The organism is Altererythrobacter xiamenensis, from assembly GCF_900177715.1.
Taxonomy (GTDB): Bacteria; Pseudomonadota; Alphaproteobacteria; order Sphingomonadales; family Sphingomonadaceae; genus Erythrobacter; species Erythrobacter xiamenensis.
On sequence record NZ_FXWG01000001.1, the window covers coordinates 389,391 to 445,927 of the forward strand.

Here is a 56,537-nt window from a genome sequence, read left to right on the forward strand (position 1 = left end):
GCATGAACGCCCCTTTCCGTATCGAGGCGACCACTTTCGACGCTGCGGCGCGCGATGTGTTCGCCGCGAATTATCCCGAAACACCGCATATTCTCAGTCATCGGCTGGCCGGCAATCAATTGCTCGATCTCGGCGCTCTGGCAGCCCTGGCCGAACGTCTTCCGGAAAGCTCGATCGAGTACAATCGCGGTGACCTGCCGATCGGCGTCGACGGCAAGCCGGGCGCAACCGGCCTGTCGATCGGCGACACGATCCGCAAGATAGCCGAAGCCAACAGCTGGGCTGTGATAAAGAACATCGAGCAGGACGACCTCTACAACGCCCTGCTCGTCAGCCTGCTGGAGGAGATACGCCCGCAGATCGAGGCGCAGACCGGCACCATGCTTACTCCGCAGGGGTTCATCTTCATTTCGAGCCCCAATGCCGTCACGCCCTATCACTTCGATCCGGAGCATAACATTCTGCTGCAGGTGAAGGGGTCGAAAACGATGACCCAATTCCCGGCGGGCGACAGTCGCTTCGCACCGGACACGGTGCATGAAAGCTACCATGCGGGCGGTGCTCGTGAACTGACCTGGTCGGACGATCTGGCGACAGGAGGAACCGATTTCACGATCGCGCAGGGCGGAGCCGTGTATGTTCCTGTCATGGCGCCGCATTACGTGCGCAACGGACCTGTCAGCTCGATTTCGCTGTCGATCACCTGGCGCAGCGAATGGAGTTATGCCGAAGCGGATGCGCGTGGTTTCAACCGCCTGTTGCGCAAGGCGGGTTTCTCGCCGGCGCCTCCGCGCCGTTGGCCTGCCAGCAACCTGGCCAAGGCTTACACCTATCGCGCGCTGCGCAAGCTGGGGATCGCGGGCCAGCAGCATTGACGCGCAGCGATACTGGTCGCAGAGCCGCGCGCATGAATGAGAAAACGACATCGGAAAAGCTCGTAGCCGACCTCGTCAGACTGCTGACGGTCGAGGCCGGGAACGAGGGCCATTTCACCGGACTGCCGCAGAAGGACGGCATCGGAAGGGTTTTCGGCGGGCAGGTCATTGCGCAGGCGCTCCAGGCCGCGCAAGCTACCGTCGGTGATGGCAAGCAGGCGCACTCGCTTCACGCCTATTTCCTGCGCGGCGGGAAAGAAGGCCCGGCCATCGACTACCGTGTCGAGGCCGACTTCGAAGGGCGCAGTTTTGCCAATCGCCGGGTCGTCGCGAGCCAGACCGGTGAAGATGGCGAACTGGTGCCCATCCTCAACCTCACTACAAGTTTCCAGCGGCCTGAAGAGGGCCTTTCGCATGACGATGCGCCCATGCCCGACGTCACTCCACCGGAGGAGCTGAAGTCCGACATGGAAGTACGCCGAGAAATCGCGGAACGCGCTGGCGATCGGATGAACGATGCAGCGAGGGCCAACATCACCCGTCCGCGTCCTATCGAGATGCGCACCGCGGGACGACTTCACTGGATGAACAGCGAGCCGAGTGAGCCACGCGCCTACAGCTGGTTCCGCACCGCGGCTCCCCTGCCCGACGATCCCGCCCTGCACCGAGCCGTGATCGCCTATGCCAGCGATTTCACCCTGCTCGGCACCAGCGCGCTGCCGCATGGCCTGTCATGGATGCGCGGCGAACTCGTCGGGGCGAGTCTCGACCATGCCCTGTGGTTTCACCGCGAAGCGCGCGCAGACGAATGGTTGCTTTATGCCACGGACAGCCCGTGGAGCGGCGCTGGCCGCGGTTTCAATCGCGGTAAGATCTTCAACCGCGCGGGCGAGCTCGTCGCCAGCGTGGCGCAGGAAGGCATGATGCGGAAGCGGGTCAAGCAAGGCGAATAGCCCTTTGCATGGATTACCCAATTCGAGCGAACGACCTGCAGGCTGATTTCTGCTAGAGCAACCGCGGCGCCGGGCAACGACTCGCGACCGGGATCGCTGCGTACGGGGAATGATACGCAAGCGCAGGCATTGCTGATTTTCGAGGGGGAGCGGATACGGCGCCCCTTGAGGCTCTCCCCTGAAACAAGGGGACTGAAAATGAAATCTGCAATGACAATCGGCGTTCTCGCCGCAGCCGCACTCACCGCAAGCCCGCTCGCCGCCCAGGAATGGTCGGATGAGCAAGCAGAAGTCTGGCAATGGGTAGTCAGTGCCTGGGACGAACATGCCGATCCGGGCACCTGGCACGAGATTCTGGACGATGACGGTTACGGCATGAACGGCACCTATCCCGTCCCGACCTCAAAAGCCGAGATGAGCCGGGGCGCTTCCAAATTCGGTGCCGAGGGGAAAGTCCTGCACCACAGGCTCGATCCGCTCGCGATCACGGTCAGCGGCGATACTGCCATTGCCTATTACTATGCCGGAATCACCGAAGAGAACTACAAGGGCGAGCGTGAGAACAATACCGAGAAATGCGCCGACACACTGGTAAAGCGCGGAAACGAATGGCGTTTCCTTGGATGGCATTGCCTCACACTCGACAGTGGCGATTGAGCGATAGTGGAGGGCCCCACCCCCCGGGGCCCTCCACACCCGAGGCGTTCAATGCGCCATCAGGATCGGGATACGCGGGTTGGTCAGGCTGCGGCGAGTTACGCCGCCAAGCACCATCTCCGACAGGCGCGAGCGGCCGTAGGCACCCATCACCAGATATTCGCATTTCCGCACGGCGGCCGCAGCGAACAACGTGTCGGCAATCGGCCCATCCTCTTCCGGTATCTCTACTATCTCGGCCTCGATTCCGTGGCGGCTGAGATATTCGGCACCTTCGACCGGCGGGAAGTCGAACTTCTCCTGCGCCTTCTTCTCGCCGATCGTGACGAGGTAGACCTTCGAGGCTCGTGCCAGCATCGGTACCGCCGCGCGCAGGGCGACGCAGCTTTCGGCGGAACCATTCCACGCCACAAGCGCGGGGCCGCTGCTGTCAAGCTTCCCATGATCTTTCGGCACCACGAGCACCGGAGTGCGCGAATGGAGGACGAGATCGCCGACGAGGCGCGACGGCCGTGCACCTTCCTCACCCACGTCGTTGGGTCCGACCACGATCACGTCGCTCATCGCCGCCTTTTCGAGCAGCCGGTGTTCGGCCATGCCGTACTGGAATATCCATTCCCAGGCGACGTCCTCGTTGGCGAGATCGGCTTCGACCTTTTTGCGCAGTGCCTCGGCGTTCTCCTTGATGATCGGCATCGCCGCCGCCATTGCAGAGCCGTAGAAATCGCCCGGCGTGAAGATATCGAACGATACAGCCTGCAGGCAGGTCACGTGCCCGTCAAAGGTCCGCGCCAGATCGAGTGCGACCTGTATCCGGCTTTCGAGCCCAGGATCGTCATTGATGTGCAACAGTATGGATTTCACGACAGCCTCCTGTGTCTGGAAACTCGCCTTCCCTGCGAGCTTACATTACCGAATTTAGCCCTCTGTCTGCATGCAGCATTGATCGAGATCAAATTTGTATAAGCGTTCGTCGCGCCTTTCCCGCCCTTGCATAGCCGCATTGCTACGCTAACCTGCGAGGCCTGAGAGGAAAGCATCCCCCATGCAGATTACCCGCGAAGCGCCAGTCAGGATCTCGCTCGAACCGAGCAACCACCCCTATCTCTCGGGGCCCTGGACCCCGTGCCATGAAGAGGTGACGGTCGACGAACTGGAAGTCATCGAAGGCGAGATTCCGGCAGATATCGACGGGATTTACCTGCGCAATACGGAAAATCCCGTGCACCAGCCGCTCGGCCGTCATCACCCGTTCGACGGCGACGCGATGGTGCATCAGGTCAGCATCAAGGACGGGAAGGCGAGCTATCGCAACCGCTTCGTTCGCACCCATTGCTTTACCGAGGAACAGATCGTCGGCCGGTCTTTATGGGGCGGGCTGATGGACCCTCCGGGCACGTCGACGCGGCCCGGTTTCGGCGCACATGGTGGGCTTAAGGACACCGGCAGCACCGACATCATCGTCCATGCCGGCACCGCCTACGCCACCTTCTATCAATGCGGCGAAGCCTGGATGCTCGATCCCGAAACGCTCGAGAACAAGGGCAAGGCGCCCTGGGCACCGATCGATGGCGTGTCCGCCCATCCCAAGGTGGACGAGGAAACCGGCGAGCTGATGTTCTTCAACTACGGCGTCCATGCACCCTACATGCATTATGGCGTGGTCGATCGCGCGGGCAGGCTGGTGCATTACGTTCCCATCCCCCTGCCCGGCCCGCGCCTGCCGCATGACATGGCGGTGACGAAAAACTGGTCGATCCTCAATGACATGCCGCTCTATTGGGATGCCGATTTGCTCAAGCGCGACATCCACGCCGCGCGGCTGCATGACGATCCGACCCGCTTCGCGCTGATTCCGCGCCACGGCCAGCCGGAGGAAATCCGCTGGTTCCAGGCCGAACCGACCTATGTCCTGCATTGGACGAATGCCTGGGAAGAGGGAAGCGAGGTCGTGCTGGAGGGCTATCACCAGTCGAACCCCATGCCCGATCCGCTGGAGGAGTTCGGACGCTATGCGCACATGATGGCCTATGTCGACGAGCACAGCTTCGAATGCCGCCTGCATCGCTGGCGCTTCGACCTTGCGACCGGCGAATGCCGGGAGGAGCGCCTGAGCGACCGGATCGTGGAGTTCGGAATGATCAACCCAGCCTACGCCATGCAGCCGTCACGCTACGTCTGGTCGACCACGGCCAAGCCCGGTTGGTTTCTGTTCAACGGATATGTCCGGCAGGACACGCAGACCGGCGAAGAGCAGGTTTTTGAATTGCCGGATGGGGTCTATGCGAGCGAAAGCCCGATCATTCCCAGAAAAGGTGCGACGTCAGAGGATGACGCTTATCTCGTCACTTTCCTGATCGACGAGAATGCGGGCACGTCGGAACTAGCCATTCTCGATGCGAGCGATGTGGCCAAGGGTCCGATCGCCCGTACCCGTCTGCCGCACAAAATCAGCAGCGGCGTGCATGCGACATGGGTCGAGCGCGATATGTTAGGCGGTTGAGCCTGGTGGGCTAGGCGTCGGTCGTGGCGCTTGCCGCCTCTTCGTCTCGCTCTTGCGCTTCCTGTTGCGCAGCTTTCTCGCGCGCCATTTTCTGCCGTTGTTCGTCGACCGCTTTTGCCTGCGTGGCGAGCCCTCGCCAGGTCTTTTCGGCGCGCAGCTCACGCTGGCGGACATTATCGAGTGTCGCGTTGCGCGCAGCCTCGGCTGCGGCGTCAGCGCGTTCGCTGCAAACTTTATAGCTATCGGCCATTTTTGCCCTTTCGTTGGTGGAAGGGGGGATGTCGGGCACGACGACCAATCGCCGCGCCCGACAGCGAAAATCAGTCAGCAGCCGACAGGTTGACGGCGCTTTCCTTGCCATTACGGCCAACCTCGACATCGTAGTTCAGACGCTGATCCTTATCGATCGAGGTCATTCCAGCGGACTGGACCGCTGTGATATGAACGAAGCTGTCGTTGGAGCCGTCGTCGGGCTGGATGAAACCATAGCCCTTGTCGTGGTTGAAGAATTTCACTGTGCCAGTTTTGGCCATTTTCATTGTCCTTTCAGGAACATGTATTGCTTCCACGCATCATCGCGCAGAAGTCGTGCGTCAAATCGTCCGATGAAAGGAAGTCGTCGTCTGGTTTACGCCGGGGCCAATGGGAATAGGCAAGCGGCAGTCGGCAAAGTTCGAAGTCCGTCGCAAATTTCGACGTCAGCAAAGGTCTTCTAGCACGCCCTGCGCCAATGACCTAATTGCGAATTTGGCCGGACGACCGGAGTTGGGGTGGTTAGCGGATTATCCGCTTTAGCATTCAAACGCCGGAATACGCCATCAGGAGCGCGAAAGTAAGAAGCCCTGCTGGAATGAGGGCGCCCAGCGCTGCAACCACTCCGAGCAAACCAGTGGCTGGGGTCGCCCCCCTGAAATCCGCTATTGTTTTCCCAACACAGTGTAAAGCGGTCCAGAAAAGCAGAGCTATCGATAAGGCGGTCAGGGCAATCATAACTGTGAAATGTCAGCTTGGCGCAATCTCCGCAACCGGGTCGTTAGCAGGCGATCCGCAAATCACCCTCCGGCGTGGTAGAAATCGTAGATTTTGAGCGCCACCGCATCGCTGACGCCGGGTGCGCGCTGGAGGTCTTCGAGCGCGGCCGCCCTCACCTTGCTCGCCGTGCCGAAATGCAGCAGCAGCGCGCGCTTGCGGGCCGGGCCGATACCCGGAATCTCGTCCAACGGTGAGGCGCTGATTGCGCGGCTGCGCTTGGCGCGGTGCGCGCCGATGACATAGCGGTGCACCTCGTCGCGCAGGTTCTGGAGATAGAACAACAGCGGCGAATTGGTCGGTAGCGTCTTCTCGCGGCCATCGGGGAAGTGGAACACCTCGCGCCCTTCGCGCCCGTGATGCGGCCCCTTGGCGATGGCGATCAGGGCCACGTCCTCGATCCCCATTTCCTCCAGCGTATCGCGGACGGATGACATCTGCCCCTTGCCGCCATCGATCAGCACAAGGTCGGGCCAGTTGTCGTGATGCGTGCCCTTGTCGGAAGGAGTCGCATCCTCATCGCGCTCGGCCTCGGCCAGCTTGCGGAAGCGGCGCCGCATCACTTCGCGCATCATACCGAAGTCGTCGTTCGTCTGCGCTTCCCTGATATTGAACTTGCGGTATTGGTTCTTGATGAAGCCATCTGGTCCGGCGACGACCATCGCGCCAACCGCCTTCGCGCCCTGGATATGGCTGTTGTCATAGACCTCGATCCGCTGCGGAATATCTTCCAGTTCGAGGAATTCGGTCAGCTCGCGCATGACCTTGGCCTTGGTGCCCGTCTCGGCCAGCCTGCGGTCGAGCGCTTCGCCCGCATTGCGGGTCGCCTGCTCCATCAGCTTGCGCCGGTCGCCGCGTTGCGGGACCGAGACTGCGACCTTGCGGCCGGCAAGTTCGGACAGCGCCTGCTCGATAAGCTCGCCTTCGGGCAGTTCGCGATCGACCAGCACGGTCGGCGGCGGCGGTACTTCCTCGTAGAATTGCAGGATGACGTCGGAGAGCACCTCGGCCTCCTCAACGTCCTTCGTGTGGGTCGGGAAGAAGGCGCGGTGCCCCCAGTTCTGCCCGCCACGGATGAAGAATGCCTGGATGCCGACATGACCACCCTTGGCCGCCAGCGCGAAGACATCGGCATCGCCCACGCCCTGCGCGTTGATCGCCTGGGAGCCCTGGATGAAGGTCGCCGCGCGCAGCCGGTCGCGCAGGATCGCCGCGGTTTCGAAGTCGAGATTCTCCGCAGCCTTTGCCATCTGCCGTTCGAGGTCGGCCTGCACCGCGCCGGATTTGCCGGCGAGGAAGTCCTTCGCCTGGGTGACGAGGCCCGCATAATCTTCCTCGCTGATCCGCCCGACGCATGGCGCGCTGCACCGCTTGATCTGGTAGAGCAGGCAGGGCCGGTCGCGGCGGCTGAAGAAGCTGTCGGTGCAGCTCCGCAACAGGAAGAGCTTTTGCAAAGCGTTGATCGTCGTGTTGACGCTGCCCGCACTGGCGAAAGGGCCGTAGTAATTACCCTTGGCCTTGCGCGCGCCGCGATGCTTCATGATCCGCGGAAACTCGTGTCCGGCGCGCAACAGGATGAAGGGGAAGCTCTTGTCGTCGCGCAGCAGCACGTTGAACGGCGGGCGAAAGCGCTTGATCAGTTGCGCTTCGAGGAGCAGCGCCTCGGCCTCGGAGTTCGTGGTGACGATCTCCATGCTGCGGCACTGGCTGACCATCCGCTGGAGCCGTCCGGACAGCTGTTTGACCTGCGTATAGTTGGCGACCCGCGCCTTGAGGCTGCGCGCCTTGCCCACGTAGAGCACGTCACCGCGCGCATCGAGCATCCGGTAGACACCCGGCACCGGCTTCAACGTCTTCACCGTTTCCCGGATCGCGGTGACGCCCGCCTCAAGGTTAGGCTGCGCACTGGCAACAGTATAGGTTGCGCGCTCTTCGTTGAAGCGTTCCTTGCCACGTGGATCGTGGGGAGTTCCTGCGGGGGTGCGCGCCATGCACGTCAGATAGGAATCTTGCGTCCAAATGGCAAAGCCGCGATGGGGGCCTGGTGGAAAATCACTGTGATGCGATAATTCTGGGTGCTGGCGCTGCAGGCCTGATGTGCGCCGCCCGCGCGGGACAGCGTGGCAAACGCGTGCTGGTGCTCGAAAAGAGCGAGAAGCCGGGCAAGAAGATCCTGATCTCTGGCGGCGGGCGCTGCAACTTCACCAATATCGGCGCAGGCCCTGCGAATTTCCTTTCCGCCAATCCGCATTTCGCCAAGAGCGCGCTGGCGCGATACACCTCGCGCGATTTTCTCAAACTGGTCGAAAGCTACGGCATCGCCTGGCACGAAAAGACGCTGGGCCAGCTGTTCTGCGACGGTTCGGCGCAGCAGATCGTGGACATGCTTCTGGCTGAATGCGCCAAGGGTCCGGGCGAGGTCGACATTCGCTGCGGCGAAGGGATCGCCTCCGTCCAGCATGACGGCGATACGTTCACAGTGAAGACGCAGAACGGCAGCTACGGCGCGGCGGCGCTCGTCATCGCCACCGGCGGACCGTCCATTCCGAAAATGGGCGCGACCGGCTTTGCCTATGACCTTGCGCGGCAGTTCGGGATGAAGGTGGTCGAACCTCGTCCTGCCCTCGTCCCGCTGACCCTGGGCGGCGAGGAAGTGCTGTTCCGCGAGATCTCCGGCGTGTCGGCCCCGGTAGTGGCCACCGCCAACAAGGCTAGCTTCCCCGAAGCCGCTCTGTTCACCCATCGCGGTCTGTCCGGCCCGGCGATCCTCCAGGTCAGCTCCTACTGGCGACCGGGCGACCCGGTTTCGATCGATTTCCTCCCCGATCGCGGCGACGGCTGGCTGATCGAGGCCAAGCAATCGAACCCGCGTGCCACGCTGAAATCGGCGCTGCGCGAGGCCCTTCCCGACCGGCTGGCCGACATTCTTGCGGAAAAACTCGGCATCACCACCGAATTCGGCAATGTGCCCGACAAAGCCCTGCGCGCCGCCGAAGAGCGTCTCGCCAGGTGGCAATTCACCCCCAATGGAAGCGAAGGCTTTGCCAAGGCAGAGGTCACCGTGGGCGGGATATCGACCGCCGAACTTTCTTCCAAGACGATGGAATCGAAGCGAAATCCCGGCATCTACGCGATCGGCGAGGCGGTCGATGTGACCGGTTGGCTGGGCGGTTACAATTTCCAGTGGGCCTGGGCGAGCGGCGTCGCCGCAGGGGAGGCACTGTAGCCCGATTTCGCGCCCTGCCCTTGCGAAAGGGTTTGACGCGGGCGGCAAGTTGACCCCGGCCCCTCCTCTGGTAGCTTCATCCGTCCGGACGCAGGCAAACTGCGCCGCGCAGGGGATGCCAGCGCATGCAGAAATGCAAGGCGATGGCGCGGAAAGGAACGCATGCGCCAGTTACAGGGCATGGATTCATCGTTCGTCGCGATGGAAACGCGCAACTCGCCAATGCACATTGGCTCGATCCTGATCTACAATCCGGAGACGGCGCCGGGCGGCTTTGTCCGTTTCAAGGACATTCTCAACTTCTTCGAGAGCCGCAAGCAGCTGTCGCGCACGATCCGCCAGCGGCTGGTTCGCGTGCCTTTCGATCTCGACCATCCCTATTGGGTCGAAGATCCCGATTTCGATCTCGAATATCATGTCCGCCACGTTGCCCTGCCCAAGCCCGGTGACTGGCGCCAGCTGTGCATCCAGGCATCGCGTATTTTCGCCCGCCCGCTCGATCTCGATCGCCCACCGTGGGAGTTCACGGTGATCGAGGGGCTCGAAAACGTGCCCGGCGTTGCCAAGGGCAGCTATGCCATGGTTACCAAGGTGCACCACGCCGCGATCGACGGGATGAGCGGGGTGGACCTGCTCGAGGCGATGCACACGCTGAGGCCGGACGATCCGCCTCCGCAAACGCCCGATACCTGGAAGCCCGAGAAGATCCCCAATCCGGTCGAGCTGCTCGGCAAGAGCTATTTCAACGCTGTTACCAATCCCCTGAAGCAGCTCGAGGTCGCGGCGAAAGCAGCCCCCGGCCTTGCCAAGGCAATCAAGGGTCTGGTGGTGAAGGATTTCGACCTGTCGAGCGAGATGGTCGCGCCGAAGACACGCTTCAACAAGGTCATTTCGCCGCATCGCGTGGTCGAAGGGCGCAGCTTCCCTCTGGCCGATATCAAGGCGATCCGCGCACTCTCGCCCGACTGCAAGGTCAATGACGTGTTCCTCGCCATCATCGGCGGGGCCATGCGAAAATACCTGCTTTCCAAGGACGACCTGCCCAAGAAGACGCTCACTGCAATGGCGCCGATCTCTGTCCGCTCAAAGGAAGAGAAAGGCGACATGGGCAATCAGGTTGCCGCAATGATCGCGCCGCTCGGCACGCATATCGAAGACCCGCTGGAGCGGCTGAAATATGTCCACGGTCGCACGACCAACTCCAAGGCGATGTCGGAAGCCATGGGCGCGCGCAACATGACCGAGATGAGCAAGGTCTCGCCCGCGCTGTTCATGGCATTGGGCGCGCAACTCTACACTCGCCTCGGCCTAGCCAATCGCGGGGTAGGCCCGATTTTCTCGACCGTCGTCACCAACGTGCCCGGCCCGCCGGTTCCGATCTATTCGAGCGGTGCGCGGCTGGAAAGCCAGATGGGCCTGTTGTGCCTGACCGACGGATTGGGCCTTGGCCATGTCGTCCAGAGCTATTGCGGCGAAGCGACGATCGCCTTCACTGCCTGCCGCGAAATATTGCCCGATCCCGAGTTTTACATCGAGTGCATCATCGAAAGCTTCGAGGAACTGCTGGCTGCGGCAAGGGTTGTGGACACCAAGCCTTCGGAAAAGCCCGCAGCGACGGCAAAAGCGAAAGCCGCAGTGAAGGTGAAGACACCTGCCGCGGCCAAGCCGGGCGCCAAGACAAAACCAGCCGCCAAATCGGCCTCAGGAACAAAGGCAAAAGCGAAGCCTGCGACCAAACCGAAGGCCAAGGCGAAGCCAACACCGCGTCCCAAGGCCCAACCGAAGGCCAAGGCCCAGGCGAAGCAAAAACCCCAGGCTAAACCCAAATCCAAAGCACAGGCCGCCAAGAAGCCTGCCACCGCAAAAGCGAACAAGAAATAGGGAAGCATATGGCCAGTATCGCCATGACCAAGCAATTCACCCAAGCCGCGCCGAGCAAGCGAAACTCCAGACCGCCAAGCCGTTTCTGGACGCTTACAGAAGGGCGGGCCTTCTTCGAACTGGGCGCATTCTACATGCTTCGTCCGCTCCTGAGCCATTTGCCCAAAGGTGACGGCCACGCGGTAAAGGTTCTGCCGGGCTTCATGGCCTCCAACAGCTCGACGATCCCCATGCGGCGGCTACTGAGGGATCTGGGCTATGATGCGCATGGCTGGGACAGCGGACGAAATGTGCGCGTCGACAATGCGCTGATCGAACGGCTGGAAAACCAGCTTTTTCGATTGAATGACGACAGCGGCAAGACGGTATCGCTCGTCGGCTGGAGCCTTGGCGGTGTGCTCGCGCGCGAGTTGGCCAAGCTGCATCCCGAGCGGGTGCGACAGGTCATCTCGCTCGGCAGCCCGATCTCGGACGACCGCGGCCATACCAATGCCGCAAGGCTGTTCGAGTTCTTCAACGGCAAGGAACCCGAAGCGATGCAGGAAGGCCGCTTTCAGGGACTCGATGTCGCGCCGCCAGTACCGACCACCTCGATCCTGACCAAGACCGACGGAGTCGTTCACTGGCGTGGATCGGTGCAGAAACCGAGCAGGGAAGCACCCAGCGAGAATATCGAAGTCTACGCCAGCCATTGCGGGCTCGGCGTGAACCCGTCCGTGATGGTCGCCATCGCCGATCGGCTTGCGCAGTCCGAAGACGAGTGGATGCCTTTCGATCCTCATCCGGCGCAGAAGTGGATGTTCCCGACGACAGGTTTCGACTGAGACCGGTCTTCCGGACCCCGCGCGGTGCTGCGTCAGAACAGCTTGCGCAGGTCCACTCCGATATAACGACCCACAGGATCGATCAGGAACGGCTGGTAGCCAAGCGGCACCTCGCCATTCTGATCGGTCACGCGGCGGCGCGCGTCGAAGACGTTGTCGGCGCGCAATGAGACGCGGAAGTTCTTGAGGAAGCCTTCCTCCCTCTCCAGCACCTGCCCGAGATCGGCGAACACCCTCAGGTCGAAGGTCGCAAGGTCGCCGAAGAACAGGTCGCCATTGCCCAAGGCATCGCTGCCGTCGATCCGTGCCTTGCCGGTGTAGTTCCCCGAGAGCCGCACGCCCCAACCATTGCGGAACATCCCCGCCTCGAGCCGCGCGCTGTGCCGTGCCTGCCCGGTCGAGCCGGAGGCATCACCGTCGAGAAGATCGAGTTCCGGAATGCCGGGGGCGATCAGGATGGTGTTGGCAAGCTCGACCGTGTGGGTCAGGTTCACGAAATAGCGCCCGCGCCCGTCATCACCGCGGCGCCCGAAGCCCGGTCCGCCACCGCCCCGCCTTCCGCCACCTTGACCCGCGGCTTGGCGGTTCTGGCCGCCCTGCCCGCGCATCGCAGCCGGGTCCATGCTGCAGATACGCTCACGGAACTGCGCGAGACGTTCCTGATCGATGCTCCCGTCGTCCTTGCGGAACCGCTCGATCATGCGCGCGGCGCGCTCCGGATCGAAACCGGGGAATTGCGCCGAGAGATCCTCGCCGTTCGCAACCGCCTGAGCGAGCCGTTCGAGTACGGCCATCCCGTCCTCGGCACAAACGCGCTCGCGAAATTGCATGAAGGCTTCGCGCTGTTCGGGACTGGGCGGACCGCGACGCCCCTCGCCCCCGGGGCCGCCGGTGTCACCGCGCCTGCCTTCAGCCGACCGGCCTCCCCCGCCGCGAGGACCGCGCTGCGCCTCTCCTTCGCTCTCCGGACGCGCCTCACCGAAGCTGCCGCGCGTCGTCAGGCTGAACACCAATCGCTCGGAACGGGTGCGATCATAGGTGATGGGCCTGCGGTCGATCGAGACCAGCTGCCCGCTCGCATCGCGGGTGATCCGGTCGGGGAATGCCGCCTCAATCGCTGCGGTCACGGCCGGAAGGCTGCTCGTCACATCGCTCGACCGGTTGCGGACATATTCAGCGGAAAACCGCGTGTTCTCCCAGAACGGCAGTTCCCAATTGGCGGAAAACTTCCAGTCGCGCTGGGTTTCCGCCAGCAGATCGGGATTGCCGCCCGATATGATCGTTGCGAGCACCGTCTCGCCGTTCACGAAGTCGAACGTTGGCACGTTGAAGGTTTCGAGCCGCGGTGCGCCCAGCTGAGTGAGGCTGGGCGCTTCTTCGTTGACGATATGCGTCGCGCTCAGCGTCAGACTTTCCGTCGGCTTCCAAGTGAGCCCCGCGCTCCAGTCGTACAGCGTGCCGAAGTCGGACAGGTCCTCGATCCCCGCACTGAAATTTGCACTGAGGTCGCCGATCCCTCCCCAGGCCGCGCCATCCTCCGCGATGGGAACGACGATACTGGCCGCCCCGCCCAGCCGACGCCGGGTGAAGCGCGCGTCGCCGCTGGTGCGCGTGTCTTCGCTCGCGATCCGCTTCCAGTCGAGATCGGCGTTGAAGGTCGCCGAAAGCTCGCCTGCCGGAAGGTCGGCCAGCGTCCCGCGCATGCTGGCCTTGCTGTCGAGCGTCACGGTCTCGCTATCGGCGAAATCGGTCAGGTTGGAGCCCGCGCGCTCGATCTCGGTCTGCGTGTCCTGCAAAACCGCGTCCGCAGTCGCGGTGAATTGCCAGCCATCGATCGGCCGCGAGAGCGAAGCGGACGAGGAATAGGTCTGCACCTCGGTCCTGCGCTCGAGCGGGTCGAGCGTCACGAGGTCCTGCACACCCGACAGCGAGAGCGTTTCGCTGTATCCCGCGCTCGCATTGAGACTGAGCGAGGTTCCATTTTCGCCAAGCGCCTTGGCCCAATTGACGGTGCCTTCGTATTCGCGGCTGTCCGACACGAGGCTGCGGAACTGGCCGAGGTCGACTCCGGCGGGCAAAGCTGCGTCGTCAGCCTGGATCACACCGCGCTCGGCCTCGGTCAGCAATGAACTGTCGCTCGCTTCGAGGTTGACGTTGAACCGCGCACCATCGTTGATGGTCAGCAGCGTGAACTCCTGCTCGTTACGGCTGTAGCCTCCATCCCATGGCTGTTCGTATTCGAGCTCGATCTCGCGGCTCGAGTAATTCTCCTTGAGGATGATGTTGACCACGCGGCGGTCGGGTGGGAAGCCAAACTTCTGCGCTACTTCCTCCGGCATCACCTCGACTTTCTCGATGGCTTCTGGCGGGTAGCTACGCAGTTCTCGAAAGCTGCCGATCCGTATGCCGTTGACGAGGAACACCGGGCGGCCATCCCCGCGGCCGCGCGACGAACTGGTCTGCGGGCCGATCGCCTCGATCAGTTCGGCAATGGAGGTCGCGCCGATTGCCTCAATATCTTCTGCATTCAGTTCGAGCACAGGTGCCTGCTCGACGTCGAGCTGCCCGCGCAGCCGCTCGCCGGTCACCACGATGGCATTACCTTCGCCATCGACCGGCATTTCCATTTGAGGCACAGTGTCCTGCGCTGTCGGTGGAACAGCATCCTGGGCATTTGCAGGAAATGCCAGACTGCCGGCGGCAAGCGCTGCCAGGCACACGGATGTGCAGTACTGGGGGGGTGTTTTCATAGCGCGTGCTTTTTCTTACTTTGAGGCCTGCGGCAAGACGCTGAAATGTATCGATTTGCACCGCAAGCTACGAAACGCGCGACAAACCAGATGCAATCATATGAGACACCCTAACGCGTGAGGCTTCCATTTTGTTCTCACCGAGGGTAAAGGGCGCGCCCAGACACATTCACATAACGAGTTTAAGGATTTACATGGCCAAGGAAGAACTCCTCGAAATGCGCGGCAAGGTGGTGGAATTGCTGCCGAACGCGATGTTCCGGGTCGAGCTCGAAAACGGCCACGAAGTCCTTGGCCACACGGCTGGCAAGATGCGCAAGAACCGCATTCGCGTCCTGGTGGGTGACGAAGTGCTGTGCGAACTGACGCCCTACGATCTGACCAAGGCGCGCATTACCTATCGCTTCATGCCCGGCCGCGGCGGCCCCGGTCAGGGTCCCGGCCCGCAGTAAGCCCCGGTGGGTTCCCCCACTCTCATTCTTGCATCGGCCAGCCCGCGGCGGCGCGAACTGATCGCGCGGCTCGGGATCGAACCCGATGGCGTCCAGCCTGCAGAAATCGACGAGACGCCGAACAAGGGCGAGCTGCCACGCGACTACGCGCAGCGTATGGCGCGGGAGAAAGCGCTCGCCGTGTCGGCAGACGCGTATGTGCTCGCCGGCGACACGGTGGTCGCGGTCGGTCGCCGCATACTGCCCAAGGCGGAAGACGAAGCGACGGCGCGCCAGTGCCTCGATCTGCTGTCCGGACGGCGGCACACAGTGCTGTCAGCGATTGCCCTGCGCTCGCCCGATGGTACTCTGCGCGAGCGGCTGAGCGAAACCACGGTCAAGTTCAAGCGTCTCTCCAGCGAGGAAATCGATGGCTACATCGCTGGCGGCGAATGGCATGGCAAGGCGGGTGGTTACGCCATTCAGGGCGCGGCCGAAGGTCTGATCAGCTGGATCCAGGGGAGCCATTCCGCAGTCGTCGGCCTGCCGCTTTTTGAAACGCGCGCGCTGCTCAAATCGGCGGGGTTTGGCCTTGGGTGAGATAGCGCCGCAATGGCTGATCGAACACGGCATTGGCGAAACGCGCGCGCTCCTGATCGAGAGCGGGGAAGTCCGCGCCGCCAAACTTGCCTGGCCCGGCGAGTTACGCGCCGGCGAAATGCATCCTGCAAAACTTGTCGAGAAGACTAACGGATCGCGTCGTGGCGTGGCACTGCTCGAAAATGGGATCGAGGTGCTTGTCGATCACCTCCCGCCGGAGGCGACCGAGGGCGCCACTATCAGCGTGCAGATCACTCGCGCTTCCGTGGCAGAACGTGGTCGACTGAAACGCGCCCAGGCGCGATGCGTCCCCGAAGCCGATCTGAACAACGACTGCGCGCAGGACACGCTCTCTCTCGGCGACCATGTCCGCCGGCTGCCCAGCGGTCTGTGGGAAGAGGTCTGGCATGCCGCCTCCTCCGGAGAGATCGAATTTGCGGGCGGCACGCTCCTCATCAGTGTCACGCCTGCAATGACAGTCTTCGATATCGACGGGACCGGTAGCCCACGCGAACTCGCCCTCGCCGCGATCCCGGCCATCGTTCAGGCGCTACGCTGGTTTGATATCGGCGGGAATATCGGCATCGACTTCCCCACGCTCGCAGCCAAGGCAGACCGGCGCGCGGTGGACGAGGCATTGGCCACCGCCCTCGCCGACTGGCCGCATGAACGCACCGCCATGAACGGCTTCGGCTTTGTTCAGATCGTCGCGCGGCTCGAAGGGCCTTCGCTGCTGCACCGTTTCGCAACCTCGCGCACCGGGATGTGCGCTCGCTACGCCATGCGATGCGCGGAACTGGCGGAGGGGATAGGCCCTGTCCTCCTTCTGACGGTCCATCCCGCGCTCAAGGCCAAGCTCAAGCCGGAGTGGCTGGACGAACTGGCGCGGCGGACCGGAAAACAGCTGCGGATCGAGACGGATCCAGCCATTGCACTCGAGGCGCCCCATGCCCAGATACTGACCCATGAATAGAACCAGCCGCCCCTGCCCGATTTGCAAGAAACCACGTTCGGAAGAGTTTACGCCCTTCTGTTCCAGCCGGTGCAAGGACCGCGATCTCGCCCATTGGTTCGGCGATGGCTATGCAGTGCCCGGTCGCCCTGCCTCGCCCGAAGAAATCGCCGGGGAAATCATCCGCGAGGAAAGGGACTGAGATTCCCCCGATTGAGTCTTGCAAAAGGCTTCCCGCTTCGCCATAGGGCGGCGCTCCAACCGCTCGCCGGTCGATGAATGAGGCCGCCGCAAGAGTGATGTGCCCAGGTAGCTCAGTTGGTAGAGCATGCGACTGAAAATCGCAGTGTCGGCGGTTCGATTCCGTCCCTGGGCACCACACCGGCCCCCTCCCCTTCATCGCAGACCCGCGCCGTAAGAAGGACGCAAGTGCATGACGCGTCGCCGCCAGATTTACGAAGGCAAGGCCAAGATCCTCTACGAGGGCCCCGAGCCGGGCACGATCATCCAGTATTTCAAGGATGATGCGACCGCCTTCAATGCCGAGAAAAAGGGTACCATCAACGGCAAGGGCGTGATCAACAATCGCATCAGCGAACACGTCTTCACCCGCCTCGCCCATATCGGCATCCCGACGCACTTCATTCGCCGCCTCAACATGCGCGAGCAGTTGGTGCGCCAGTGCGAGATCATCCCGATCGAAGTCGTCGTGCGCAATGTCGCGGCAGGCTCGATCAGCAAGCGCCTCGGCATCGAGGAAGGCGAACCGCTGCCGCACACGCTGATCGAATATTACTACAAGGATGATGCGCTGGGCGATCCGCTGATCGCGGAAGAGCATATTGCCTGCTTCAACTGGGCTGGCCCCGAAGAGATGCAGGACATCGCCAGCATGGCGATCCGCATCAACGATTTCATGTGCGGCATGTTTGCCGCGATCGACATCCGCCTGATCGACTTCAAGCTCGAGTTCGGTCGGATTTTCGACGGCGACTATAGCCGCGTGATTCTGGCTGACGAAATCAGCCCCGATGGCTGCCGCCTGTGGGACATGAAGACGGGCGAAAAGCTCGACAAGGACCGCTTCCGCCGCGATCTCGGCGGTGAAAGCGAAGCTTACCAGGAAGTCGCGCGCCGTCTCGGCCTTCTCAACGAGGACAATGGCCCCGGCGAAGTGTTCGACCTGTCAGCGCATCGTGGCCGCCTTCGCCCAAGCGGCAATCCGCCGAAGAAGTAATTGTCGGCAATTGGGCTAGTACAAAGTAAAGCCATTGCAATTCCCTGACTTTTACTCATGATCTCCGAAATTGGGGTCTCATGAAAAGTTGGAAATTTACTTTAGCTGCGGTGCTGATGTCGTCGGCCAGCCAAGTGATCGCGCAGAACGACGAGATTACTTTTGGGCCGGCTCCGCAATGGGCTGTGCAGTCGGAAGCCGTAGACACGCCGGATAATGCGTCGGGTATCTTGCATATCCGGCGGCAGGACACGATCGTGCACCTGAACGACGACGGCCAGTTTTTCTATCAGGAGCAAATGGTCCGCATCCTGCGTCCGCAGGCTCTTCAGGCAGGTAATGTTGCAATCGCCTGGAATCCCGCCGCTGGAGCGCCGGTGGTCCACACGATCGCCATCCACCGCGACGGTGAGACCATCAACGTTCTCGATAAGGCTGAGTTCGAGATTCTTCGCCGCGAGGACCAGCTCGAAGTGGCAATGCTCGATGGATTGTTGACGGCCGTTATGCGCGTTCCCGATCTGCGCGTTGGCGACGATCTCGAAGTAGGGTTCACCGTTCCATCCCATGACCCCACATTAAGGGAACGGAACTCCGGACTTTTATTTCTCAGCCCATCACCGCCCAGCGGTCGGATCCAGCTCGCGCTGACCTGGGCGGACGGGCATGAACCCGGAACACGCATGACCGCTGACTTCGAGGAAATTGCCGAACGGAGCGACAAGTCAATCCGCTTGCTATTCGATGATCCTGATACAATCAGTCCGCCGGCCGATGCCCCGCCCCGGTACTCATGGATGCGCGTGCTCGAATATTCCGACTTCAAATCCTGGAGCGATATCTCGCAGATCTTTGCGCCGCTTTTCGAGAAGGCAAGCACGCTCGATACGAACTCTCCGGTTCGCGGTGAGGCTAAACGAATTGCGGGTCGAAACGAAAGCAAGCTTGCGCAAGCCCAGGCTGCGCTGGAATTGGTGCAGCAGCAAGTCCGCTATATCTATGTCGGACTGAACGGCGGCAATCTGACGCCTGCATCTGCAGACGAAACCTGGGACAGGCGCTATGGAGATTGCAAGGGCAAGACGGTGCTTCTCATGGCACTGCTCCACGAGCTCGGGATTGAGTCCGAAGCCGTGCTTGTAAACAATGCCGGGAGCGATGACGGCCTGGACTCACGCTTGCCTAGTCCAGGCATGTTCGACCACGTGGTCGTGCGGGCCAAGATTGATGGTGATACCTACTGGCTTGACGGAACCCTCCCCGATGTAGTCGAAGCCCGAACTTCCCCTTTCATGCCCTACCGGTGGGCTTTGCCGCTTTCTCCCGAAGGTGCCGAACTTACCCGCTTATCGGCTCCACTGATTGGCCTTCCCCGCGAGATGGGCCTGATGGAAATCGACGCGCGCGCCGGGTTCGATCAACCCGCCCGTATGGTCCAGACCACGGTGAGGCGCGGTCTGGAGGGGCTGGTAGAGTATATGCAGTTCTCGCTTTTGTCGGCCGAGCAATTGACCGCGTCTTTGCGCGACGCCTATGTCGGCGGCGGTCATTGGGACGAGATAGACGATGTCGAGTATCGATATGATCGCAAAACGCAGGCTAGCATTCTCAAGGTTACAGGCGTCGGCCCGGTAGATTGGGACCACAACGGCGGCGAACGCTACGACATGACGCTACCCGGCGGGGGCTTTTCCCCGCCCAGTCGCCGCCAGCGGCCGGACGGCCAGTCTCAGGACGTGCCTTACTATCTCGAACCGAGTTACGGTTGCCATGCGACGACCGTTCGACTTCCTGAAGGTACCGAGATGGAGAACTGGGCGTTCAATGGAACCTTCGACACCATGCTGTTCGGGCGATTGTACTACCGGATGATGGAAAAGCGCGATGACAAGACCATACGCATGGTTCGCGGATCGAAAGTGCTCGATCCGGAGATAAGCGCCGAACGCGCCAAGAAAGACAACGGAAGGATTTCCGCGTTCGATAACAGCATGGCGCGAATAGAGTATGATCCCGATCAGACATTCGAACCCTGGGGAAACCTGCGTCCGGTTCCTGCGACCTATGAAATCGACTGGACCGGCGAGAATGCTCCATGTCTCCCCCCGGACGTGCTGAAAATCGGGAGGCGAGGAGGCTAAGTAGCTCTCAGACCACGTAGCGCAGCGTCATACCGCTCGGCTGAATCGCATAGGCGCATTCGGGCATGTGGTCGCCGTCGACCTGAACCGGCGTCACGCAGCGATCGAAGGTGATCCGGCGGCAGCTTCTGATCTCGGCAAAGCCGAACCGCTCGACCGGCAGTCGAAGCATGGCCGCGAAGCTGAATGCCATCATGCCAAGGCGCGTCGCGCGGCGCAGCGTGATGAGTTCGACCGAATCCTCCGCAAGCGCCGCCTTGGGGCTGAGCTGGAACGGCCCTGCGTAGAGCGCGCCATGCGAGACGATCGCTGCCTCGGCCTCTGCCTCGAACATTTCGCCATCGCTTGTCTCACCGCGAATGATCATCGCATTGCGTGGCCATTCGCGCATCTGCTGCAGCATGGCGACAGCATAGGCATAGCGTCCAATGCGTTTCTTCAGCGCGCCTGAAACCCGCGCCACGGCATGGCTGTCCGGCCCGATCGAGAGGCAGGAAACGATCGGCAAGTCGCCGAGCGTGTAAAGCGGCGAAGTGATCCAGCTATCCGGCCCGCGCGCCCACCCATCTGCGACCTGCCTTGCTAGCGCGCCCGGTTCGACCGGGTAATTCAACTCGCGCGCGACGAGGTTGATCGTGCCCGAACGCGCAATACAGAGCGGAACCCGGCCTGCATCCGCGCCGAGCGCCTGCACCGTATCGCGCAACGTTCCATCCCCGCCATGGACGCAGATCAAATCTGCATCTCCCGACCACTGCGCCCCATCGGCGCGGGTCGGCACGGCATTAACGGTGAAGCCTTCGCGTTCGAAGGCCTGGACCAGCACGAGCAGACCCTCTTCACGGAAACTGCCCGACATGGGATTGTAGACGAGATCGAGCTTGGGTCTGGACATTGAAGCACCCGATAAAGCCTGTCTGTTCCCTCCGCCATAGGCGAGAGGCGGATAGCCACATTCAGGTCATTGTCACGTGGCCCGCGATAGGCCAGCAAGCATCTATGAAGTTTCATGTTCTCGCAGCACTTCCGCTGCTCTTCGCCGCACCCGCTCTTGCCCAGGAGGCCGTCCCGTCAAGCGAGCCGGTCTGGGCATTCGAGGAAAGCGATATCCCGGTCGATCCGGCGTTCCAGTTCGGCGTGCTTGAGAACGGCATGCGTTATATCTTGCGCGAGAATAGAACACCTGAAGGGACCGCGCTGGTGCGGCTCCACATCGGGTCGGGTTCGCTCGACGAGACTGACAGCGAACGCGGCCTCGCTCATTTCCTCGAGCACATGGCCTTCAACGGCTCGACCAATGTGCCCGAAGGCGAAATGGTCAAACTGCTCGAACGCGAGGGGCTCGCCTTCGGTGCGGATACCAATGCGTCAACAGGGCTTAAGCAGACGGTCTATAAGCTGAACCTTCCCCGCAACGATCTCGACCTGATCGATACCGCGCTGATGATCATGCGCGAAACGGCAAGCGAGCTGACCATCGATCAGGAAGCGGTCGAGCGGGAACGTGGCGTGATCCTGTCCGAGCGGCGCGACCGGCGCAATTTCTCCTACAAGGAACTGGAGGACCGCTTCGCCTTCACGGCGCCTGGCGCGCGGTATATCGACCGCCTGCCGATCGGAACGCTTGAAGTGCTCGAAAGCGCAAACGCCGCCGATCTCCGAAGCTTTTACGAACGGACTTATGTCCCGGCCAATGCGACACTGGTGATCGTCGGCGATTTCCCCGCAGAAGAGGTCGAAGCGCGCATCAAGGCGCGATTTGCCGACTGGCGCGGAGGGCCCGGTCCTGTCGAACCGGAAACCGGCCCGGTGAATCTCGCGCGGAAAGGCGAAACCGATATCTACATCGATCCGGCATTGAGCGAGCGTGTGCGCGTCTCACGCTTCGCCCCGTGGAGCGATCGGCCCGACACAGTCGCCACGCGCCAGCAGGGCCTGCTGCGCCAGGTCGGCTATGCCATCGTCAATCGTCGGCTGAAAAGCTTGGCGCGCGGTGAGAATGCGCCATTTCGCGGCGCGGGTTACGGCACGGGGGATGTTTTCGAGGATGGGCGCACCACCAGCCTCGTCGTCGATAGCGAAGATGGCAAGTGGCGCGCTGGCCTGACTGCTGCGACGACAGAACTGCGCCGTGCCCTGCAATATGGCTTCAGCGAAGCCGAGGTGGCCGAACAGGTCGCGCGGTTGCGAACGGCGCTCGAGAATGCTGCTGGGTCGAGCTCGACGCGGACCAACGGTGTGCTGGTCAGCGCCGCGCTCTCGCTGATCGACAACAAGCAAATTCCCTCGACACCTGAAAGCGCCCTCGCCCGGTTTGAAGCCTTCGCGCCCTCGATCACCGCCGATGCCGCGCTAGCTGCAATTCGCGCCGAAGCTGCCCCGCTCACCGATCCGCTGATCCGATTTCGGGGTCGCACAATGCCGGAAGGTGGCGCCGATGCCTTGCGGGCTGCATGGGACGCAGCCGTTACGCTGGAAGTGACTCCGCCCGAGAACATAGCGGCGACGAGTTTTGCCTATACCGACTTTGGCAAGCCGGGCATCGTCGTATCGGATGAGCGCAACGAGCGCTTCGGTTTCCGGCTGATCCGCTTCGCCAATGGCGTGCGCCTCAACCTCAAACAGACCGATATCCGCGAAGACCGCATCAGCTTCCGGCTATCGCTTGATGGGGGACAATTGATGGAAACGCGCGAGGATCCCCTCGCGACTGCGCTCGTCAGCTCGCTGCCATCGGGCGGGCTTGGCGCGCATTCGCAGGACGAGCTCGAAAGCGTGCTTGCAGGGCGGAGCGTGCGGTTCGCCATATCTTCGCAGGATGAATATTTCCGGATGAGCGGTGGGACAACGCCGCGCGATCTCGAACTGCAGCTGCAATTGCTTGCCGCCGCGCTGACCGATCCCGGCTATCGGCGCGAAGGGGAAGAGCGCTATCGCCGCGGTATCCGCAATTTCTTCGCCAATCTCGATGCGACGCCAAGTCGGGCCTTGGGGAACGCCATCGGTGGTACCTTGTCCGACAACGACCCGCGCTACAGCCTTCAGAGCGAGGCCGATTTCGAAGCGCTGACCTATGCGCGGCTCGCCGAAACCATCGGCGACCGGCTGGACAAGGGTGCGATCGAACTCGCGCTGGTGGGCGATTTCGACGAGCAGGTGGCCATCGATGCAGTCGCGGCAACGCTCGGTGCCCTGCCCCCGCGCGAGGCCGAGTTCCTGCCGCGAACAGAGGCCCGGGATCGCAGTTTCACCTCGGACCGGTCGACCCGAACGCTTACGCATAGCGGCGAGCCCGATCAGGCGCTGGTTCGCATGACCTGGCCGACCACGGATGACAGCGATCTGGCAGAGGCGCTGCGCCTCGCCCTGCTCAACCGCGTGGTGCGTATCCAGCTGCAGGAACAGCTGCGGGAGGACCTCGGCAAGACCTATTCGCCAAGCAGTTCGTCGAACACATCGGATACCTATCCCGGCTACGGCACCTTCAGCCTGACGGCATCGGTCGATGTTCAGGAGGTCGAGCCGACGCGCAATGCGATCCGGACCATGCTGGGGCAGCTGCGCAGTGAGGCAATCGATCAGGACACCCTCGATCGCGCCCGCCAGCCGCTCGTCGAAGCTTATGACAATATGCTCAAGACCCTGGGCGGATGGATGACGCTTGCCGACAACGCGCAAAGCAAGGCGGAGCGGCTCGACCGATTCGATCGCGCACCGGAAATCCTGAAGGAATTGACCGCGCAGGACATCCTGGCGACCGCGCAACGCTATCTCGCCCCCGATCAAGCGGTGGAGGTGCTCGTGCTGCCACAATCCGGCGAAGCCCCTGCGGAGAACGCGGCGGAATAGCGCCGCGCGCGATTGCGAAATGTGCCGTACTCGCTATAGGCTCGCCCCCAGACCCAAGCTCCCGACCAGGATAGTCCCATGAAAGTCCGCATTCTCGTCCGCCTCAAGCCCGGCGTACTCGACCCGCAAGGCCGCGCCGTCCACCATTCGCTGGAGGGATTGGGCTTCGACGGCGTCGAAGATGTCCGCATCGGCCGGATGATCGAGATGGAAGTGGCTGACGGGACGAGCGACGAGACGCTCGACGCCATGTGCCAGAAGCTGCTCGCGAACATGGTGATCGAAGACTACGCGATCGAGAAGGTCGGCCAGGCGGAGCACGCCTGATGCCCTTCCGCGCGGCAGTCATCACCTTCCCGGGATCGAATTGCGATCGCGACATGGCGGTCGCCCTGGAAGAAGTCTCTGGCGAAGCGGCGATCCGCGTATGGCATGGCGATGCCGACTTGCCCGCGAATCTCGATTTCATCGCGCTACCGGGCGGTTTTTCCTACGGCGATTACCTGCGCTCGGGCGCCATGGCGGCAAACAGCCCGATCATGCGTGCCGTGGTGGCCGCAGCCGAGCGCGGCGTGCCCGTCCTCGGCGTTTGCAATGGCTTCCAGGTGCTGACGGAAAGCGGGCTCCTGCCCGGCGCACTGATGCGTAACGCCAGCCAGAACTTCATCTGCCGCACCGCCGCTTTGAAAGTCGAAAACACGCAATCGCTGTTCACCAGCGGCTACGAGACGGGCGAAGTGATCCACATTCCGGTTGCCCACCATGACGGAAACTACTTCGCCGACGAAGAAACGCTCGACCGGATCGAGGGCGATGGGCGCGTGGCGTTCCGGTATTGCGATTCCGTCAACGGTTCGCGCCGCGATATCGCGGGCGTGCTGAACGCGGCGGGGAATGTCCTGGGCATGATGCCTCACCCGGAACGCGCCGTGGAGGCAGCGCATGGCGGCAGCGACGGTAGGCGGCTGTTCGAAAGCGTGGTTTCGGCGCTCGTTTCCGCCTGATGTAGTCGGCGGATCGGCGCGCGCTCAGGCAGAGCGGCGCATCGATTGGACGAACAGCTTGAGCGCATCTTCGCCCGTCATCGGCCGCCCGAAGTAGAATCCCTGGATCTTGTCGCAGCCGAGTTGGCGGATGAGCTGCGCCTCTTCCTCCGTCTCGACTCCTTCTGCTGTGGTCGTCATGTCGAGGCTTTGCGCCATGGCAACGACCGCGCGCACGATGGCGAGGCTTTCGGCATTACGGACGGCTGCACCCTGGACGAAGGTCTTGTCGACCTTGATCGTCGAGAAGCGCAGTTTGCGCAGGTAGCCAAGCGAGGAATAGCCGGTTCCGAAATCGTCGAGCGCAACCCCGCAACCCAGCGCCATGACCTGCTCGAGCGCGGCGCGAGCGATGCTTGCATCACGCAGGAAGATGCTCTCGGTCACTTCGATTTCGAGCCGTTCGGGGCGCAGTCCACTCGCCGCCAGCGCCTCGACCACCTCATTGGTGAAATCGGGTTCGAGCAGCTGCTCGGGCGACACGTTCACGTTGATCTTGACGTGCTCGGGCCACTTGCGCGCTTCCATGCAGGCCTGGCGCAGCACCCATTTGCCGATCGGGACGATCAGGCGCGTGTCTTCGGCCAGTGGAATGAACTTTGCCGGACTGACGAACCCGTGGTCCTTGCTCTGCCAGCGCACCAGTGCCTCGAAGCTGACGATCGTGTGATCATTGGCGTCGACGACGGGCTGATAGTGCAGCAGGAACTCGTCATTGTTGAGCGCATCGCGCAGCGACAATTCCAGCTGGCGGCGCTCTTCAGCCAATGCGTGGAGCGAAGGCTCGTAAACGAAGTGCTCGCCCCCACCCTCGTCCTTCGAACGATAGAGCGCGAGATCGGCGTTGCGCATCAATTCCTCGACGCTTTCGCCATCGCGTGGTCCGACAGCCGAACCGACACTCGCTCCGACATAACAGGTATGATTGTCGACCTGATAGGGCTGCGACAGACTCTCGATGATCTGCTTCGCGACGTTGGCAACGATCTTGGCTTCGGAAGCATCGCGGATGACCACCGCGAACTCGTCTCCACCCAAGCGGCCGCACAGGATGTTGTCGTTGACGATATTCTTGAGACGCGCGGCAACCTGGGCGAGCAGCTTATCGCCCACCAGGTGGCCGAGCGAATCGTTGACCGCCTTGAACCGGTCGAGGTCGATCATCAGGAAGGCGCATTTGGTGCGCCATTCCGCCGAGTATTTGAGCGCATCGCCCAATGCTTCGGTCAACTGAAGCCGATTGGGCAGCGAGGTGAGCGTATCGAAGCGCGCAAGGTAAGCGATCTTCTCGGAAGATTCGCGCTGCGAGGTCACATCCGAGCCAACTCCGCGAAAGCCCGCGAAATTGCCCTTGTCGTCGCGCATCGGCGTACCCGACAGTTCCCACCAGCGCGGTTCGCCGCGGATCGAGACTTCGACGATGAGGTTGGAGAAACTTTCACGGTTCTTCAGGCGATCGGCAAGGTCGTGAAGGCTGGCAGGGAACTTGCCCGTTTCCCAATGCTTGCCTGCGATAAGCTGCAGCAGCGGCTTGCCCTCGGCATCCGCCTGTTGCTGGGAGAGCGCATAGGCAAAACGCGGCGAAATCGCGCGAACCTTACGCGTCGTATCGATCTGCCACAGCCAGTCGGCCTCGCCTTCTTCGAATTCGCGCAGGAGGAGCGAGACGACCTCATCCTTCTCGTTCACACCGCTCAGCGCGAGTTGCGCGCGCAGCGATGTACGGGCGACTTCGATCGATCCGAACAGGGCAATCGCGGTAAAGATCGCCGACAGCGCGGCCAGCGAATTGTGCCCCTGCAATGCGAACGATCCGGCACACGCAGCGCCGACGATCCCGGTAAAGGAGATGATCGTAAGCGGCGCCGAGCCATAGAACAGGATCGAACCCAGGATCAGCGCCGCGATGATGGTCCACAAGGTCGCCTGGACTGCGAGAGGCAGACCGTGCGCGAGGAATAGCGGCGCTATGCTCCAGACCAAGCCGACAAGCCCGGCGAAAAGGACATGACGGCGGAATTCGGTATTCGTTATTTTCCGCTCGTGCGCTTCTGCTAGCCCCGCGTCGATCTTCACGCCCTGAATGCCGACCGCGGCGACGAGAAGGACCCACGCGCCGAGCCAGACAGGAGAGACACCGCGGTAGAGCAAGGCAGCAGCAATCACTGCAAACGCGAGATGCCCTACCATGCGATGAACGCTGTGCCTGCCAAGAGCGGCGAACTGGATTCCGCGCAGACGTGCCCACTCGCTGTCACTCGACCGGTCAAGGCCGAGGACAACGCCCGTAGAAAGCCTGCCTGACTGGTCGGCTGGGTTGGGGGCCTTGTTGCTCACAAGCCCGCGGCTAAACAAAAAAGGTTAGTAGCCAGTAAAGGACACGGGGCGGCAGCTGGACGAAACCCGGTCTCGCGCAAGTCTATCGCGCGCGCCGGATCACTCTACCGTGACCGATTTGGCGAGATTGCGTGGCTGGTCGACATCGGTGCCCTTCACCACGGCGACGTGGTAGGCGAGCAGTTGAACCGGTATCGCGTAAACCAGCGGTGCGATCAGCGGATGCACTTTCGGCATTTCGATGGTCGCCATGCAGCCTTCGCCAGCTTCTTCGAGCCCTTCGGCATCGGAGATCAGCACAATCTTGCCGCCGCGTGCCCGGACTTCTTCCATATTCGAGACGGTTTTTTCGAACAGGGGTCCGGACGGCGCGATGACCACGACCGGCACCTCGTCATCGATCAGCGCGATCGGGCCGTGCTTCATCTCACCCGAAGCATAACCTTCGGCATGGATGTAGCTGATTTCCTTGAGCTTCAGCGCACCTTCCATCGCCAGCGGATAATCCTGACCGCGGCCGAGATAGAGTACGTCGCGAGCCGGTGCGATGAGGTGCGCCATGCTGGCGATATCGTCATCATGGTCGAGCGCAGCATTGAGGCACGCCGGGGTTTCGAGCAGGTGCGAAACGACCGACTGCTCCTCTTCGCGGTTCATCAGCCCCTTCTTCACTGCCATGTGGGCGGCCAGGGCGGCGAGCACGGCAAGCTGGCAGGTGAACGCCTTGGTCGATGCGACACCGATTTCAGGCCCCGCGTGGGTAGGCAGCAGCAGGTCGGCCTCGCGCGCCATCGTGCTGGTCGGCACATTGACGACGACCCCGATGACTTGGCCATTGGCCTTGCAATGGCGCAGCGCGGCAAGCGTGTCGGCGGTTTCACCGCTCTGCGAGATGAACAGCGCCAACCCGCCATCCTCCAGCACCGGTTCGCGATAACGGAACTCGCTCGCCACATCGATGTCGACCGGCACACGGGCGAAGTGTTCGAACCAATATTTTGCGACCATCCCGGCGTAATAGGAGGTTCCGCAGGCGACGATCGTCAGGCGGCGGATTTCGGAAATATCGAAATCGAGCTGCGGCAGTGCGACCGAATTGTCCGCCTGGCGCAGGTAGGAGCCGAGCGTTTGCGCGACGACGGTTGGCTGCTCGAAAATCTCCTTCTGCATGAAATGGCGGTAATTGCCCTTCTCCACTGCGGCTGCCGAAGCGCCCGATGCGACGATTTCACGCGTCGCCTCTTTGTTTTCGGCATCGAAGATCTGCGCGCCTTCGCGGGTGATGACGACCCAGTCGCCTTCCTCGAGATAGGAGATGCGCTGCGTCAGCGGCGCGAGTGCCAGCGCATCTGACCCCAGGAACATCTCCCCCTCGCCGTAGCCGACAACCAGCGGCGAGCCGAGCCGTGCACCGATCAGCATCTCGGGATGATCTCGAAATGCGATGGCGAGCGAGAATGCCCCGCGCAGTCGCGGCAGTACGTCGGCAACAGCGTCTTGCGGACTCGCACCATTTTCGACCAGGCGCGAGACTAGGTGTGCCACGACCTCGCTGTCTGTCTCGCTTTCGAACGTGCGGCCGTCCCGGCGCAGTTCCTCGCGCAGTTCCTTGAAGTTCTCGATGATGCCGTTGTGAACGAGTGCGACCTGCGCCGTCGCATGCGGGTGGGCATTGTTCGCCGTAGGCGCGCCGTGCGTTGCCCAGCGGGTGTGCGCAATTCCGATAGTCCCGTCGACAGGATCCGCCTTCAGCACCTCGACGAGATTGCCCAGCTTACCCTCTGCACGGCGCCTCTGAAGTTCACCTCCATCGACCACGCATAGGCCCGAACTGTCATAGCCGCGATATTCCATCCGCTTGAGACCATCGACAAGCCTGTCAGCTACAGGCTGCTGTCCGACGATTCCGATAATTCCGCACATAGCGTTTCTTTCTGGTTTGGTCCGACCTGGTCCATAGCCGAGGAGAGGTGAATATTGGCTTGGCCTCTAACGCCTATTCGAGCGCAATCAACCGGTCTTGCGAACGCCTATGCGCATGCCGTCGCGCCACAGGAACAGTCCTGCACCGATGATGATCGTGGCGCCAAGCACGGTCAGCGCATCAGGGACGTCTCCGAAAAACCACCAGCCAAGCGCGGTCGCGACCAGCATCTGGACGTAGCTTGCCGGTGCGACCTGCGCAGCCCCGGCTTTGGTCGTCCCGATGTAAGCGAGCCAATGCGCAGTCGAGGCCGTGACCGCCACGAAAGCACAGCGAGCGATGACATCCCAGCTCGGCCATCCAAACGTCAGACCCTCGATCCCGCTCGCATCGGCACCAAACGCGACCACGATGAGAATTGGGGCGGCGACACCGGCAACGAAGACCTGCATCGAAAGCGAGCTGCCTGTTCCTGCTGAAGCGCGGTTGAGAATGATCATCAGCGAGAAGAACAGCGCCGATATCAACGGCAATACCGCAGGCCAGCCGAGCTCGAGCAGGTTCGGCCTGAGGATAATCACCACGCCAGTCAGTGCGGCGACCGATGCGATCCAGACCGCCGGGCGAACTTTTTCTCCTAGTAGGGGGCCGCTCAACAGCGCCGTCAGGACGGGCGACACGAAGGTGATCGCCATCGTTTCAGCCAGCGGCATGATGTAAATCGCGGAAAAGAAGCAAAGTGATGCAAGGGTGAGGCAAAGCCCCCGCCCCAGTTGCACCAGTGGATGCGCCGGCACAAAGGCGCGCGGCCCTTCCTTGAAAAGAAGGATCGCGGACAGTCCGATGGCCCCGATCGTGAAGCGCAGTGCTGCAACCGCGGTCACCGGCCAGTCACCCGCCATCGTCTTTATCACGGCGTCGCCGATCGAGAGGAAGGTAAAGCCGCAGATCGCATAGAGCAGCCCGGTGCGTTCACTCGTTTGCACTGAAGTCTTTCCCCTACCCTCGCTAAGCGCGCGATTGCGCTAGGCGAAGGGGACAAGGTTGGAAAGCGGCTTTCCCCAAGAGATTCGGGCGCTCTGCCTTTGACCGTTTGTTAACCACGATCCCCCTAAACCGGGAGGTGACCAGCGCGATAGATGCGGGATTGCACTGGCGTAAGGGGGCAGAACACCGGTGAAGACCAAGCTAGGCAATTACCTCCAGTTGCGCAGGGATGACTGTGCGGTCATCATGGCGAGCTTCGTCATCATCGCGCTCGCCACAACGGCGCTGCGCGCCATCGGTTCGGAGGCGCAACCGCTCGACTCGGGCCTCGCCAACATTCTGTTCTATTTCTCGAATTTTCCGCTCGTCCTGCTGGTGCAATATGTCGTGCTGCTGTTCATCTACAAGCCCGACAGCCCGTTCCGCTTCGTTTATCAGAGCGAGGCGATAAGGGCCTTCCTGCCGCAACTCGGCGCAGCGCTCGTGGTCATCGCGGCGCTTTCGCTCTTCATGCCGGCATTCACTGCAGTGAAGAGCGCGATTCCGCTGTTCAACGAATATGATTGGGATGCGACCTTCATTGCGTGGGACGTGGCTTTGCACGGTCAGGATGCCTGGCGTGTTCTTCAGCCTTTGGTCGGCTATCCGCTCGTCACCTCGATCCTGTCCTACCTCTACCACGCATGGTTCATGCTGATTTACATCGGCCCGATTTGTGTGGCTCTCTATGTTGCTGACCGCGAGCTGCGCCTGCGCTTTTTCTTCGGATTTCTGCTGACCTGGACGCTTGTCGGGATGGTCGGAGCGGTCATGTTCGCCTCGGTCGGCCCGGTCTTCCTCGAACCGATCATGGGCAATGATCGCTTCGCAGAGCAGATGGCCTATCTCAATGCAGCCAACGAGCAGCACAGCGTGCTGGTGCTGGAAGTGCAGCGCATGCTTCTCGAATGGTATCAGGAAGGCGACTATGGCCTGGGGCGCGGGCTTTCTGCGATGCCCTCGATGCATGTCGCTCTCGCGATGCTCTATTTCCTGATGGCCCGCCAGATCAATCGCTGGCTCGGATGGGCGTTCTTCGCCTTTCTCGTCGTCATCATGATCGGTTCGGTTCACCTTGCCTATCACTATGCGGTCGACGGCTATGTCTCGATCCTGGCGACGCTGGCGATCTGGTGGGTCACGAAGCCATTGGCGCGGATGGTGCTGCGCCCGCGTGAGAGCGCGCCGGCGACGGTCGTTCCGGGCACTGTAGGAGCCGCAGCGTAATGCGCGGCGAGCTCACCCGTGCCGGGACCACGAACCTTAGGAAAAAAATAAGGTTTCCCGATTATTCACCATTTCCCGATAGGCCATGTTCGCCATGTGGCGACATTGCCACGCAATGTAACTGACCCTGGGGGCTGCGAATGAGCGCGTTTGGTAGAAAGAATGGACCTGGCGGGATGAAGCCCGGTGGCCGTCCTGCCTTTGGCGTAGCGAAACCCATGGGCGGCCAGCCCGACAAGAACCCTTCCGGTGACGCGCAGCAGGGTGGCGAGCAATTCCCGCCGCTGCCGACCGACAAGGCTGCCGCAGCTCCGGCACCTGCCCCTTCAGGCGGAGGTGCAGACGCTTCAGATCCGATGGCCCGCCTTCAAGATCGCATGAACACGACCGTTTCGGGCGAAGCCGATGTCGGCGGATTCGAAGCATCGGTGCACAAGATCAAGGAACAGGTGCTTCCGCGCCTGCTCGAACGTGTCGACCCGGAAGCCGCCGCGACGCTGACCAAGGATGAGCTGTCGGAAGAATTCCGTCCGATCATCATGGAAGTGCTGGCCGAGCTCAAGGTCACTCTCAACCGCCGCGAACAGTTCGCGCTTGAAAAAGTCCTGATCGACGAACTGCTCGGATTCGGTCCGCTCGAAGAGCTGCTGAACGACCCCGACGTGTCCGACATCATGGTCAACGGCCCGGACCAGACCTACATTGAAAAGAAGGGCAAGCTGGTCATTGCCCCGATCCGCTTCCGCGACGAACAGCACCTGTTCCAGATCGCGCAGCGCATCGTGAACCAGGTCGGCCGCCGCGTCGACCAGACCACCCCGCTTGCCTACGCCCGTCTCAAGGACGGCTCGCGTGTGAACGTCATCGTTCCCCCGCTGTCGCTCAAGGGTACGGCGATCTCGATTCGTAAGTTCTCCGAAAAACCGATCACCCTCGACATGCTCAAGGAATTCGGTTCGATGAGCGAGAAGATGTGTACCGCGCTGAAAATCGCGGGCGCATGCCGAATGAACATCGTGATCTCGGGCGGTACCGGTTCGGGTAAGACCACCATGCTCAACGCCCTGTCGAAGATGATCGACCCGGGCGAGCGCGTGCTGACCATCGAGGACGCCGCCGAACTTCGTCTGCAGCAGCCGCACTGGCTGCCGCTGGAAACGCGTCCGCCGAACCTGGAAGGCCAGGGCGCCATCACCATCGGTGACCTTGTGAAGAACGCCCTGCGTATGCGCCCTGACCGCATCATCCTGGGTGAGATTCGTGGCGCGGAATGTTTCGACCTTCTCGCCGCCATGAACACTGGCCACGACGGTTCGATGTGTACGCTGCACGCCAACAGCCCGCGCGAATGCCTTGGCCGTATGGAAAACATGATCCTGATGGGTGACATCAAGATCCCGAAGGAAGCCATATCGCGCCAGATCGCAGAATCGGTCGACCTGATCGTTCAGGTGAAGCGTCTGCGTGACGGTTCGCGCCGCACCACCAACATCACCGAGGTGATCGGGATGGAAGGCGACGTGATCGTGACGCAGGAGCTCTTCAAGTTCGAATATCTTGACGAGAGCGAAGACGGCAAGATCCTGGGCGAGTTCCGCAGCCAGGGCTTGCGTCCCTACACGCTGGAAAAGGCGCGCCAGTTCGGCTTCGACCAGGCCTATCTCGAAGCGACGCTCTAAGCTTTCATTCGCTGATACTCATGCAAGAGCCGCGCCGTCGTGCGCGGCTTTTCGCGTTTCGCGGCCTCGCCTCAGCCCCCGCCAAACAGCGCCTTAGGCAGTGCCAGAGCGAGCAATCCACCACCGATGATCATGCAGGCCATGAAAATCGCGGTCCACGGCATCCATCCCACCTTGTTGAGGCGGGTGATCGGCTCACGCCGAGTGCGTCGTCGATCGGCAAACAGCGCGACCAGCGCCACAAACCAGAAACCGGCCCCGACGAGGGTGAGAAGTTCTGCCTCGCTGGCAAAGGTGAGGAAATGGGTCAGAGCCATGTCCGGCGCAAATGGGGCCAGCAGCGACGTCTTGCAATAGAGCGCTTGCTAGCCCTGCCCAAGCGACTACAGCATGGCCGCAATGTCTGCTCCAGACCGTCAGCGCCCGATCTTCGCCCTGTTCATCAGGCTGCTGGCAATGGTGATGCTTGCGCTCATGCTGGCTCTTGTAAAGCTGGCATCGGAAAGCGGGCTGGCGCTGCCTGAAATCCTGTTCTGGCGACAACTGCCGACGATCATGCTGATCCCGATGTTCCTGTGGTGGCGCGGGAGTGTGGATCGCCTGAAGACCAAGCGCCTCAGCCAGCATGGCGTGCGCGCCTTCCTCGGCATATTCGGGATGTTCCTCAATTTCGGGGCTGTGACGATGTTGCCGCTGGCCGAGCATACCAGCATCAATTTCACCTCCGTCATGTGGGCCGTGATCCTCTCGGCGCTGCTGCTGCACGAGAAGATCGGGCCGTGGCGCTGGGGGGCGGTTGCACTTGGCTTTGCAGGCGTGATCATCATCGCGCAGCCGGGTGACGGGCACCTGCCTCTGCTCGGCGCTCTGACCGCTCTTGGAAGCGCCTTCATGATCGCGCTCATCTCGATCCAGATCCGCGATCTCGCCCAGACGGAGGATTCGGTCACGATCGTGTTCTATTTCGCCCTGTTTACCACCCCGCTACTCGCGCTGTTCCTGCCTTTCGTCAGCGTCGAGAAAACACAGGAGCAATGGATGTGGCTCATCGCCCTGGGACTGAGCGGTTTGGTCGGGCAGATACTGCTGACGATGGCGCTGCGCTATGGACAGGTGGCGAGCGTCATCGTGATGGATTATTCATCGCTGATCTGGGCGGCGCTGCTTGGGTTCCTGTTATTCGACACGCTCCCACCCGCCACGACCTGGCTCGGCGCGCCTCTGATCGTCGGAGCGGGCATTCTGATCGCCTGGCGCGAACATCGGCTCGCCCTCGCCAGCAAAACCATGAGCCCGGTTAGCGCGGAACCAAGTTGACGCCACGTCGTTCCTTCTTGCGATGCGCTCCTAATCCATCCGCCGGGGCGCGCGTTGAAAGGACCAGACAAATGGTACGCAAGACGATCATGACTGCCGCCCTAGTCGCTCTCGCGCTTAGTGCAGCTGGCTGCAACACCGTGCGCGGCGTCGGAGATGACCTTGAATCCGCTGCTGACGCGGTAGACGAAGAAACCTGAGCACAGGTTACCCCTGCAATCCGAGCCTTCGAGGTCGCACTCGAGGTATCAGAAACAAGACCCGCCGAGCATTCCCCCCGCTCGGCGGGTTTATTCTTGGGGTTTGGTGAGCAAGCAGCAAAAGCCGGCCAGTCAACTCGCCTTGCGGTATACAAGCACGATGTTGTTGGCGGGCATGGCATGGCGCGCGCTTCTGACAAATCCATGGCTCTTCGCCAGAGCGTCCATGTCTTCAACCTTCCGCAAACCCCAACGAGCATCACGCGATTTGAGACTTTCATCGAACTGGAGGTTGGAAGGCGCGGTTTCGACCGCCCTTTCGATGTAGGGCCCATAGAGGACCAGCGGCGCACCCTCATGCAACAAGCGCTCGGCCCCTGCAAACAGCCCCTCGCTTGCCTCCCACGGGCTGATGTGCACCATGTTGATGCAGACGATCGCATCGGCGCTCTGGATCGGCCAGTCGGCGCCACTCGCGTCAAGATTGACTGGTGACAACAGATTGCTGCCCGCATGCTCCTCGCGCCAGGCAGCAATCGAGAGCAGAGCGCCTGCGTCAGGATCGCTCGGTTGCCATGTCAGTTCGGAAAATCGCTTCGCGAAGTGAAGCGCGTGTTCGCCGGTCCCGCTCGCAACCTCGAGAATCAGTCCAGTATCCGGTAGTTCCGCCGCAAGAACATCGGCAATCGCGTCACGATTGCGCTCTGCGGCGGGAGAAAAACGCTTTGCGTCCTGCCCGCCCAGATCATCCATTGTCGTGCGTTGCATGAGCCCTAAGAAACCTGCCGATCGCGGCCTTCCCAATAGGGTTTGCGCAATTCGCGGCGGAGGATCTTTCCTGACGGATTGCGCGGCATCTCCGGGATCACATCGACGCTCTTGGGCGCCTTGAACGCGGCAACCCGTTCGCGAGCGTAGGCAATGACGTCACCCTCCTCGATTTCCATCCCCGGCTTTGCGACAACACAGGCCTTTACCTCCTCGCCCCAACGCTCGGACGGTACGCCGATCACCGCCACTTCCGCGATGGCCGGATGCCCGTAGATCGCGCTTTCCACCTCGGCCGGATAGACGTTCTCACCGCCTGAGATGATCATGTCCTTGATGCGGTCCTGAATGTAGATGTAGCCGTCATCGTCCATGTATGCGGCATCGCCGGTGTGCATCCAGCCGCCGCGCAGTGCCTCTGCAGTGGCATCGGGAAGGTGCCAGTATTCGATGAGGTTCGACGGCGATTTGATCGCGACTTCACCGATTTCGCCGCGCGGCACTTCGTTATCGTCCGGATCGACAACGCGGATTTCCACGCCCGGCACAGCTTTCCCGGCAGAGCGCATGCGCTCGTTGCCCTCCAGATCGTGATCGTCGGGCGGCAGGAGCGAGATCGTGCCCGACGTCTCGGTCATTCCATAAGCTTGAAGGAAGCCTGCATTGGGCATCGTCCGGACGGCTTCCTTCAAAAGCTCCAGCGGCATCGGGGCAGCGCCATACATGAGGTATTTGAGGTTGCTGAAATCGGTGTCCCTGGCCTGCGGGTGCTGCACCACCATCTGAAGTGCGGCAGGCACGATGAACATATGCGTCGCGCCGTTCTCGATCGCTTCCAGAACGCCGACAGGCGTGAATTCAGCCTGCACCAGGGCGCGAATACCGCTTGCAATGGAGATGTTTACGAGCCCCGTCCCGCCGATATGTGCGCATGGCATTGCGACAAGCATGCAATCATCGGCATCGTAATATTGCCAGGGTAGTTCCGCTTCGAGCGCGGGATTACGCAGGCCAAGCAGGTTGCCGTTGGTAAGCACCGCGCCCTTGGGATTGCCGGTCGTCCCAGAGGTATAGAGCTGGAGTACCGGATCGTGCTCGCCTGCCGGCTGATAGTCTGCCAGCGCCTGATCGGGCAGGAGCTTCTCGACCTGCGACACGGTCAGCACTTCCGGCTTGGCCGCAACGCGATCGGCAACGTCGCGGGCAACATCGGAAAACTCGTCATCGGCGAAGATCAGGCTCGAACCTGTATCTTCCACGATATAGGCAATCTCTGCAGGGGCCAGACGCCAGCCGATCGGCACCATCACGATCCCGCAGCGCGCAGCGGCGAGATAGATCATGAAATATATATCGCGGTTCTTGCCGAGCCAATTGATCCTGTCCCCCTGAGCAACACCGCGCTGCTGCAAGAGAGTGATGATCCGCCGGGTGATATCGTCGAGCTGGCTGTAGCTTGTGATCCGGCCATCCTGTTCGAAGGCAGGGCCGTCCGGCCGCTCCTTCGCCCAGAAATCAATCACCTCATCGAAGGTCGTGAAATTGTGATCGCCGGTCATGGCCTCTCCATATTCTTTTCGATCGTTGGCGCACTCTTATGCTTGGCAGCAATCCTGCCAGCCATTCGCAATTATTGCCAGCGTCCTTGCGCCCTCGCCCGCCCCTCGCGGATGAGCAGCCAGAGAAGCAGGCCTAGCGGTCCGGCAAAGAATATCGCCAACAGGATCGGCGCCTGAAGGAATCGGGAGAAGTTCTTTGCATCGGCATCACGCGCGACCCAGATACCGACAAAGAGATCGAAGGCCAGGTAATGTGTCCAGCCGATCGTGATCCCGCCATCGCTCGCGAAAATCGCTCTCACCCCCTCGATCGTGCTGAAACTCGCCTGCGCTTCGCCGCCGACAGGATCGACGAGGCCGGTGACGATCGCGATAAGACCAGCAGCATAGACGAAGCACATCATGCCTACGCCGAGATAGAGCAGGCTCGATAGCAGCAATGGTTTGCGCGGGCCGAGGATCAATGCCGCCCAGGACAGCATCGCGAGCAGGTTCATCGCACCGAAGATCGCATTCCAGTCCACCGGTCACTCTCCCTCTCATCGACGCGCGTTCTTGCTATTCAGCGCGCTTGTCCCAATCGCGTGCAGCGCGCCAGATACCCCCGTTATCATGGACGAACTTGCCGGCGGCCTTGCGCAAGGCCAGCTCGAGAGCGCCCTTCGCCACGGTTTCGCCCGTGATCGAGCGATACTTGATCATGTCGCCGCGCAGCATGGGGTCGACGATCGGGCTGACCAGTCTGGCAAGCCCTTCACCGAGTCGCATGTCACGCTCGCGTGGACCCTTGAGCAGACCCGGGCGCAGGATATGCAGGCGCTTGAAGCCGACTTCGCGGAGCTGCTTTTCCACCTCGCCCTTGACCTTGAGATAGAAGTTTTTCGAGCGCGCATCAGCCCCGACGGAACTGATCGAAACCATACCGCTCGCCCCGGCTTTCACGGCAGCGCGCGCACTCGCAAGAACGAGATCCTGATCGACCGCGCGAAATGCCGCCTCGTCTCGCCCCGACCGTTTCCAGGTCGTACCAAGCGCGTTGATCAGCACGTCGGGCTCGATCGCGCCGATCACTTCGCCCCAGTTTTCCGGCTCTGCGATGACCATTTCCATGCGCGCACCTTCGGGCAAAGGCATTTCCCGGCGCGCAATGCCGATAAGCGACAGCTGATCGCTGGCACTGGCTTGCCTGATTATCGCCCGCCCGACCAGACCGGTCGCGCCGACCAGCACAATGCGGGTGCGCTCAGACATTGGTCAGGCCCCTGGGGCGTTCGCCGTAGATTGCAGCGCAGCGCTCGATCGCAAAGCTGTCGCTCATACCGGCGATGAAATCGGCAATGATGCGGCTGCGCTCCGGCTCTTGCGAGGGGAGCTGCTCCTGCCATTCTGCAGGCATCAACGAGAAATCCTGCGCATAGGCAGCGAACAGGCGGGCCACGACGTCGCCTGCCCTTTCGGCCGCGCCGATCTGCTCGGGATGGTAATACAACCTCTCGTACATGAACTTCTTCAAACCGCGTTCCTCGACGGCAAATGCAGGGGAAAACCCGGCCAACTGCCGCCCGGCGTCGCGAATCTCCTCGACCGATCCGATGTCCTTCACCTGGTCGCGCGTATGTTCGATCACGTCATTGACCATGACGCCGATCTGGTCGCGAACCAGTTCGCGCAACTGGCGGTCGCGCGGGGCATTGGGGAAGCGTTTTTCGACAGCCCGCCATTGGTCTGCGAGGAAATCGAGCTCCAGCAGGTCATCAAGTGTCAGGAATCCTGCCCGCAACCCATCGTCGATGTCGTGGTTGTCGTAGGCGATGTCGTCGGCCACCGCTGCTACCTGCGCCTCGAGCGAGGGCCATTGTCCGAGATCCAGCGGAAAGTCGGCGTCCAATTCTGCGAGAGCCCAATTGGGCGCGCCCACCGGACCGTTGTGCTTTGCCAGGCCTTCGAGAAGCTCCCAGGTGAGGTTGAGCCCGTCATGCTCGGGATAGGGGCTTTCCAGCCGCATGACCGTGCGCAAGGCCTGGGCATTGTGATCGAAACCGCCATGGCGCTGCATCGCCTGTTCGAGCGCGTTCTCCCCCGCATGCCCGAAGGGCGGATGGCCCAGGTCATGCGCGAGGCAAAGCGCCTCGGTCAGATCCTCGTCCAGTCCCAGCTCGCGTGCGATCACCCGCCCGATTTGCGCAACTTCGAGGCTGTGCGTCATGCGGGTGCGATAGTGGTCGCCTTCGGGCGCGATGAAGACCTGCGTCTTGGACCGCAGCCTCCTGAAGCTCATCGAGTGAATGATCCGGTCGCGATCGCGCTGGAAATCGCTTCGCGGTCCGCGCGATCCGCAACGTTCGGTTGTGAACTCCCTGCCGCGACTGGCGGCTGGATCGGCGGCATAAGGAGCGAGCGTCATTAACCGCGAGGCTTAGGGAAGGTGGCGGAGCGCGACAACGTGAACAATCTGGCAACATCGCCCGGATCGCCGGGCGGCACGCTACCAGCCTGGCAACAGCCCCTGAATCGAAAGGCCGCCCGGGACACCCTCATCCCGGACGGCCATCATGTCCATCGATCCTCTGCGACGCGAAGAGCCGGAGTTCGGATTGAATATGCAGGTGGAGTTCTGGAGGCTTGAGGGATGAAGCCCTTGCTTCATTCCGTATGGTTCAGCCTGCCTCTCGCCTGATCAATCTTCCCCGATCGCTTGCTGTTTGTGAACGTAACCAAACTGCAATCATTCGAGAAGGCCTATTTGTAAAAATACGACAGTTTTGCCCTGAAAACGAAACCGCTCGTCTAAATGTTCCCCGATGGGACAGCTTTATCCGGTCGCCCCCTCGCCCTCCAGCAGCCACTCCGCCGCCGCATCGCAATGGATTCGCGTGCTGTCGAAAATCGGCAGGACATTGGCGTCCACGTCAACCACCAGATCGAGTTCGGTACATGCGAGAACGATTGCCTGAGCGCCTTCCTGCTGCTTGCGGGTGATGATCGTGCGCAAGGTGCGTTCCGCACTGCGCGTCACCTTGCCGGCCATAAGTTCGTCATAGATGATCTTGTCGACCGCCTCGACATTGCTCATGTCGGGGGGCAGCAGATCGACGCCGCTGGCGACGAGCCTTTGCCTGTAGAAGTTCTCGGTCATGACGTTGCGCGTGCCGATCAGAGCGGCATTCTTGCAACCTGCCTGCTTCATCTTTGCGCCAACGCATTCCGCAATATGCAGGATCGGGATGTGGATCGCCTCTGCCACCTCGTCGTAAACGCGGTGCATCGAGTTGGCACATATCACGAGACCCTCGGCACCCGCGGTTTCGAGCCGCCGCGCACTTTCGATGAGGATATTCGCCGCCCGCTCCCAATCCGCATCCTCACGAAGACCATGCAGGTCGCGAAAATCGAGGCTTTCGATAAGCAGTGACGCGCTCGCCATGGGGCCTGAGCGACGCTGAACGCTGCGATTGATAAGGTCGTAGTACATGCGAGTTGAGACCCAGCTCATCCCGCCGATCATTCCGAGTTTGCGCACCAAGGTCCCTTTTTCGTCCGAAGGTGTCTTCCAGCCTCTTCTTTAGCCACGTGTTGGCCAAACCGTCCAGAGGCTGTGTTTTCGTCAGTGAATCAAGGGCTTTGGTTGGCTAATGGCAGGCTCATCAGCCAGCTGCGCAGATCCGCGATGCTGCGCGCGGGTGCCTCTTCCTGAGGCAGGTGGCCGATCCCCTGATACGTCACCAGCGTACTGTTGGGCAGGCGCGCATCGAGCCATTTGCCCGCTTCTAGCGGAATCAACGCATCCTCTGCGCCCCACATGACAAGAGCTGGCATATCCAGCGACGCGATCTCTTCTGCGGAGAAGCTGCTCAGCCCCCGTGCGAACCGGGCTCGGGTCGCCGCGCGATTGCCGGGATAGCGCGCCATCTCCCAATAGCGGTCCACCGCCTCTGGCGTGACCACCGCCTGGTTGGAAACGCTTTGCGACAGGCTCCGTTCGACGAGCGAGCGCGGCAGGAGCTGACTCATCACATTGCCAATGCCCGGCATCGCAGCGAGCGTGAATGCGAGATTACCGCCCCCCTCGCGGCGCACCGGCGCGCCGCCTGCATCGACCAGAACAATGCCGATCAGCCGGTCGGGATGCTCGAGGGCATATGCGAGCGTGTGTCCTCCACCCATCGAATTGCCGCCGAGAACGAAGCGTTCAAGGCCGAGTGCATCGGCCACCTCGTCGATATCCTCGACATAGTTGGCCACCGAGTAATCCTCTCCCGGATCAGCCCCGGTCAGGCCATGCCCGACCTGATCGAAGCGAATGACGCGATAGTCTTCGCGAAGAACCTCGGCCCAGGGCTGCCAGGTATGGAGATCTGCATTGGACCCATGGAGGAGGATTATGGGAAGCGCATCGCGCGGCCCTTCGTCACGCAGGTGAACGGTCGTTCCGCCCCCGATCTCGATGAATTGCGAAGGTGCACCGCCATATTTCGTCCGCATGTCCGCAGGATCGGTATCGGGCGTCCGGAAAATGAGGAAAGCGATCAGCAGCAGTCCCGCAATGATCGCGATTATCTTTACAAGCCGCCTCATGGCGCAGGTTTCATCTCTTCGATCCAGCGCCGCACGACGTCGACACCGGCCTCGTCCACCGTCCCCTTGCCGAGTTCAGGCATGGCAACCCCTGGCTCGGTGCTCTCCATGCGATAGAGCAGTATCGAATTGTCGGGTTCGCCCGGGACGACCGAGAACTCGTGCCCCCCTGCCCCGCGCCCTGCCGCCACCGGGCGCTTGAAAACGCCGCGCGCCATCGGATCGCGCTGCTCCCAGCGCAGGTCGAGGCCGCTGTTGGATGCCGTCGCGCCGGGTCTGTGGCAATGCGCGCAGTTCACATCGAGATAGGCACGCGCCATCTGCTCGGCGGGCATCGTATCGCGCGATTCCCACAGCGGCAGCATGTCCATGCCGTCATGCATCGCATCAAGCTTGCCGCGCTCGACCATGTCCACCAGCCATTCGGCCGAAAGATTACGCCCCTTGGGGCCGATCGGCACCGTTTCGCCATTGAGGCCGTGGCACTCCTTGCACTGGTTCTTGTTCGGAATGCGGTAGCTGATTTCCTCGCCCGAAGGCGTGGTAATCGGTAGCCGCGCGCCTGCCAGAGCCAGCGTCGCTTCGGTCTGCTCCGCGTTCCAGCGATAGGGCAGCGCGAGCCAGCCATCGGCGCGATGCAGGAGCACGCGGGTCTCGATCAGGCGCCGATCCTCACCGTCGCCAAAAGCAAAGGTCTTTATGAGAGCGGTACCGACCGGAAGATCAAGCAGGTCGGGCCCCATCGATGTCGCCTGCGTCCCATTGGGCAGATAGATGAAGCGCAGCTTCTCCGCACCATCCGAATAAAGAGGTGTGTTGAGCCGGTAAGGCGTCACGCCAATCGTGGGTATCTGCTGGTCCGCGTGGACGAAGAAGCCATATTCTTCGAGCGTGCGCGGAAAGCCCCCGCCCTGGATCGCCTCGTCATTGACTTCGGGCGCAGCGCGTCGTGCCTCCGCGACGGCTCCCGCGAGCGTCAGCAGCGCGGCAATCAGCAAAGGCAGCCCGCGGTTCACTTGAGGCGTGCCTCCAGTGCGGCAGGCGCACCGATCTCGCCAAAGTCCCATGGCTGGCCATAAGCCGGCGCGTCGAGCGGAGCGGGCTGCGCTGCGTCGACCGACTGCCCCTGCTCGGTCAAATTAAGCGTCCATCCGGCGATCATCGGTGTGGCCAGAAGAGCTGGCGTCTCTTCATCCTGGCTCAGGCCGTCCCACATGATCGGCGGCAGAGCGCCACCGAAAGCGGCCAGAAGCGCGTCGGCCTGCTCGAACTGGGGATCCTTGCCCCCGGCATCGACGAGATTTTCCGCGATTACCACTTCGCGCGGGAAAGGGTTGTAGCGCGGGTCGTCGAAGGCCTGCGTGTAAGCGATCACCATGAAGGGCGCAGTGGGGTTGTCGCGCACGATGTTGTCGTTGATCCAGACCTTCTCGTTCGCCATCACCATGATGCCGGTGCCCCGCTTTACCCCCGCCACGATATTGCCGGGAGGGGCAAAGTTGGGCGTGGTGTTGCCCACCACAAGGTTGTTCTTCACAATCACATTGCCGCCGCACATCACCGGCAGGCTGGGCAGGTCGAAAACCAATATGCCGCCCGTGTTACGCGTGACGAAATTCCGTTCGACAATGGCATCGCGGCTGTTCTCGATCTCGATCCCTGCGACATTGTCGGTCGCGACCGAATTGCGCACCGTGATGAGCCGCGACTGGCCGACATAAATGCCTGCGTCCGAGGCTCCGGACACCTCTGCCCCGTCGACGAGCACTCCGGTGCTTTCGACCGGATAGATGCCGTAAGCGCCATTGGTCGGCTTCGGTCCACCGGTCCATGTGACCCGGACCTTGTGATAGACGATGTTGTCGGCACCCTTCGACTTGATCCCGTCACCCTTGGGATTTTCCATCGCGAAGTCGCGAACGGTCACATCGTCGCTGGTGATGAGCAGACCCTCCCCCGCGCCCTGCTGACCGGTAAAGTCGAGCACGGTCGCATCCATCCCGGCGCCGCGAACGGTAACATTGTCGACATCGAGGCTGAGACCATCGCTGAGGTCGAAACGTCCGGCGCCGAGCACGATCTCGTCCCCCGGCTCGGCGAGGATCAATGCTTCCTGCAAGCGTTCCTGCGCACCTTCGCCAGCGGCCACTTCATATGTCGCTGCAAAGAGCGGAGACGTGCTGGCGAGCGCCAGCGCGGCAATCGAAAGTCGGATCATTCTGTTCTCTCCCGTTTGCGCCATAGTGGCGCAGGGACGGGAGATTGCAAGCGGCTCTGACGCGTTAGTCCAGCGCCTTCACGATTTCCTCGACCATCTTCTTCGCATCGGACAGCAGCATCACGGTCTGGTCCATGTAGAACACGTCATTGTCGACACCGGCATAACCGACACCGCCCATGCTGCGCTTGATGAAGAAGACCTGCCGAGCCTTGTCGACGTCGAACACGGGCATCCCGTAGATCGGCGAGGACTTGTCGGTCTTGGCCGCCGGATTCACCACGTCATTCGCGCCGATGATGAAGGCAACATCGGTCTGGGCGAACTCGGAATTGATATCCTCGAGCTCGAAGACCTTGTCATAGTCGACGCTAGCCTCGGCCAGCAGCACGTTCATATGACCCGGCATACGCCCTGCGACCGGGTGGATCGCAAACTTTACCTCGACACCCTTTTCCTCGAGCAGGTCGGTCATTTCGCGCAACGCGTGCTGCGCCTGTGCCACCGCCATGCCGTAGCCGGGGATGATGATGACTTTCTCGGCCTGTTCGAGCATGTAGGCGGCATCTTCCGCGCTGCCGGTCTTGTAGGGGCGCTGCTCGCCTCCGCCATCAGCGCCGCCGCCGCTGTCATCCGCGCCGAAGCCGCCAGCGATCACGCTGATGAAGCTGCGGTTCATTGCGCGGCACATGATATAGCTGAGGATCGCACCCGAGGAGCCGACGAGTGCGCCGGTGATGATCATCGCCGTATTGCCAAGCGTGAAGCCCATCGCCGCCGCCGCCCAGCCAGAATAGCTGTTCAACATCGAGACCACGACCGGCATGTCCGCCCCGCCGATCGGGATGATCAGCAGGAAGCCGATGGCAAAGGCCAGGACGGTCACTGCGATGATCAGCGGAAATGTCTCTTCCGGCCCCTGAGCCATTGCGAACATGGCGGTGAGCACGATGATCGCGGCGAGCGTGCCGAGGTTGATGACGTGGCGCATCGGCAGCAGGATCGGCGATCCGCTCATCTTGCCCGACAGCTTGGCGAAGGCGATGACCGAACCCGAGAAGGTGATCGCGCCGATCGCGATGCCGAGGCCCATTTCGATCTTGCTGACAGGCGAAATCGTGTCTCCGACCGCAAGCAATCCGAAAGCGCCGGGATTGAGATAGGCGGCCCAGCCGACCAGCACGGCCGCGAGACCGACCAAAGAGTGGAACGCCGCGACCAGTTCGGGCATCTGCGTCATGGCGATGCGGCGGGCTATCGTGAAGCCAAGGATTCCGCCAAGGAAGATCGCCACGCCGATCTCGGCGATATTGGCGATGCTGTGTGTGACAAGAGTCGTCACGACCGCGATGAGCATGCCGACCATGCCGAAACGGTTGCCGCGGCGGCTCGTGCTCGGATGAGACAACCCGCGCAAGGCGAGAATGAAGAACACGCCCGACACGAGATAGGCGAGCGCGACCCATGGATTTACGCCGGTTCCGGCGGCGCCACTAGCGAGGAGATTGAAGCTCATCACTTCTTCTCCTTCTTCTTGTACATCGCCAGCATCCGTTCGGTGACGGCAAAGCCGCCGAAGATATTGACGCTCGCCAGCACGACCGCGGCAAGGCCGAGCCATTTAGCGACGAGACTACCCGCCTCGGCACTGGCAATCAGCGCGCCGACGATGATCACGGAGGAAATTGCGTTGGTCACCGCCATCAGCGGCGTGTGCAACGCCGGAGTGACCGACCAGACCACGTAATAGCCGACGAAACACGCCAGCACGAAGATCGATAGAATCGAAATGAAGTCCATGACTTAGCCCCCCGACTGCGCAAGAAAAGAGCCGAGATTGTAACCGAGATTATAGATCAGGGGCACGATCACGAGCAGAAGAAGCCCAACAATTACGACTTGCTTCCATGTCGCAAGGCTATTGAACCATGTCATGACAGTAGCCTCTCGTTCACGACCTTGCCGTCTTGGGTCAGGCGAACGGCATCGCCGATTTCCTCGTCGAGCACGGGCTTACCCGCTTCCTTGTCCCAGAAAGCAGAGAGGAAATTGAAGTGGTTGCGCGAGAATAGCGCAGAAGCGTCGGCGGCAAGATGACCCGCCGTGTTGGCAAAGCCGATGATCTTCACGCCGTGCCTTTCGACGACCTCGTCAGGCCTGGAGCCTTCGACATTGCCGCCTGCCGCCACGGCGAGATCGAAGATCACGCTTCCCGGCTTCATGCTGGCGATCTGTGCGTCCGAGATAAGGCGCGGAGCGGCCCGTCCCGGGATCAGCGCGGTGGTGATCACGATGTCCTGCTTGGCGATATGCTCCGATACCAGCTCGGCCTGCGCCTTCTGGTATTCCTCGCTCATTTCGGTGGCATAGCCGCCACTGCCTTCGCCTTCGATCCCCTCGACGCTTTCGACGAAAATCGGCTTCGCACCCAGCGACTGGATCTGCTCCTTGGTGGCGCTGCGCACGTCGGTCGCAGAAACCTGCGCGCCGAGACGCTTGGCCGTGGCAATCGCCTGGAGGCCCGCAACGCCCACGCCCATCACGAAAACGCGCGCGGCCTGAACCGTGCCCGCAGCCGTCATCATCATCGGGAATGCGCGGCCATAGGTATCGGCCGAGGCGATCACCGCCTTGTAACCGGCGAGGTTCGACTGGCTCGACAGCACGTCCATCGACTGCGCGCGGGTGATCCGCGGCATGAATTCCATCGAGAGCGCTTCGAAGCCGGCCTTGGCATAGGCCTCGACCCGGTCCTTCGCATTGAAGGGATCGAACAGCGCCGCGACCCATGCCCCCGGCTTCGCGCCGGCAAGATCCACCACATCGGGCGCCTGGATACCGAGCACGATATCGGCATCCTTGACCACCTTGGCCAGTTCGCCGGTTTCCGCCCCCGCTTCGGCGTAGGCTTCATCGGAAATGGATGCCCCTTCGCCTGCTGAAGATTCGACGGCGACGGTTGCACCCAGGCCGATGAATTTCTTCACCGTTTCGGGCGTGGCGGCGACGCGGCTTTCGCCAGCGGCGCGCTCCTTGAGAATGGCTATCCGCAAGACCTTGTGGCGCTTATTCGGCGATCAGGATTACGACGATGAGCGCGATGAGCGCGATCAGCGGCACCGACCATTTCAGCGTCCCGATGAAGCTTTCATAGGTTTTGCTGGCTGATTTCATGTCATTAGAAGCCATGATGGCGTTTCCTACCCGTCTTGAAGTTGGCGTTGATGAGCCGTCTATCGCGCTGTTCAAGCCTTCTCAAGAGACGAGAGCGTTTTTAACAGACTTAATAGGGTCTTTACCCCTCGGCGCTATTTCCCGTTTCCGTACCACGATGGGACGGTTTGGATGCGAATGGGATGAGCGAACAGCGCCTCTTGATGCTTATCGATGACGAGCCGGCCCAGAGCCGGTTGATCTCCGCGCTTGCTGCGCGCGAGGGCTGGCGCACGATCGTCGCACCGGATTCCGAAACCGCTATCGCCATGCTTGGCACGCGCGAGGGTATGCAGCTTTCGGCGATCATTCTCGATCAGTGGGTTCCCGGAGAGGACGCCTGTTCGCTGATCGAGGAATTGAAGAGCCGCAGGCCAGCCTTGCCGATCCTCATGCTAACCACCAGCGCCTCGCCGGTTCTCGCCGTCGAAGCCATGCGCGCAGGGGCAAGCGACTATCTCATCAAACCGGTCGCACCCGATCGCATGATGGAGGCGCTGCGCTCGGCGACCGAACAGGGCGCGCCGCAGGACGAGCTTCAGCCGCTCAGCGAGAAGATGTCGGCCAACCTCGATTTCGACGCCATGATCGGCACCGAACCCAAGTTTCGCACGGCGCTGGCTCAAGCGGCCAAGACCGCACGCGGGCACGGCAACGTGCTGATCGAAGGCGAAAGCGGCACCGGCAAGGAAATGCTGCTGCGCGCGATGCATGCAGCCAGCCCCCGGGCAAAGGCTCCGCTGCGCTTCATCAATATCGGTGGCATCCCGGTGAACTCGGTCGAATCCGTGCTCTTCGGACATGAACCCGACGCCTTTCCAGGCGCTTTTGCAAGGCAGGTCGGTGCGCTGCAGAATTGCGACGGCGGCACACTCGTCCTCGACGAAATCGACCGGTTGAACGAAACGCTCCAGAAAAGGCTCCTGACGGCACTGAGCGAGGGCGTAGTGCGACCCATCGGCGCCAAACATGGGTTCAAGGTCGACGTGCGGCTGCTGACAGCGAGTAACCTCCCGCTTGGCCAGCTGAGCGACTCCGGACATTTCGACCAGGAACTGTTCGCGCTGCTTGCACAATCGGCAATCCTGCTTCCGCCACTGCGTGAGCGCGCCAGCGACATCCCTGCCCTCACCCGTCATTTTCTCGCCCGCATCGGCGAGCAGCCGGGCATGAAGCACCTTTCGATCTCGGACAATGCGCTCGCGCTGCTTTCGGCCTATGACTGGCCGGGCAATGTTCGCCAGTTGCAGGCCGTTCTGTTCCGCGCCGCAATCTTCTGCGACAAGCAAACGCTCACTGCCGAAAGTTTCCCGCAGCTTTGCGAACTGCTTGGTGAGCCCGAGGACGGTATCAAGCCGATCCACGAGGGCGTCGGCGTCATGCTCTATACCGAGGACGGCAATCTGCGCCCGCTGGAAGATATCGAAGCCGATGTGATCCGCCTCGCCATCGGTCATTACCGTGGCCGCATGACCGAAGTCGCGCGCCGCCTCGGCATCGGACGCTCCACCCTTTACCGCAAACTTTCCGACCTCGGCATCGACAACGCTGCCTGATCAAAAGGTTCATCGAATGAGCGACATGTCCCACACGGGTTTCCAAGACGGTTTTCGCGATGCCTGCGACCGCCTTTCGCACAAGGTCGACGCGGACAATTTCGAACGCTTTCGCTGGGGCCGGGACGAGGCACCCAAGCTCGTCAAAATGGTCGAACTGATCAAGGGCGCGGTCGATGACCGCACCGACATCGAGATCAACGAGGAAGGCGGCGAACAGAACATCAAGCGCTTCGTCATCAAGGTGCACGGCAAGCGCATCGTCGGCCTGACCGCCGCGCTCGAAAACGGCCAGGCGGCCATGATCGTCAATCCGATCGAACGCAGCGAATACAAGATCGCACCCGGCGATCCGATCATCGCCGATTGGGATGATGTCAACGAGCAGTGGATCGCGGAAACCCTCGGCAAGCTGATGGAGCGTATCGAGCGCTGATGCATCTTGTCGTGCCGCGCCATGCGCTCTAGCGCTGGCGGCATGACGACACTTCAGGACTTTTCGCAGAAGACCGCGCTGGTAACAGGCGCTGCTTCGGGCATTGGTGCAGCCTGCGCACGCGCATTGGCCGACAGGGGCGCCAGCAAGCTGGTGCTGGTCGATGTCGACGAGGCCGGGCTTGGTGCGCTCGATCTCGATTGCGAAGTTCAACTCGTGACCGGCAGCGTTGCCTCGCCCGACCTATGGAACGAACTCGAACCGCAATTGGGCGCGCTCGACCACGCGATCGTCAACGCCGGGATCGGCGCGGGCGGGCTGTTTTCAGAACTTGATTTTGCCGACTGGCGGCGTGTCATGGACGTCAATCTCGACGGTGCTTTCCTGACGCTCGCCACCGCAATGCGCGCTATGGCAGACAAGGGCGGCGGCATCGTCGTCACCTCTTCCGCGACCGGGGTGAAGCCCATTCCGGCAACCGGTCCCTATGGCGTCGCCAAGGCGGCGGTGGCCCACATGGCGCGCATGGCGGCACTCGAAGGCGCGCCCGGGGGTATCCGCGTCAACGCTATCGCGCCGGGCGGGGTCGACACCGCGATCTGGAACGACGGACCCGATTTCCAGCGCTCGGTCGAAGCGCAAGGGCGCGAAGCTACGCTCAAGGCGATGGCCGCGACGACACCGCGCGGACGCTTCGCCACGGCGGACGAAATCGCCGGTTCGATCCTCTTCCTGCTGTCGGATGCGGCAGCGAACATCACCGGCCAGGTGCTGGTCGATGACGGCGGCTTTACGCTTTAAACCTCCGGCAGTTCGCTGAAGTCGGTCAGCGCCGCGTCGCGCAGGCCGCGCCACACGTTCCGCGCCTGAACCGTTTCCGCCACATCGTGGACGCGAAGCAACTGCACGCCAGCATTCATCCCCGCAATCGCCAGCGCGATCGATCCGCCGAGCCGGTCCTCAACGTCCGCCTCGTGCGACAACGCCCCGATCATCCGCTTGCGGCTCGCCCCGAGGAGCAGCGGCTGGCCGAGCGCATGGAACAGCGGCAGCGCATTTAACAACGCGAGGTTCTCGGCCAGCGACTTGCCGAAACCGATGCCCGGATCGAGCACGATATTGGCGCGCGAGATACCCGCCGCCACCGCCGCATCGCGTCGCTCCGCCAGCCAGTCGAACACGTCGAACACGACATTGTCGTAATCCGCACCGGCGTGAAGGTCCTCGCCCTTGCCGGGGGCATGCATCAGGATCACGGGACACCCCGCCCGCGCCGCTAGCTCAAAGCTGCGCGCATCATGCCTCATGGCAGAAACGTCATTGGCGATATGCGCGCCTGCCTCGAACGCGGCCTCCAGCACACCCGCACGCCGCGTGTCGACACTGATCGCCGCCCCCATCGCGCTGCAATACTCGACCGCAGGAAGCACGCGATCCTTCTCGTCGCCCTCCCATGTGGCGGGCGCTCCGGGACGCGTGCTTTCCCCGCCTATGTCGATGATCGCGGCACCCGCTTCCAGCATGGCGGAGGCATGCGCGCGGCCAGCCTCGGGATTATCGAGAAACGCGCCCCCGTCGGAGAAGCTGTCGGGCGTGACGTTGAGGATGCCCATCACCTGCGGCTGGTCGAGCCGCACCGTGCGCTCCCCCAATTGCATCGGTGGATGCGCGAGCCCGAGGTTGGACCACTGCGCCGAGGCCTCCTCCGCCACCGTATCGGGCAGCTTGCCGAGCACGCTCTCGATGTCGCTGGCGGTGCACAGCCAGCGCTCTGCAACCGCACCGTCTCGCCGCAGGATCACCGCGAACTCGCGCGCATAGACCATCCCACCGCCAAGGCGCACCGCATCGCCTTCGACAGCTTGCGGACCGGATGCACTGGTCAGCGGACGGATGTAGATGCGGTCGCTCATGGCGCATGGCCTCGTTCAATTGCGTTGCGCTGGACTTAGCGAGCGGAGATCGAACGGGATAGGCGCGCGCCGGGGTTATCGTCATCCTGACGGAGTGCGCGCCGCCGAGCCGGTCGCGCTCCCTCAGTCGGAGACTTCTGCCGCCTCTTCTGCGACGACATAGAGATAATCGACATAGGCCATTATTGCCTCGTCGAGCCCGTTCACCTTGGGATCGCTGCTCTCGATCAGGAACCACTCGTTGGGTGCGTGCGCGCCGCCACCGCGGCTGAGACCGAATTGCGACGCCGGAAGATTGAGCGGCGGTCCGTTGAAGATCACGCCCGGCCAGCTGCCGGCGTTGCGCGGCCTGATCGAATAGGGGATGCCCTTTTCATCAAACAAGGCTTTCTGGGCGCGGATGAGGACGCTGTCTTCGTCGGTCTCATTCGGGCCATAGCCCCCCGACACAGTGACCTGCACATCGTCGAAACCACGCTTGGCAAGATGGGCTTTCAGCTTGCTGACGGCTTCGTCCTTGGTCATCGCCGGGACGAGACGGAACTCCAGCTTGGCCTCGGCCCTGCCCGGCAAGACGGTCTTGCCACCGGGGCCGGTATAGCCGGCGATCAGGCCCTGGATATTGACCGTCGGCTGCGAGAGAAACCGCTCGAGACTGGTCACATACGGCTCGTCATCGATCCAGCGGCCGACCCCCAGCAGCGCCTTCGCCTCTTCCTCGGGATTGAGCGCGGCCCCTTCGGCGATCAGTTCCTTCTGACGTTCGGTGAGGGGACGGACATTTTCGAACCAGCCGTCGATGGCTGGGGTATGGCCGTCATCGGCCACCAGCGTGTCGAGCGCCTTGACCAGCCGCCATGCGGGGTTTTCGATACGGGCATGGTTCGATGAATGGATATCGGTCTTGGGATATTTGTCGGAAGTCTCGCCGCCCACGACCAGCTGGAACTCGACCGCGCCCTTTGCACCCAGAGTGATATTGGCGCTGCCGTCCTTGCTCTGCGCGGCAGACGGAATGAACACGCCGACCGTTTTCGCCAGTGCATCGCGGACCTCGGGCACGGCGACGACCTGGTCGAAGTGTGTCGAGGCGACTTCCTCTTCCCCTTCGGCAACGAGGACGAGATTGACAGGCAGCTTCTTCCCGCTCGCCTGGATCGCCTTGATCGCGGCGAGCAGGGCCATCTCGGGGCCCTTCTGGTTGACCGCGCCGCGACCGACGATCGTCAGGCCTTCGCCTTCACGTTCGACGAGCCTGCCTTCGAGCGGGGGCGCGTCCCATTCCGAAGGATCGAACTGCTTCACGTCATACATGAAATAAAGGCCGAGCGTCGTTTCGGCGCCTGCATCCAATGTCGCGAAAACCGCCGGAACGCCGTCGGTCGGAATGATCTTGGCCTGCTGAAAGCCCGCATCGAGCGCCAGCTGTTTCATGTATTCGGCACCAGCCGGGGTATTGAGCTTCTCGGCAGCGATCGTCGGCAGGGCAATCCATTCGCGCAAGTCCTCGATCGTCGCGTCGCGCTGCTCTTTGACGATGCTGACAATCTGCTCGCGGTCCGGCGTCTCCGCCGCCAGCGGTACTGCCGTGGACGCGAGAAGCGCCGCCACGCTCAATCCAACCAACCGACCAACCATACATCCCCCCTCACAATTGCCTCGGAATTGGGAAGCTAACAGCCGGAAGGTGTTTCGCAACCGGCATTTCGACAGGGCACGGCGCGCTCATTGTCGCGCAAGAGATGATCGTAGGCGCCTCAGTCGAGCTTGAGCATGATCTCGCAAACCGCCCCATCGGCAGGGAAGCGCAGATTCACCTCGCCAGAACGCCCCAGCGCACCGGAGATCAACCTCGATCCGAAGCCGTCCTGCTTCGCCTCTCGCACTTCGGGGCCGCCCTGCTCACGCCAGACGACCCGCAGAACCTCGTCCTCACGCGTAATGGCAGTCGTGACGGTCCCGCTCTCGTTCGAGAAAGCGCCATATTTGATCGCATTGGTGATCAGTTCGTGAAGGACCAGCGCGAGCCCCTGAGCGGTCGATCCGCTCAGCAAAGCCTCATCGCAGCCTTCGATCTTCACCCGTTCCTGCAAGCCCGGGAAGGCAGCCAGGGATTGCTCGACAATCGCCCTGATAGTCATGGATCCGGGAGCTTCGCTGATCAGCAATTGGTGGCTGCGCGCAAGAGCATCCACCCGCCCCTCGAGGGACCTCGCGAATGTCGGAATATCGCGCGCCTTGGCCGCGGACAGCCGCACGATCGACTGGATGATGCCGAGCATGTTGCGAACACGGTGGTTGAGTTCGTTGGTGAGCAGCGACAGCCTGTCTTCGCGCTCTTTGGTGTCGGTGATGTCGATCACATGGCCGATAAGCCTGTCGACCGACCCATCCGGGCCGATCAGCGGCCTTCCTGCCGCGCTGATCCAGCGCCTTTCATCCTTGGCGGTCTGAATTTCGCATTCGAACTTCCATAGCTCGTTGTTCCGGATCGCCCGCTGCTGGAGTTCGTCGACGCGCTGACGGTCGCTCTCGACCACATGGCCGAGGAACATTTCATAGGTCCACTCTTCCGGAGCTTCGGAATAGCCGAAAATTTCGTCATGGGCATGATTGCGCCACGCATGGCCGCTGGCCACGTCAAGTTCCCAGATACCGATATGGGCAGACTCGATCACCAGCCGAAGGTGTTCGGCGCTGCGTTCTTCGAATGGCTTCAAATCGGGCATAAGAAATGCGTCCTAGCACCCAAAAACAGTGTCACTCAAAGAGTATAAGCTCTGCCAAACAGCATTGAAAAGCCAGCAGAACAGAATCAGGTTGGGACTATCTAATCTTCCGTGGCGAGCAGGTAAAGCTGCCTCGCAGCATCGATCGGCTTGACCTTTCCGCCGTCCTCGTAGTGCCAGAAGGTCCAGCCATTACAGCTGGGCGCGCCTTGCAGATCCTTGCCGAGCCCGTGGATGCTGCCGACCTGCTTTTCGTAAGAGAGCGAGCCGTCGGCACGGACAGTCGCGATCCAGCGGCGCTTCTTGTCGAACACCTTGGTGCCGGGCTTGAGATAGCCGTTTTCGACCAGCGCACCGAAGGCGACGCGCGGCGCGGACTTCTTCGACTGCATGGTCTGGAGCGCGCTTTCATCGAGCGGCAGTTCCTTCTCGATCCGCTTGTAGGCGGCATCGCGATACATGTTCTCCCGCTCGCAGCCGATCCATTCGCGGCCAAGGCGCTTGGCAACGGCGCCGGTGGTGCCGGTGCCGAAGAACGGGTCGAGCACGACGTCTCCCTTCTCGGTCGTCGCCAGCAGCACGCGGTAAAGCAGCGCTTCGGGCTTCTGGGTCGGGTGAACCTTGTGCCCGCCCTCTTTCAGGCGTTCCGCACCTGCGCAGATCGGCAGAAGCCAGTCGCTGCGCATCTGCAGCTCGTCATTCAATGTCTTCATCGCGCGATAGTTGAAGTGATACTTCGCCTTCTCGCCCTGCGAACACCACAGCAGCGTCTCGTGCGCATTGGTGAAACGCGTGCCCTTGAAATTGGGCATCGGGTTCGACTTGCGCCAGACGATGTCGTTGAGGATCCAGAAGCCGAGGTCCTGCAGGATCGCGCCGACGCGGTAGATATTGTGGTAGCTGCCGATCACCCAGAGCGAACCGTCGGGCTTCAGCACGCGGCGCGCCTCGGTCAGCCAGTCGCGGGTGAAATCGTCATAAACCTTGAAACTGTCGAACTGGTCCCAGTGATCGGTAACTGCATCGACCGCGCTGCCGTCGGGACGGTTGAGATCGCCGCCAAGCTGAAGGTTGTAGGGCGGATCGGCAAAGATGCAGTCGACCGATGCGTCGGGCAGCGAGCGCATCGCTTCCACGCAATCGCCATCGAGTATCTGCCCCAGAGGCAGTTCAGCCGTCAGTTCGACAGCCGTTTTCTGACGCGCGGCGCGCGTTTTCGTGGTCTCCAGGACCGCCATTATTCACCCCTCATATTGGGCCTTCGCAGCAAAGCAGCCACCAGTTCATGCAGCGCGAAGACCAGACCTATCCACAGGGTGAGTCCATCGGGACTCCGCGTCAAGTCCGTTAATCTGCTGCAATATGGTTAACGCCGCGTTAGCTATGACGGAACAAAAAGAGCCCCGCACAAGATGTTGAGTCCCTGCGCTTTTCACAGACTCGACATCATGGGGTGTGACACGAAAGACTCGACTCTTTTCGCAAACTGAAGAATGTTGGATTGACTGAACCCCGGGTCGCGTAACCGGGAGATCACAAATGGCTTTGGAAGTAATCGGGGCAGGACCCGGTCGTACCGCCACCTTTACGATGAAGTTCGCACTCGAGCATCTGGGCTTCGGCCCGTGTCATCACATGGCAGAAGTGTTCGCCGATGCGCGGCGGCAGGTTCCTCTCTGGCTCGACGTGGCGAACGGCAAGCCGGACTGGGACAAGGTCTTCGCCGGTTTCAGATCGGCTGTCGATTATCCCTCCGCCTCATACTGGCGCGAACTGGCCCACTATTACCCGCAAGCCAAGGTGATCCTGACGGTGCGCGATGCTGACAGCTGGTTCGAATCCGTCAGCGAGACGATCTTCTCCGACCAGATGCAGGCGGGCCTGGTGGGCAGCCCCACCGGCGACATGATGCAGGGTGTGATCTTCGCCCACTTTGGCGGCGGCGATATTCGCGACCGCGCCTTCATGACCGACTGGTACGAACGCCGGAACCAGCAGATCATCGACACCATCGCGCCCGAAAGGCTGCTGGTATTCCACCCAAAGGAAGGGTGGGAGCCACTGTGCAAGTTTCTGGGCGTCGATGTGCCGACCGAGAAGTTTCCCCGCGTCAACAGTCGTGACGAGCTACAGGCGGCGCATGAGGATGACCGAGGGGTTCATCCCGATGCGGACGAGGCCGAAGCTTTCGGCAAGCGCTACATCGCGGAACTGAAAGCGAAGGCCTTCGCCTGACGCAAACCGCACGCTTGCGGAGCCGGATCAGACCCCGAGAGCGAGCGTGGTGTTGACCGCGAAGATCAACACAAGGCCGGCGCCGATAACGCGCCCAATGCTCTTGGCCGCGGCGAGCAGGAGAAGCAGCACGACCGCGGATGCTGCGAGCAGCACCAGCTGGTAGTCGAGCAAGCTTGCCGGCACGGGGACCGGCGCGACCATCATCGTCACGCCGCCGATCAGCAGGATGTTGTAGATGTTGGAGCCGACGACGTTACCCACTGCGAGGCCCGGCTGTCCGCGAATGGCAGCTGCCACCGAAGCAGCGAGCTCGGGCAGCGAAGTTCCGACAGCGACCACCGTCAGACCGATCACCGTCTCGCTCACGCCGACAAGCGTGGCGAGGTCGATCGCGCCGGTGACGAGGAGATTGCCCCCGCCCACCAGCAGCGCGAGACCAACAACAAAAGCGATGACCGCTTTCGGCATGGACACCATGCTGTCGTCCTCCTCGTCCCCGTCGATCGAGCGCGGGTGATTGAGGCGCCAGAGAATATAGGCGACCAGAAGCGCAAGCAGCACCGCGCCGATCCAGATCGAACCGGTCTGCAGATAGGTAATGCCCCATAGCAACAGGGTCGCCAGCAGGGCGATCACCGCATCCCGCCTGCCCAACCCGGTCAATGCAATAG

The 56,537-nt window shown here is 61.8% G+C and carries 52 protein-coding genes and 1 tRNA gene (2 of these 53 cut by a window edge); 25 read left to right on the forward strand and 28 right to left on the reverse strand.

Annotated elements, in window-relative coordinates; genetic code table 11:
* The 4 genes from CCE89_RS02050 to CCE89_RS02065 form a co-directional block, all read left to right on the forward strand.
* Positions 1-6 carry the 3' end of a GNAT family N-acetyltransferase gene (locus CCE89_RS02050; protein WP_086436364.1) on the forward strand. It extends 1,179 nt beyond the left edge of the window, so 6 of the gene's 1,185 nt are visible here — the last part of the coding sequence; its start codon lies beyond the left edge, outside the window; its stop codon occupies positions 4-6.
* Positions 3-875 (forward strand): cupin domain-containing protein, encoded by an 873-nt coding sequence (locus tag CCE89_RS02055; protein WP_086436365.1) that lies wholly within the window; start codon positions 3-5, stop codon positions 873-875. Before CCE89_RS02050 ends, CCE89_RS02055 begins: the two co-directional genes overlap by 4 nt.
* Positions 876-907: 32 nt before the next feature.
* Positions 908-1,828: an acyl-CoA thioesterase gene (locus CCE89_RS02060; protein WP_086436366.1), complete on the forward strand. Its 921-nt coding sequence runs from the start codon at positions 908-910 to the stop codon at positions 1,826-1,828.
* 198 nt (positions 1,829-2,026) lie between these two features.
* Positions 2,027-2,485 carry a DUF4440 domain-containing protein gene (locus CCE89_RS02065; RefSeq protein WP_143255938.1) on the forward strand — a complete coding sequence of 153 codons (459 nt, stop codon included), beginning with the start codon at positions 2,027-2,029 and terminating at the stop codon, positions 2,483-2,485.
* 48 nt (positions 2,486-2,533) lie between these two features.
* Here the strand turns inward: CCE89_RS02065 and CCE89_RS02070 are convergent, their stop codons facing one another.
* Positions 2,534-3,349 carry a universal stress protein gene (locus CCE89_RS02070; RefSeq protein WP_086436368.1) on the reverse strand — a complete coding sequence of 272 codons (816 nt, stop codon included), beginning with the start codon at positions 3,347-3,349 and terminating at the stop codon, positions 2,534-2,536.
* Between the two features lie 181 nt (positions 3,350-3,530).
* On the opposite strand from CCE89_RS02070, the gene CCE89_RS02075 reads away from it, so the two are divergent.
* A complete protein-coding gene (locus tag CCE89_RS02075) occupies positions 3,531-4,988 on the forward strand; it encodes a carotenoid oxygenase family protein (protein WP_086436369.1) in 1,458 nt (485 codons plus the stop codon).
* A 10-nt stretch (positions 4,989-4,998) separates the two neighbouring features.
* Here CCE89_RS02075 and CCE89_RS02080 read toward each other — a convergent pair whose 3' ends face one another.
* The 3 genes from CCE89_RS02080 to uvrC all read right to left on the reverse strand — a co-directional run bounded on the left by CCE89_RS02080 (position 4,999) and on the right by uvrC (position 8,008).
* Positions 4,999-5,238, reverse strand: coding sequence for a hypothetical protein (locus tag CCE89_RS02080; protein WP_086436955.1), 240 nt, complete (start codon positions 5,236-5,238; stop codon positions 4,999-5,001).
* Between the two features lie 70 nt (positions 5,239-5,308).
* A complete protein-coding gene (locus CCE89_RS02085; protein ID WP_086436956.1) occupies positions 5,309-5,521 on the reverse strand; it encodes a cold-shock protein in 213 nt (70 codons plus the stop codon).
* 519 nt (positions 5,522-6,040) lie between these two features.
* Positions 6,041-8,008, reverse strand: coding sequence for an excinuclease ABC subunit UvrC (uvrC, locus tag CCE89_RS02095; RefSeq protein WP_086436371.1), 1,968 nt, complete (start codon positions 8,006-8,008; stop codon positions 6,041-6,043).
* A 104-nt stretch (positions 8,009-8,112) separates the two neighbouring features.
* Here uvrC and CCE89_RS02100 point away from each other — a divergent pair, with 104 nt between their 5' ends.
* The 3 genes from CCE89_RS02100 to CCE89_RS02110 all read left to right on the forward strand — a co-directional run bounded on the left by CCE89_RS02100 (position 8,113) and on the right by CCE89_RS02110 (position 11,948).
* The gene (locus CCE89_RS02100; protein WP_234989950.1) at positions 8,113-9,243 is read left to right on the forward strand and encodes a BaiN/RdsA family NAD(P)/FAD-dependent oxidoreductase; all 1,131 of its coding nucleotides are present in this window, start codon (positions 8,113-8,115) and stop codon (positions 9,241-9,243) included.
* Positions 9,244-9,423: 180 nt separating this feature from the next.
* Complete coding sequence (locus tag CCE89_RS02105; protein ID WP_086436372.1) at positions 9,424-11,124, forward strand: WS/DGAT/MGAT family O-acyltransferase; 1,701 nt, start codon at positions 9,424-9,426, stop codon at positions 11,122-11,124.
* An 8-nt stretch (positions 11,125-11,132) separates the two neighbouring features.
* The gene (locus CCE89_RS02110; protein ID WP_086436373.1) at positions 11,133-11,948 is read left to right on the forward strand and encodes an esterase/lipase family protein; all 816 of its coding nucleotides are present in this window, start codon (positions 11,133-11,135) and stop codon (positions 11,946-11,948) included.
* 32 nt (positions 11,949-11,980) lie between these two features.
* On the opposite strand, the gene CCE89_RS02115 is transcribed toward CCE89_RS02110, so the two are convergent.
* The gene (locus CCE89_RS02115) at positions 11,981-14,698 is read right to left on the reverse strand and encodes a TonB-dependent receptor plug domain-containing protein (protein WP_143255939.1); all 2,718 of its coding nucleotides are present in this window, start codon (positions 14,696-14,698) and stop codon (positions 11,981-11,983) included.
* A gap of 194 nt (positions 14,699-14,892) precedes the next feature.
* On the opposite strand from CCE89_RS02115, the gene infA reads away from it, so the two are divergent.
* The 7 genes from infA (at position 14,893) to CCE89_RS02150 (ending at position 20,059) form a co-directional block, all read left to right on the forward strand.
* Positions 14,893-15,150, forward strand: coding sequence for a translation initiation factor IF-1 (gene infA, locus CCE89_RS02120; protein ID WP_011413465.1), 258 nt, complete (start codon positions 14,893-14,895; stop codon positions 15,148-15,150).
* Positions 15,151-15,156: 6 nt separating this feature from the next.
* Positions 15,157-15,729 carry a Maf family protein gene (locus CCE89_RS02125; RefSeq protein ID WP_086436375.1) on the forward strand — a complete coding sequence of 191 codons (573 nt, stop codon included), beginning with the start codon at positions 15,157-15,159 and terminating at the stop codon, positions 15,727-15,729.
* Positions 15,722-16,702: an Rne/Rng family ribonuclease gene (locus CCE89_RS02130; RefSeq protein ID WP_234989891.1), complete on the forward strand. Its 981-nt coding sequence runs from the start codon at positions 15,722-15,724 to the stop codon at positions 16,700-16,702. Before CCE89_RS02125 ends, CCE89_RS02130 begins: the two co-directional genes overlap by 8 nt.
* Positions 16,695-16,883 carry a DNA gyrase inhibitor YacG gene (locus tag CCE89_RS02135; protein WP_086436376.1) on the forward strand — a complete coding sequence of 63 codons (189 nt, stop codon included), beginning with the start codon at positions 16,695-16,697 and terminating at the stop codon, positions 16,881-16,883. The genes CCE89_RS02130 and CCE89_RS02135 overlap by 8 nt, the downstream gene beginning before the upstream one ends.
* Before the next feature lie 101 nt (positions 16,884-16,984).
* Positions 16,985-17,060: transfer RNA gene (locus tag CCE89_RS02140), tRNA-Phe, on the forward strand.
* Positions 17,061-17,114: 54 nt separating this feature from the next.
* On the forward strand, positions 17,115-17,918 hold the full coding sequence (purC, locus tag CCE89_RS02145; RefSeq protein WP_086436377.1) for a phosphoribosylaminoimidazolesuccinocarboxamide synthase: 804 nt from the start codon (positions 17,115-17,117) through the stop codon (positions 17,916-17,918).
* Between the two features lie 80 nt (positions 17,919-17,998).
* Positions 17,999-20,059, forward strand: a complete 2,061-nt coding sequence (locus tag CCE89_RS02150) for a DUF3857 domain-containing transglutaminase family protein (protein ID WP_234989892.1) — start codon at positions 17,999-18,001, stop codon at positions 20,057-20,059.
* A gap of 7 nt (positions 20,060-20,066) precedes the next feature.
* Here CCE89_RS02150 and CCE89_RS02155 read toward each other — a convergent pair whose 3' ends face one another.
* Positions 20,067-20,954 (reverse strand): diacylglycerol/lipid kinase family protein, encoded by an 888-nt coding sequence (locus tag CCE89_RS02155; protein WP_086436379.1) that lies wholly within the window; start codon positions 20,952-20,954, stop codon positions 20,067-20,069.
* A gap of 104 nt (positions 20,955-21,058) precedes the next feature.
* Between CCE89_RS02155 and CCE89_RS02160 the strand changes: the two genes are divergently transcribed.
* The 3 genes from CCE89_RS02160 (at position 21,059) to purQ (ending at position 24,912) form a co-directional block, all read left to right on the forward strand.
* A complete protein-coding gene (locus tag CCE89_RS02160; protein WP_086436380.1) occupies positions 21,059-23,908 on the forward strand; it encodes a M16 family metallopeptidase in 2,850 nt (949 codons plus the stop codon).
* A gap of 78 nt (positions 23,909-23,986) precedes the next feature.
* Positions 23,987-24,235: a phosphoribosylformylglycinamidine synthase subunit PurS gene (purS, locus tag CCE89_RS02165; RefSeq protein WP_086436381.1), complete on the forward strand. Its 249-nt coding sequence runs from the start codon at positions 23,987-23,989 to the stop codon at positions 24,233-24,235.
* Positions 24,235-24,912, forward strand: coding sequence for a phosphoribosylformylglycinamidine synthase subunit PurQ (purQ, locus tag CCE89_RS02170; RefSeq protein ID WP_086436382.1), 678 nt, complete (start codon positions 24,235-24,237; stop codon positions 24,910-24,912). Before purS ends, purQ begins: the two co-directional genes overlap by 1 nt.
* 24 nt (positions 24,913-24,936) lie before the next feature.
* On the opposite strand, the gene CCE89_RS02175 is transcribed toward purQ, so the two are convergent.
* The 3 genes from CCE89_RS02175 to CCE89_RS02185 form a co-directional block, all read right to left on the reverse strand.
* Complete coding sequence (locus CCE89_RS02175; protein ID WP_234989893.1) at positions 24,937-27,288, reverse strand: putative bifunctional diguanylate cyclase/phosphodiesterase; 2,352 nt, start codon at positions 27,286-27,288, stop codon at positions 24,937-24,939.
* A gap of 99 nt (positions 27,289-27,387) precedes the next feature.
* Entirely contained in the window at positions 27,388-29,211 is a 1,824-nt protein-coding gene (gene glmS, locus CCE89_RS02180; protein WP_086436384.1) for a glutamine--fructose-6-phosphate transaminase (isomerizing), read from the reverse strand.
* A gap of 87 nt (positions 29,212-29,298) precedes the next feature.
* Positions 29,299-30,198 carry a DMT family transporter gene (locus tag CCE89_RS02185; protein ID WP_086436385.1) on the reverse strand — a complete coding sequence of 300 codons (900 nt, stop codon included), beginning with the start codon at positions 30,196-30,198 and terminating at the stop codon, positions 29,299-29,301.
* A gap of 190 nt (positions 30,199-30,388) precedes the next feature.
* Here CCE89_RS02185 and CCE89_RS02190 point away from each other — a divergent pair, with 190 nt between their 5' ends.
* Both CCE89_RS02190 and CCE89_RS02195 read left to right on the forward strand, forming a co-directional pair.
* The gene (locus CCE89_RS02190) at positions 30,389-31,465 is read left to right on the forward strand and encodes a phosphatase PAP2 family protein (RefSeq protein WP_086436386.1); all 1,077 of its coding nucleotides are present in this window, start codon (positions 30,389-30,391) and stop codon (positions 31,463-31,465) included.
* Between the two features lie 140 nt (positions 31,466-31,605).
* Positions 31,606-33,144 carry a CpaF family protein gene (locus CCE89_RS02195; RefSeq protein ID WP_086436387.1) on the forward strand — a complete coding sequence of 513 codons (1,539 nt, stop codon included), beginning with the start codon at positions 31,606-31,608 and terminating at the stop codon, positions 33,142-33,144.
* A 71-nt stretch (positions 33,145-33,215) separates the two neighbouring features.
* Here the strand turns inward: CCE89_RS02195 and CCE89_RS02200 are convergent, their stop codons facing one another.
* Positions 33,216-33,461 carry a hypothetical protein gene (locus CCE89_RS02200; protein ID WP_086436388.1) on the reverse strand — a complete coding sequence of 82 codons (246 nt, stop codon included), beginning with the start codon at positions 33,459-33,461 and terminating at the stop codon, positions 33,216-33,218.
* 82 nt (positions 33,462-33,543) lie between these two features.
* Between CCE89_RS02200 and CCE89_RS02205 the strand changes: the two genes are divergently transcribed.
* Entirely contained in the window at positions 33,544-34,461 is a 918-nt protein-coding gene (locus CCE89_RS02205; protein WP_086436389.1) for a DMT family transporter, read from the forward strand.
* A 332-nt stretch (positions 34,462-34,793) separates the two neighbouring features.
* On the opposite strand, the gene CCE89_RS02210 is transcribed toward CCE89_RS02205, so the two are convergent.
* From CCE89_RS02210 to CCE89_RS15060, 13 genes are all read right to left on the reverse strand, one after another.
* Positions 34,794-35,429, reverse strand: a complete 636-nt coding sequence (locus CCE89_RS02210; protein ID WP_086436390.1) for a DUF938 domain-containing protein — start codon at positions 35,427-35,429, stop codon at positions 34,794-34,796.
* A gap of 5 nt (positions 35,430-35,434) precedes the next feature.
* Positions 35,435-36,988, reverse strand: a complete 1,554-nt coding sequence (locus tag CCE89_RS02215) for a long-chain-fatty-acid--CoA ligase (protein WP_086436391.1) — start codon at positions 36,986-36,988, stop codon at positions 35,435-35,437.
* Between the two features lie 71 nt (positions 36,989-37,059).
* Complete coding sequence (locus CCE89_RS02220) at positions 37,060-37,512, reverse strand: ABA4-like family protein (RefSeq protein ID WP_234989894.1); 453 nt, start codon at positions 37,510-37,512, stop codon at positions 37,060-37,062.
* Between the two features lie 34 nt (positions 37,513-37,546).
* The gene (locus CCE89_RS02225; RefSeq protein WP_086436392.1) at positions 37,547-38,239 is read right to left on the reverse strand and encodes an NAD(P)H-binding protein; all 693 of its coding nucleotides are present in this window, start codon (positions 38,237-38,239) and stop codon (positions 37,547-37,549) included.
* Positions 38,232-39,392 carry a deoxyguanosinetriphosphate triphosphohydrolase gene (locus CCE89_RS02230; protein ID WP_086436393.1) on the reverse strand — a complete coding sequence of 387 codons (1,161 nt, stop codon included), beginning with the start codon at positions 39,390-39,392 and terminating at the stop codon, positions 38,232-38,234. Before CCE89_RS02230 ends, CCE89_RS02225 begins: the two co-directional genes overlap by 8 nt.
* A gap of 408 nt (positions 39,393-39,800) precedes the next feature.
* On the reverse strand, positions 39,801-40,508 hold the full coding sequence (locus CCE89_RS02235) for an aspartate/glutamate racemase family protein (protein WP_086436960.1): 708 nt from the start codon (positions 40,506-40,508) through the stop codon (positions 39,801-39,803).
* 92 nt (positions 40,509-40,600) lie between these two features.
* Positions 40,601-41,563, reverse strand: coding sequence for an alpha/beta fold hydrolase (locus CCE89_RS02240; RefSeq protein ID WP_086436394.1), 963 nt, complete (start codon positions 41,561-41,563; stop codon positions 40,601-40,603).
* On the reverse strand, positions 41,560-42,579 hold the full coding sequence (locus CCE89_RS02245) for an SO2930 family diheme c-type cytochrome (RefSeq protein ID WP_234989895.1): 1,020 nt from the start codon (positions 42,577-42,579) through the stop codon (positions 41,560-41,562). The genes CCE89_RS02240 and CCE89_RS02245 overlap by 4 nt, the downstream gene beginning before the upstream one ends.
* Complete coding sequence (locus CCE89_RS02250) at positions 42,576-43,781, reverse strand: parallel beta-helix domain-containing protein (RefSeq protein WP_086436961.1); 1,206 nt, start codon at positions 43,779-43,781, stop codon at positions 42,576-42,578. The genes CCE89_RS02245 and CCE89_RS02250 overlap by 4 nt, the downstream gene beginning before the upstream one ends.
* A 64-nt stretch (positions 43,782-43,845) precedes the next feature.
* Positions 43,846-45,297 (reverse strand): NAD(P)(+) transhydrogenase (Re/Si-specific) subunit beta, encoded by a 1,452-nt coding sequence (locus CCE89_RS02255; protein WP_086436396.1) that lies wholly within the window; start codon positions 45,295-45,297, stop codon positions 43,846-43,848.
* Complete coding sequence (locus CCE89_RS02260; RefSeq protein WP_086436397.1) at positions 45,297-45,581, reverse strand: NAD(P) transhydrogenase subunit alpha; 285 nt, start codon at positions 45,579-45,581, stop codon at positions 45,297-45,299. Before CCE89_RS02260 ends, CCE89_RS02255 begins: the two co-directional genes overlap by 1 nt.
* Before the next feature lie 131 nt (positions 45,582-45,712).
* Positions 45,713-46,834: an NAD(P) transhydrogenase subunit alpha gene (locus tag CCE89_RS02265; protein WP_086436398.1), complete on the reverse strand. Its 1,122-nt coding sequence runs from the start codon at positions 46,832-46,834 to the stop codon at positions 45,713-45,715.
* A gap of 13 nt (positions 46,835-46,847) precedes the next feature.
* Positions 46,848-46,970: an aa3-type cytochrome c oxidase subunit IV gene (locus tag CCE89_RS15060; protein WP_143255940.1), complete on the reverse strand. Its 123-nt coding sequence runs from the start codon at positions 46,968-46,970 to the stop codon at positions 46,848-46,850.
* Positions 46,971-47,137: 167 nt separating this feature from the next.
* Here CCE89_RS15060 and CCE89_RS02270 point away from each other — a divergent pair, with 167 nt between their 5' ends.
* From CCE89_RS02270 to CCE89_RS02280, 3 genes are read left to right on the forward strand one after another with little or no spacing between them, the layout of a single operon-like run.
* Entirely contained in the window at positions 47,138-48,550 is a 1,413-nt protein-coding gene (locus CCE89_RS02270; protein WP_086436399.1) for a sigma-54-dependent transcriptional regulator, read from the forward strand.
* Positions 48,551-48,566: 16 nt separating this feature from the next.
* Positions 48,567-48,986, forward strand: coding sequence for a hypothetical protein (locus tag CCE89_RS02275; protein WP_086436400.1), 420 nt, complete (start codon positions 48,567-48,569; stop codon positions 48,984-48,986).
* A gap of 42 nt (positions 48,987-49,028) precedes the next feature.
* The gene (locus CCE89_RS02280; protein WP_086436401.1) at positions 49,029-49,787 is read left to right on the forward strand and encodes an SDR family NAD(P)-dependent oxidoreductase; all 759 of its coding nucleotides are present in this window, start codon (positions 49,029-49,031) and stop codon (positions 49,785-49,787) included.
* Here the strand turns inward: CCE89_RS02280 and folP are convergent.
* The 4 genes from folP to CCE89_RS02300 all read right to left on the reverse strand — a co-directional run bounded on the left by folP (position 49,784) and on the right by CCE89_RS02300 (position 54,866).
* Positions 49,784-50,899 carry a dihydropteroate synthase gene (gene folP, locus CCE89_RS02285; protein WP_086436402.1) on the reverse strand — a complete coding sequence of 372 codons (1,116 nt, stop codon included), beginning with the start codon at positions 50,897-50,899 and terminating at the stop codon, positions 49,784-49,786. The two genes, CCE89_RS02280 and folP, sit on opposite strands and share 4 nt — an antisense overlap.
* Positions 50,900-51,022: 123 nt before the next feature.
* A complete protein-coding gene (locus CCE89_RS02290) occupies positions 51,023-52,510 on the reverse strand; it encodes a M20/M25/M40 family metallo-hydrolase (protein WP_234989896.1) in 1,488 nt (495 codons plus the stop codon).
* 146 nt (positions 52,511-52,656) lie between these two features.
* On the reverse strand, positions 52,657-53,628 hold the full coding sequence (locus tag CCE89_RS02295; RefSeq protein ID WP_086436404.1) for a sensor histidine kinase: 972 nt from the start codon (positions 53,626-53,628) through the stop codon (positions 52,657-52,659).
* A gap of 101 nt (positions 53,629-53,729) precedes the next feature.
* Complete coding sequence (locus tag CCE89_RS02300; RefSeq protein WP_086436405.1) at positions 53,730-54,866, reverse strand: site-specific DNA-methyltransferase; 1,137 nt, start codon at positions 54,864-54,866, stop codon at positions 53,730-53,732.
* Between the two features lie 301 nt (positions 54,867-55,167).
* Between CCE89_RS02300 and CCE89_RS02305 the strand changes: the two genes are divergently transcribed.
* Positions 55,168-55,863, forward strand: coding sequence for a sulfotransferase family protein (locus tag CCE89_RS02305; protein ID WP_086436406.1), 696 nt, complete (start codon positions 55,168-55,170; stop codon positions 55,861-55,863).
* 27 nt (positions 55,864-55,890) lie between these two features.
* On the opposite strand, the gene CCE89_RS02310 is transcribed toward CCE89_RS02305, so the two are convergent.
* On the reverse strand, positions 55,891-56,537 hold the 3' portion of the coding sequence (locus CCE89_RS02310) for a calcium/sodium antiporter (RefSeq protein WP_086436407.1). The gene runs 277 nt beyond the window's last position; the window shows 647 of its 924 coding nt (coding positions 278-924); its start codon lies off the right edge, out of view; its stop codon occupies positions 55,891-55,893.

Excerpts from the sequence above, each read along its gene's own strand:
- CCE89_RS02055 (WP_086436365.1), top strand. The coding sequence starts at position 3 with ATGAACGCCCCTTTCCGTATCGAGGCGACCACTTTCGACGCTGCGGCG.
- CCE89_RS02060 (WP_086436366.1), top strand. The coding sequence starts at position 908 with ATGAATGAGAAAACGACATCGGAAAAGCTCGTAGCCGACCTCGTCAGA.
- CCE89_RS02065 (WP_143255938.1), top strand. The coding sequence starts at position 2,027 with ATGAAATCTGCAATGACAATCGGCGTTCTCGCCGCAGCCGCACTCACC.
- CCE89_RS02075 (WP_086436369.1), top strand. The coding sequence starts at position 3,531 with ATGCAGATTACCCGCGAAGCGCCAGTCAGGATCTCGCTCGAACCGAGC.
- CCE89_RS02080 (WP_086436955.1), bottom strand. The coding sequence starts at position 5,238 with ATGGCCGATAGCTATAAAGTTTGCAGCGAACGCGCTGACGCCGCAGCC.
- CCE89_RS02085 (WP_086436956.1), bottom strand. The coding sequence starts at position 5,521 with ATGGCCAAAACTGGCACAGTGAAATTCTTCAACCACGACAAGGGCTAT.
- uvrC (WP_086436371.1), bottom strand. The coding sequence starts at position 8,008 with ATGGCGCGCACCCCCGCAGGAACTCCCCACGATCCACGTGGCAAGGAA.
- CCE89_RS02100 (WP_234989950.1), top strand. The coding sequence starts at position 8,113 with ATGTGCGCCGCCCGCGCGGGACAGCGTGGCAAACGCGTGCTGGTGCTC.
- CCE89_RS02105 (WP_086436372.1), top strand. The coding sequence starts at position 9,424 with ATGGATTCATCGTTCGTCGCGATGGAAACGCGCAACTCGCCAATGCAC.
- CCE89_RS02110 (WP_086436373.1), top strand. The coding sequence starts at position 11,133 with ATGGCCAGTATCGCCATGACCAAGCAATTCACCCAAGCCGCGCCGAGC.
- CCE89_RS02115 (WP_143255939.1), bottom strand. The coding sequence starts at position 14,698 with ATGAAAACACCCCCCCAGTACTGCACATCCGTGTGCCTGGCAGCGCTT.
- infA (WP_011413465.1), top strand. The coding sequence starts at position 14,893 with ATGGCCAAGGAAGAACTCCTCGAAATGCGCGGCAAGGTGGTGGAATTG.
- CCE89_RS02135 (WP_086436376.1), top strand. The coding sequence starts at position 16,695 with ATGAATAGAACCAGCCGCCCCTGCCCGATTTGCAAGAAACCACGTTCG.
- purC (WP_086436377.1), top strand. The coding sequence starts at position 17,115 with ATGACGCGTCGCCGCCAGATTTACGAAGGCAAGGCCAAGATCCTCTAC.
- CCE89_RS02150 (WP_234989892.1), top strand. The coding sequence starts at position 17,999 with ATGAAAAGTTGGAAATTTACTTTAGCTGCGGTGCTGATGTCGTCGGCC.
- CCE89_RS02155 (WP_086436379.1), bottom strand. The coding sequence starts at position 20,954 with ATGTCCAGACCCAAGCTCGATCTCGTCTACAATCCCATGTCGGGCAGT.
- CCE89_RS02160 (WP_086436380.1), top strand. The coding sequence starts at position 21,059 with ATGAAGTTTCATGTTCTCGCAGCACTTCCGCTGCTCTTCGCCGCACCC.
- purS (WP_086436381.1), top strand. The coding sequence starts at position 23,987 with ATGAAAGTCCGCATTCTCGTCCGCCTCAAGCCCGGCGTACTCGACCCG.
- purQ (WP_086436382.1), top strand. The coding sequence starts at position 24,235 with ATGCCCTTCCGCGCGGCAGTCATCACCTTCCCGGGATCGAATTGCGAT.
- glmS (WP_086436384.1), bottom strand. The coding sequence starts at position 29,211 with ATGTGCGGAATTATCGGAATCGTCGGACAGCAGCCTGTAGCTGACAGG.
- CCE89_RS02195 (WP_086436387.1), top strand. The coding sequence starts at position 31,606 with ATGAGCGCGTTTGGTAGAAAGAATGGACCTGGCGGGATGAAGCCCGGT.
- CCE89_RS02200 (WP_086436388.1), bottom strand. The coding sequence starts at position 33,461 with ATGGCTCTGACCCATTTCCTCACCTTTGCCAGCGAGGCAGAACTTCTC.
- CCE89_RS02205 (WP_086436389.1), top strand. The coding sequence starts at position 33,544 with ATGTCTGCTCCAGACCGTCAGCGCCCGATCTTCGCCCTGTTCATCAGG.
- CCE89_RS02210 (WP_086436390.1), bottom strand. The coding sequence starts at position 35,429 with ATGCAACGCACGACAATGGATGATCTGGGCGGGCAGGACGCAAAGCGT.
- CCE89_RS02215 (WP_086436391.1), bottom strand. The coding sequence starts at position 36,988 with ATGACCGGCGATCACAATTTCACGACCTTCGATGAGGTGATTGATTTC.
- CCE89_RS02225 (WP_086436392.1), bottom strand. The coding sequence starts at position 38,239 with ATGTCTGAGCGCACCCGCATTGTGCTGGTCGGCGCGACCGGTCTGGTC.
- CCE89_RS02230 (WP_086436393.1), bottom strand. The coding sequence starts at position 39,392 with ATGACGCTCGCTCCTTATGCCGCCGATCCAGCCGCCAGTCGCGGCAGG.
- CCE89_RS02240 (WP_086436394.1), bottom strand. The coding sequence starts at position 41,563 with ATGAGGCGGCTTGTAAAGATAATCGCGATCATTGCGGGACTGCTGCTG.
- CCE89_RS02250 (WP_086436961.1), bottom strand. The coding sequence starts at position 43,781 with ATGATCCGACTTTCGATTGCCGCGCTGGCGCTCGCCAGCACGTCTCCG.
- CCE89_RS02255 (WP_086436396.1), bottom strand. The coding sequence starts at position 45,297 with ATGAGCTTCAATCTCCTCGCTAGTGGCGCCGCCGGAACCGGCGTAAAT.
- CCE89_RS02260 (WP_086436397.1), bottom strand. The coding sequence starts at position 45,581 with ATGGACTTCATTTCGATTCTATCGATCTTCGTGCTGGCGTGTTTCGTC.
- CCE89_RS15060 (WP_143255940.1), bottom strand. The coding sequence starts at position 46,970 with ATGGCTTCTAATGACATGAAATCAGCCAGCAAAACCTATGAAAGCTTC.
- CCE89_RS02270 (WP_086436399.1), top strand. The coding sequence starts at position 47,138 with ATGAGCGAACAGCGCCTCTTGATGCTTATCGATGACGAGCCGGCCCAG.
- CCE89_RS02275 (WP_086436400.1), top strand. The coding sequence starts at position 48,567 with ATGAGCGACATGTCCCACACGGGTTTCCAAGACGGTTTTCGCGATGCC.
- CCE89_RS02280 (WP_086436401.1), top strand. The coding sequence starts at position 49,029 with ATGACGACACTTCAGGACTTTTCGCAGAAGACCGCGCTGGTAACAGGC.
- folP (WP_086436402.1), bottom strand. The coding sequence starts at position 50,899 with ATGAGCGACCGCATCTACATCCGTCCGCTGACCAGTGCATCCGGTCCG.
- CCE89_RS02295 (WP_086436404.1), bottom strand. The coding sequence starts at position 53,628 with ATGCCCGATTTGAAGCCATTCGAAGAACGCAGCGCCGAACACCTTCGG.
- CCE89_RS02300 (WP_086436405.1), bottom strand. The coding sequence starts at position 54,866 with ATGGCGGTCCTGGAGACCACGAAAACGCGCGCCGCGCGTCAGAAAACG.
- CCE89_RS02305 (WP_086436406.1), top strand. The coding sequence starts at position 55,168 with ATGGCTTTGGAAGTAATCGGGGCAGGACCCGGTCGTACCGCCACCTTT.